Source organism: Romboutsia sp. D33t1_170424_H2 (genome assembly GCF_015669105.1).
GTDB classification, from domain to species: Bacteria; Bacillota; Clostridia; order Peptostreptococcales; family Peptostreptococcaceae; genus Romboutsia_C; species Romboutsia_C hominis.
In genome coordinates, this window is sequence record NZ_JADOZQ010000004.1 from 173,014 (window position 1) to 230,684 (window position 57,671).

The 57,671-nt window shown below is 25.9% G+C and carries 57 protein-coding genes, 2 tRNA genes, 1 pseudogene and 3 riboswitches (2 of these 63 only partly in view); of the genes and pseudogenes, 9 read left to right on the forward strand and 51 right to left on the reverse strand.

Annotated elements, in window-relative coordinates; translation table 11 throughout:
- Window positions 1-252, reverse strand: the 5' end (the start) of a protein-coding gene (locus I4U66_RS06910) for a hypothetical protein (RefSeq protein ID WP_195928645.1). Its footprint begins 447 nt before the window's first position; the window shows 252 of its 699 coding nt (coding positions 1-252); its start codon is at window positions 250-252; the stop codon falls past the left edge of the window.
- Window positions 253-612: 360 nt separating this feature from the next.
- Between I4U66_RS06910 and I4U66_RS06915 the strand changes: the two genes are divergently transcribed.
- Entirely contained in the window at window positions 613-1,197 is a 585-nt protein-coding gene (locus tag I4U66_RS06915) for a DUF3793 family protein (protein ID WP_240275750.1), read from the forward strand.
- Between the two features lie 214 nt (window positions 1,198-1,411).
- On the opposite strand, the gene I4U66_RS06920 is transcribed toward I4U66_RS06915, so the two are convergent.
- The 10 genes from I4U66_RS06920 to I4U66_RS06965 form a co-directional block, all read right to left on the reverse strand.
- On the reverse strand, window positions 1,412-3,520 hold the full coding sequence (locus I4U66_RS06920; RefSeq protein ID WP_092925266.1) for an adenosylcobalamin-dependent ribonucleoside-diphosphate reductase: 2,109 nt from the start codon (window positions 3,518-3,520) through the stop codon (window positions 1,412-1,414).
- Between the two features lie 104 nt (window positions 3,521-3,624).
- Window positions 3,625-5,607, reverse strand: coding sequence for a penicillin-binding transpeptidase domain-containing protein (locus I4U66_RS06925; protein WP_092925264.1), 1,983 nt, complete (start codon window positions 5,605-5,607; stop codon window positions 3,625-3,627).
- An 11-nt stretch (window positions 5,608-5,618) separates the two neighbouring features.
- Window positions 5,619-6,476, reverse strand: a complete 858-nt coding sequence (locus I4U66_RS06930; RefSeq protein ID WP_092925262.1) for a DUF6241 domain-containing protein — start codon at window positions 6,474-6,476, stop codon at window positions 5,619-5,621.
- Window positions 6,469-6,996 (reverse strand): sigma-70 family RNA polymerase sigma factor, encoded by a 528-nt coding sequence (locus tag I4U66_RS06935; protein ID WP_195928646.1) that lies wholly within the window; start codon window positions 6,994-6,996, stop codon window positions 6,469-6,471. Before I4U66_RS06935 ends, I4U66_RS06930 begins: the two co-directional genes overlap by 8 nt.
- 298 nt (window positions 6,997-7,294) lie before the next feature.
- Window positions 7,295-8,065, reverse strand: coding sequence for a formate dehydrogenase accessory sulfurtransferase FdhD (fdhD, locus tag I4U66_RS06940; RefSeq protein ID WP_092925258.1), 771 nt, complete (start codon window positions 8,063-8,065; stop codon window positions 7,295-7,297).
- Window positions 8,052-8,687, reverse strand: a complete 636-nt coding sequence (locus I4U66_RS06945; protein WP_092925256.1) for a molybdenum cofactor guanylyltransferase — start codon at window positions 8,685-8,687, stop codon at window positions 8,052-8,054. Before I4U66_RS06945 ends, fdhD begins: the two co-directional genes overlap by 14 nt.
- Window positions 8,688-8,762: 75 nt before the next feature.
- Window positions 8,763-11,450 (reverse strand): formate dehydrogenase subunit alpha, encoded by a 2,688-nt coding sequence (gene fdhF, locus I4U66_RS06950; protein WP_092925254.1) that lies wholly within the window; start codon window positions 11,448-11,450, stop codon window positions 8,763-8,765.
- Window positions 11,451-11,576: 126 nt separating this feature from the next.
- Window positions 11,577-12,854 (reverse strand): VanW family protein, encoded by a 1,278-nt coding sequence (locus tag I4U66_RS06955; protein ID WP_092925252.1) that lies wholly within the window; start codon window positions 12,852-12,854, stop codon window positions 11,577-11,579.
- Window positions 12,855-12,947: 93 nt separating this feature from the next.
- Entirely contained in the window at window positions 12,948-13,580 is a 633-nt protein-coding gene (locus I4U66_RS06960; protein WP_092925250.1) for an endonuclease/exonuclease/phosphatase family protein, read from the reverse strand.
- 81 nt (window positions 13,581-13,661) lie between these two features.
- The gene (locus I4U66_RS06965) at window positions 13,662-13,820 is read right to left on the reverse strand and encodes a hypothetical protein (RefSeq protein WP_092925248.1); all 159 of its coding nucleotides are present in this window, start codon (window positions 13,818-13,820) and stop codon (window positions 13,662-13,664) included.
- Window positions 13,821-14,246: 426 nt separating this feature from the next.
- Here I4U66_RS06965 and I4U66_RS06970 point away from each other — a divergent pair, with 426 nt between their 5' ends.
- A complete protein-coding gene (locus I4U66_RS06970) occupies window positions 14,247-14,777 on the forward strand; it encodes a hypothetical protein (RefSeq protein ID WP_195928647.1) in 531 nt (176 codons plus the stop codon).
- A gap of 68 nt (window positions 14,778-14,845) precedes the next feature.
- Here the strand turns inward: I4U66_RS06970 and I4U66_RS06975 are convergent, their stop codons facing one another.
- From I4U66_RS06975 to I4U66_RS06985, 3 genes are read right to left on the reverse strand one after another with little or no spacing between them, the layout of a single operon-like run.
- Entirely contained in the window at window positions 14,846-16,744 is a 1,899-nt protein-coding gene (locus tag I4U66_RS06975; RefSeq protein WP_195928648.1) for a molybdopterin biosynthesis protein, read from the reverse strand.
- Between the two features lie 33 nt (window positions 16,745-16,777).
- Window positions 16,778-17,998, reverse strand: coding sequence for a molybdopterin molybdotransferase MoeA (locus tag I4U66_RS06980; protein ID WP_195238240.1), 1,221 nt, complete (start codon window positions 17,996-17,998; stop codon window positions 16,778-16,780).
- A 21-nt stretch (window positions 17,999-18,019) separates the two neighbouring features.
- Window positions 18,020-19,036 (reverse strand): aldehyde ferredoxin oxidoreductase N-terminal domain-containing protein, encoded by a 1,017-nt coding sequence (locus tag I4U66_RS06985; RefSeq protein WP_195581596.1) that lies wholly within the window; start codon window positions 19,034-19,036, stop codon window positions 18,020-18,022.
- 168 nt (window positions 19,037-19,204) lie between these two features.
- On the opposite strand from I4U66_RS06985, the gene I4U66_RS06990 reads away from it, so the two are divergent.
- Window positions 19,205-19,654, forward strand: a complete 450-nt coding sequence (locus I4U66_RS06990) for a MarR family winged helix-turn-helix transcriptional regulator (protein WP_092925238.1) — start codon at window positions 19,205-19,207, stop codon at window positions 19,652-19,654.
- 30 nt (window positions 19,655-19,684) lie between these two features.
- On the opposite strand, the gene I4U66_RS06995 is transcribed toward I4U66_RS06990, so the two are convergent.
- The 20 genes and pseudogenes from I4U66_RS06995 to I4U66_RS07090 all read right to left on the reverse strand — a co-directional run bounded on the left by I4U66_RS06995 (window position 19,685) and on the right by I4U66_RS07090 (window position 36,321).
- Window positions 19,685-20,323 carry a nitroreductase family protein gene (locus I4U66_RS06995; RefSeq protein ID WP_092925236.1) on the reverse strand — a complete coding sequence of 213 codons (639 nt, stop codon included), beginning with the start codon at window positions 20,321-20,323 and terminating at the stop codon, window positions 19,685-19,687.
- Window positions 20,324-20,580: 257 nt separating this feature from the next.
- Complete coding sequence (locus I4U66_RS07000; RefSeq protein WP_092925234.1) at window positions 20,581-21,267, reverse strand: HesA/MoeB/ThiF family protein; 687 nt, start codon at window positions 21,265-21,267, stop codon at window positions 20,581-20,583.
- Window positions 21,267-21,491: a MoaD/ThiS family protein gene (locus I4U66_RS07005; RefSeq protein WP_195581597.1), complete on the reverse strand. Its 225-nt coding sequence runs from the start codon at window positions 21,489-21,491 to the stop codon at window positions 21,267-21,269. The genes I4U66_RS07000 and I4U66_RS07005 overlap by 1 nt, the downstream gene beginning before the upstream one ends.
- A 25-nt stretch (window positions 21,492-21,516) precedes the next feature.
- Window positions 21,517-23,346, reverse strand: coding sequence for an aldehyde ferredoxin oxidoreductase family protein (locus tag I4U66_RS07010; RefSeq protein ID WP_166505624.1), 1,830 nt, complete (start codon window positions 23,344-23,346; stop codon window positions 21,517-21,519).
- A 95-nt stretch (window positions 23,347-23,441) separates the two neighbouring features.
- Window positions 23,442-23,557, reverse strand: a riboswitch (molybdenum cofactor riboswitch).
- 40 nt (window positions 23,558-23,597) lie between these two features.
- Window positions 23,598-23,987, reverse strand: coding sequence for a rhodanese-like domain-containing protein (locus I4U66_RS07015; RefSeq protein WP_092925228.1), 390 nt, complete (start codon window positions 23,985-23,987; stop codon window positions 23,598-23,600).
- Window positions 23,988-24,143: 156 nt separating this feature from the next.
- Window positions 24,144-24,560: pseudogene (locus I4U66_RS07020) on the reverse strand (FeoB small GTPase domain-containing protein).
- A 58-nt stretch (window positions 24,561-24,618) separates the two neighbouring features.
- Window positions 24,619-24,957 carry a DUF2325 domain-containing protein gene (locus tag I4U66_RS07025; protein WP_092925226.1) on the reverse strand — a complete coding sequence of 113 codons (339 nt, stop codon included), beginning with the start codon at window positions 24,955-24,957 and terminating at the stop codon, window positions 24,619-24,621.
- Between the two features lie 257 nt (window positions 24,958-25,214).
- The gene (locus I4U66_RS07030; RefSeq protein ID WP_240275741.1) at window positions 25,215-25,436 is read right to left on the reverse strand and encodes a hypothetical protein; all 222 of its coding nucleotides are present in this window, start codon (window positions 25,434-25,436) and stop codon (window positions 25,215-25,217) included.
- 116 nt (window positions 25,437-25,552) lie between these two features.
- The gene (gene trxA / locus I4U66_RS07035; protein WP_195238244.1) at window positions 25,553-25,879 is read right to left on the reverse strand and encodes a thioredoxin; all 327 of its coding nucleotides are present in this window, start codon (window positions 25,877-25,879) and stop codon (window positions 25,553-25,555) included.
- A 55-nt stretch (window positions 25,880-25,934) separates the two neighbouring features.
- A complete protein-coding gene (locus I4U66_RS07040; protein WP_092925220.1) occupies window positions 25,935-26,138 on the reverse strand; it encodes a hypothetical protein in 204 nt (67 codons plus the stop codon).
- Between the two features lie 264 nt (window positions 26,139-26,402).
- Window positions 26,403-26,478, reverse strand: a tRNA-Phe gene (locus I4U66_RS07045).
- 3 nt (window positions 26,479-26,481) lie between these two features.
- Window positions 26,482-26,570: transfer RNA gene (locus I4U66_RS07050), tRNA-Ser, on the reverse strand.
- Window positions 26,571-26,729: 159 nt separating this feature from the next.
- Entirely contained in the window at window positions 26,730-27,344 is a 615-nt protein-coding gene (locus I4U66_RS07055; protein ID WP_092925218.1) for a methyltransferase, read from the reverse strand.
- A 49-nt stretch (window positions 27,345-27,393) separates the two neighbouring features.
- Window positions 27,394-28,434: a glycoside hydrolase family 113 gene (locus I4U66_RS07060; RefSeq protein WP_092925216.1), complete on the reverse strand. Its 1,041-nt coding sequence runs from the start codon at window positions 28,432-28,434 to the stop codon at window positions 27,394-27,396.
- Window positions 28,435-28,505: 71 nt separating this feature from the next.
- Window positions 28,506-30,563, reverse strand: coding sequence for a cellulose biosynthesis cyclic di-GMP-binding regulatory protein BcsB (locus I4U66_RS07065; RefSeq protein ID WP_092925214.1), 2,058 nt, complete (start codon window positions 30,561-30,563; stop codon window positions 28,506-28,508).
- An 11-nt stretch (window positions 30,564-30,574) separates the two neighbouring features.
- Window positions 30,575-31,825: a glycosyltransferase gene (locus I4U66_RS07070; protein ID WP_195928649.1), complete on the reverse strand. Its 1,251-nt coding sequence runs from the start codon at window positions 31,823-31,825 to the stop codon at window positions 30,575-30,577.
- A 2-nt stretch (window positions 31,826-31,827) separates the two neighbouring features.
- Window positions 31,828-33,444, reverse strand: coding sequence for a DUF2334 domain-containing protein (locus I4U66_RS07075; RefSeq protein ID WP_195928650.1), 1,617 nt, complete (start codon window positions 33,442-33,444; stop codon window positions 31,828-31,830).
- Entirely contained in the window at window positions 33,434-34,282 is an 849-nt protein-coding gene (locus tag I4U66_RS07080; protein WP_092925208.1) for a diguanylate cyclase domain-containing protein, read from the reverse strand. Before I4U66_RS07080 ends, I4U66_RS07075 begins: the two co-directional genes overlap by 11 nt.
- A 39-nt stretch (window positions 34,283-34,321) precedes the next feature.
- On the reverse strand, window positions 34,322-35,422 hold the full coding sequence (gene wecB, locus I4U66_RS07085) for a non-hydrolyzing UDP-N-acetylglucosamine 2-epimerase (protein ID WP_195928651.1): 1,101 nt from the start codon (window positions 35,420-35,422) through the stop codon (window positions 34,322-34,324).
- Between the two features lie 278 nt (window positions 35,423-35,700).
- A complete protein-coding gene (locus I4U66_RS07090; RefSeq protein ID WP_195928652.1) occupies window positions 35,701-36,321 on the reverse strand; it encodes a DUF4397 domain-containing protein in 621 nt (206 codons plus the stop codon).
- A gap of 170 nt (window positions 36,322-36,491) precedes the next feature.
- On the opposite strand from I4U66_RS07090, the gene I4U66_RS07095 reads away from it, so the two are divergent.
- Complete coding sequence (locus I4U66_RS07095) at window positions 36,492-37,334, forward strand: carbon-nitrogen hydrolase family protein (RefSeq protein WP_195581602.1); 843 nt, start codon at window positions 36,492-36,494, stop codon at window positions 37,332-37,334.
- Window positions 37,335-37,374: 40 nt separating this feature from the next.
- Here the strand turns inward: I4U66_RS07095 and I4U66_RS07100 are convergent, their stop codons facing one another.
- From I4U66_RS07100 to I4U66_RS07130, 7 genes are all read right to left on the reverse strand, one after another.
- Window positions 37,375-37,881, reverse strand: a complete 507-nt coding sequence (locus I4U66_RS07100; RefSeq protein WP_166505630.1) for a hypothetical protein — start codon at window positions 37,879-37,881, stop codon at window positions 37,375-37,377.
- Between the two features lie 218 nt (window positions 37,882-38,099).
- Window positions 38,100-38,336: a YgjV family protein gene (locus I4U66_RS07105; protein WP_166505631.1), complete on the reverse strand. Its 237-nt coding sequence runs from the start codon at window positions 38,334-38,336 to the stop codon at window positions 38,100-38,102.
- A gap of 58 nt (window positions 38,337-38,394) precedes the next feature.
- Window positions 38,395-38,853: a L,D-transpeptidase family protein gene (locus I4U66_RS07110; protein WP_092925198.1), complete on the reverse strand. Its 459-nt coding sequence runs from the start codon at window positions 38,851-38,853 to the stop codon at window positions 38,395-38,397.
- Window positions 38,854-39,085: 232 nt separating this feature from the next.
- Window positions 39,086-39,229: a hypothetical protein gene (locus I4U66_RS07115; RefSeq protein WP_166505632.1), complete on the reverse strand. Its 144-nt coding sequence runs from the start codon at window positions 39,227-39,229 to the stop codon at window positions 39,086-39,088.
- A 57-nt stretch (window positions 39,230-39,286) separates the two neighbouring features.
- Window positions 39,287-40,606 (reverse strand): Na+/H+ antiporter NhaC family protein, encoded by a 1,320-nt coding sequence (locus tag I4U66_RS07120; protein WP_092925196.1) that lies wholly within the window; start codon window positions 40,604-40,606, stop codon window positions 39,287-39,289.
- Between the two features lie 120 nt (window positions 40,607-40,726).
- Window positions 40,727-40,825, reverse strand: a riboswitch (SAM riboswitch).
- A 181-nt stretch (window positions 40,826-41,006) separates the two neighbouring features.
- Window positions 41,007-41,342, reverse strand: a complete 336-nt coding sequence (locus tag I4U66_RS07125; protein ID WP_092925194.1) for a hypothetical protein — start codon at window positions 41,340-41,342, stop codon at window positions 41,007-41,009.
- Window positions 41,343-41,362: 20 nt separating this feature from the next.
- The gene (locus tag I4U66_RS07130; RefSeq protein ID WP_240275736.1) at window positions 41,363-41,731 is read right to left on the reverse strand and encodes a YtxH domain-containing protein; all 369 of its coding nucleotides are present in this window, start codon (window positions 41,729-41,731) and stop codon (window positions 41,363-41,365) included.
- Between the two features lie 221 nt (window positions 41,732-41,952).
- On the opposite strand from I4U66_RS07130, the gene I4U66_RS07135 reads away from it, so the two are divergent.
- On the forward strand, window positions 41,953-42,501 hold the full coding sequence (locus I4U66_RS07135; RefSeq protein ID WP_195928653.1) for a hypothetical protein: 549 nt from the start codon (window positions 41,953-41,955) through the stop codon (window positions 42,499-42,501).
- A gap of 170 nt (window positions 42,502-42,671) precedes the next feature.
- Here I4U66_RS07135 and I4U66_RS07140 read toward each other — a convergent pair whose 3' ends face one another.
- From I4U66_RS07140 to nrdE, 5 genes are all read right to left on the reverse strand, one after another.
- Window positions 42,672-43,208, reverse strand: coding sequence for a deoxycytidylate deaminase (locus tag I4U66_RS07140; protein ID WP_092925188.1), 537 nt, complete (start codon window positions 43,206-43,208; stop codon window positions 42,672-42,674).
- Between the two features lie 371 nt (window positions 43,209-43,579).
- The gene (locus I4U66_RS07145; protein WP_092925186.1) at window positions 43,580-43,951 is read right to left on the reverse strand and encodes a hypothetical protein; all 372 of its coding nucleotides are present in this window, start codon (window positions 43,949-43,951) and stop codon (window positions 43,580-43,582) included.
- Window positions 43,952-44,208: 257 nt separating this feature from the next.
- Entirely contained in the window at window positions 44,209-44,337 is a 129-nt protein-coding gene (locus I4U66_RS14940) for a small, acid-soluble spore protein, alpha/beta type (RefSeq protein ID WP_330615410.1), read from the reverse strand.
- A 148-nt stretch (window positions 44,338-44,485) separates the two neighbouring features.
- Window positions 44,486-45,457 carry a class 1b ribonucleoside-diphosphate reductase subunit beta gene (gene nrdF / locus I4U66_RS07155; protein WP_166505635.1) on the reverse strand — a complete coding sequence of 324 codons (972 nt, stop codon included), beginning with the start codon at window positions 45,455-45,457 and terminating at the stop codon, window positions 44,486-44,488.
- A gap of 11 nt (window positions 45,458-45,468) precedes the next feature.
- Window positions 45,469-47,568, reverse strand: coding sequence for a class 1b ribonucleoside-diphosphate reductase subunit alpha (gene nrdE / locus I4U66_RS07160; RefSeq protein WP_195581604.1), 2,100 nt, complete (start codon window positions 47,566-47,568; stop codon window positions 45,469-45,471).
- 377 nt (window positions 47,569-47,945) lie between these two features.
- Window positions 47,946-48,048, forward strand: a riboswitch (TPP riboswitch).
- 110 nt (window positions 48,049-48,158) lie between these two features.
- Between nrdE and thiC the strand changes: the two genes are divergently transcribed.
- Together thiC and I4U66_RS07170 are read left to right on the forward strand one after the other, a co-directional pair.
- Window positions 48,159-49,472: a phosphomethylpyrimidine synthase ThiC gene (gene thiC / locus I4U66_RS07165; RefSeq protein ID WP_092925177.1), complete on the forward strand. Its 1,314-nt coding sequence runs from the start codon at window positions 48,159-48,161 to the stop codon at window positions 49,470-49,472.
- A 138-nt stretch (window positions 49,473-49,610) separates the two neighbouring features.
- Window positions 49,611-50,567 carry a calcium/sodium antiporter gene (locus tag I4U66_RS07170; RefSeq protein WP_092925175.1) on the forward strand — a complete coding sequence of 319 codons (957 nt, stop codon included), beginning with the start codon at window positions 49,611-49,613 and terminating at the stop codon, window positions 50,565-50,567.
- A gap of 36 nt (window positions 50,568-50,603) precedes the next feature.
- Here I4U66_RS07170 and I4U66_RS07175 read toward each other — a convergent pair whose 3' ends face one another.
- Complete coding sequence (locus tag I4U66_RS07175; protein ID WP_166505637.1) at window positions 50,604-51,773, reverse strand: MFS transporter; 1,170 nt, start codon at window positions 51,771-51,773, stop codon at window positions 50,604-50,606.
- A gap of 216 nt (window positions 51,774-51,989) precedes the next feature.
- Between I4U66_RS07175 and I4U66_RS07180 the strand changes: the two genes are divergently transcribed.
- Complete coding sequence (locus I4U66_RS07180; RefSeq protein ID WP_092925171.1) at window positions 51,990-52,190, forward strand: cold-shock protein; 201 nt, start codon at window positions 51,990-51,992, stop codon at window positions 52,188-52,190.
- Between the two features lie 175 nt (window positions 52,191-52,365).
- Here the strand turns inward: I4U66_RS07180 and I4U66_RS07185 are convergent, their stop codons facing one another.
- The 4 genes from I4U66_RS07185 to I4U66_RS07200 form a co-directional block, all read right to left on the reverse strand.
- Entirely contained in the window at window positions 52,366-53,724 is a 1,359-nt protein-coding gene (locus I4U66_RS07185) for an MATE family efflux transporter (RefSeq protein ID WP_207743620.1), read from the reverse strand.
- A 180-nt stretch (window positions 53,725-53,904) separates the two neighbouring features.
- On the reverse strand, window positions 53,905-55,977 hold the full coding sequence (locus tag I4U66_RS07190) for a DEAD/DEAH box helicase (protein WP_195928655.1): 2,073 nt from the start codon (window positions 55,975-55,977) through the stop codon (window positions 53,905-53,907).
- Between the two features lie 111 nt (window positions 55,978-56,088).
- On the reverse strand, window positions 56,089-56,874 hold the full coding sequence (locus I4U66_RS07195; RefSeq protein WP_166505640.1) for a PIG-L family deacetylase: 786 nt from the start codon (window positions 56,872-56,874) through the stop codon (window positions 56,089-56,091).
- A gap of 282 nt (window positions 56,875-57,156) precedes the next feature.
- A complete protein-coding gene (locus tag I4U66_RS07200) occupies window positions 57,157-57,417 on the reverse strand; it encodes a hypothetical protein (RefSeq protein WP_092925163.1) in 261 nt (86 codons plus the stop codon).
- 193 nt (window positions 57,418-57,610) lie between these two features.
- Here I4U66_RS07200 and I4U66_RS14740 point away from each other — a divergent pair, with 193 nt between their 5' ends.
- Window positions 57,611-57,671 carry the 5' end (the start) of a hypothetical protein gene (locus I4U66_RS14740; protein WP_243278793.1) on the forward strand. The gene runs 128 nt beyond the window's last position, so 61 of the gene's 189 nt are visible here — the first part of the coding sequence; its start codon is at window positions 57,611-57,613; its stop codon lies beyond the right edge, outside the window.

The window sequence follows — 57,671 nt, forward strand, 5'->3', positions numbered from 1 at the left end:
ATAGTACTTAGATACACTTTGTGGAGATAAGTAAACTTTATAATTATTTAAATCATTCATATAATCTCCATAAAATCTTGAGTACTGAGTTACATAATCATTATCTCTTACAGAAGTATTATCTCCTGTTGGAGTCTCTACTTTTGTACCTTTTGTATTTTCGTTTGCATTTTTTCCATTGTTATTACATGCTACTACTCCAAGTGATAACATTAATGAAAGTCCTATTGTCATAAGTTTTTTTAGTTTCATATTTTACCTCCAATTTTTCTTTATGTAATTATTTACTCTACTATTATTTACTAAATCTTAAATATTATTATAAAAAATTTAACATTTTAAACTTCTTATTTTACCATAGTTGCCATAAAAATTAATCTATATTTCTGTATTATTTTTATAATTTTTGAACAAACTTTTAGTAAGAATATTGTAATAAAATTTGCATTTAATTTAAGTTATATAACGATAATAAAATGTTTATACCTAATACTAAACGTGATATTTTCAATACTAAAAATTATTAATTAATAAAATTTATCATTGAAATTGATTATCATTTATTCTATAATATAATTAATTGATAATAATTTTCATTAGGAGTTGATAGTTTTGAACTGTTATTCATGTAAAACTAATATAAATTCATCATATATAAAATGGTTATTAGAAATACTAGGTCCTGTACTTATGGGTTCTAAGCCTTGTGAAATACTTAGTATACCTAGTTTTGATAAAAATAAAGATAATAAAATAAACGATATAAAAAATCACTTTAAATTATGTAAAAAAATTAATTATATAATAATAGATAAAAAAGAAAAGGGACTTAAACTATTATTTATAAATAAAGACTCCTTATCTACTCAATTAAATAATAAAAAAATCCATAACTTTTTAAAATATTTAGGTTATCCATCTAATTTAGATACAGATTTATACCTTAATCACTTGATAAACAAATTAGAGGGAGATGATTTCCCAGATGAAATAGGTATATTTTTAGGATATCCACTTAAAGATGTAGTAGGATTTATGGGTTATGGTAGTTATAAGTTTCATAACACTAAATATTGGAGAGTATATGGTGATCCTAAACCTTCAGAAGACTTGTACTCTAAATTTCTAAGCCATAGAGAAAAGTTAAGAGATATGTTAAAGTCTCAAAGTGTAAAATATATACTTTCATCTCTTTAAAATAGTTAACCAGAAATACATAAATATACAACAAAAAAAGAGCTATCTTTATATAAAGATAGCTCTTTTTTTATATTTCATCTGCTATATCCCAACATTTGCCCACGCATAAACCCATCTACTATTTCTTTAATAAATTTTAACATGGAATCTCCCCCTATATCTCCTCGTTATTTATTTTATAATTATATATATTTGCTAAAATTTCTTTTTATTAGTTACACTTACTATACCCACATTGCAAACATACCCCGCATCCACCTGATGGTATTATAGATTCACTTTTACACTCTGGACATATAAATTTTTCATTTTCTATTGTATCTGCATATAAATTTTCTTTTTTATCATCTTTTGGCTTTTCATTAACCAATATCCCACTTCTCTTACAACCATCTCTGTATATAGTTATCCCTTTTAAATTATTTTTCCAAGCACTCATATAAATATTGTACACATCATCTACAGTAGCTTCATGAAATAGATTTATTGTAGATGATATAGATGCATCTATATGTTTTTGCCATGCGTTTTGCATTTTTATTCTATCCTCTGGATTTAACTTCATAGCGGTTACAAATATGTTTGGTAAATCTTTTTCATTTACTATATTATATTCATCCATATACTCTTTTACTATAGGAGTATATACCTTGTAATATACATCCTCATCATGCAAGCTTTCTGTTTTTCTTATGTATGATAAGTTAAATATTGGCTCTATACCACCACTTATACCAAGCATAGTTGATATAGAGCCTGTAGGTGGTATTGTCAATAATTGAGAGTTTCTAAGCCCATATTTCCTAATTAAATTCTTAACATCATCATCAACATTTTCTTTGAAGAAATTAGAACTAAAAACTGCTTCTTCATCATATTTTTCATAACTTCCATAATCCCTTGAAAGAATTGCTGATTGCTTTAAGGCCTCATTTAACATAATCTTTGATAACCTTTCACATAAGTTTATAGAATTTTCACTTCCATATACTAAATTTAACTTTATAAGCATATCCGCTATTCCCATAACACCTAAACCTATTTGTCTATAATTTTTTACACTCTCTTTTTGTATATCTAGAGGATGAAGATTAAGACCTTCTTCTAACACTTCATTTAATCCTACAACACAATCACGTACAGTTGACTTAAATTTATTAAAATCAAAAACTGCTTTTTTTGTAAATGGCTCAACTACAAACTCAGCTAAATTTATAGAACCTAGTAAACAGCTTCCTCCAGCTGGTAATGGCTCTTCTGCACAGGGATTTACACCTTCATATCTAAAATTTTTATCTTCACTTAGTAAGTGATTTTTATTAATATTATCCCAAAATAAGATACCTGGCTCTGCATAATCCCAATTATTTTGTATGAGTTTCATAAATAAACTATATGCATCTACTTCTTTATTTATAACTTCATCAGTTTCCTTTACTAAAAATTTACAAATAAACTTTTCTTTATTTTCTACAGCTCTCATAAACTCATCATTTATTCTAACCGATATATTTGCTTTAGTAATTTTTTCTAAATTTGTTTTTATATCTATAAACTCTTCTATATCAGGATGATTAACATCCATTGATATCATAAGTGCTCCTCTTCTTCCCCTTTGGCCTATAAGACCTGTTGTCATAGAGTAAAGATCCATAAATGATACAGCCCCTGTAGTAGTCTTTGCTGCATTATATACCCTTGATCCTCTTGGTCTTAAATTTGATATATCAATTCCTACGCCTCCTCCATAACTAAATGTTCTAGCTAAATATTTTGCAGTATCGAATATAGACTCTATATTGTCTTTTGGTCTAGATAGTACATAGCAATTAGAGTAGGTTACTTTTATACCATGCTTATTAAGACCTCTATTTGCAAGTATTCTTCCTGCAAATAAAAACTTCTTTTCTCTTATAAGCTTTTCTATTTTTTTATTTCCTCCAGATACTCTTACTAGCCACTCATCAAAGCTTTCATTATTATATTGATATTTGTTTGACCATATAGACTTTTGAAGCTCTTCCATTTTCCACTTAGAATATCTTATATTTGCTCTTTTTTCTCTATATAATATGTACTTTTTAGCTACATCTTTTCTATTTGATTCCATAAGATATAACTCTACCATATCTTGTATTTCTTCTACGTTTATAGGTTTATTTGTATTAATTAAACTTTTTTCTATCTTGTTAGCTATATCTATAGCTAACTCTTTATCTTCATCAAACTTGCTATTTATAGTTGATTTATAAATAGCATTATATATCTTACTTTTATCAAAGCTCTCTTTTGTTCCATCTCTTTTTATTATATTTATCATTAGCTAATCCCTCATATTAATATTTTATATTTTGATTATTAATATCTTTCCTTAATCTAGTTTAAATTATTAATATAAAAAACTAATTAATTTTATATATACTTTTAGTTTAAGTAATAATTTAGTATATTCTTAACCTTAGGTACTACATATTCACTAGTAGATTTATTTATATTCTCTACTATCATAGATATAGCTATTTTGGGGTCATCTTCATTTACTGCAACAAACCATCCATTATTAATACCGCTATTATCATCTTTACTATTTTTAATTTCAGCAGTTCCAGTTTTCCCCATTATATTTTTACCTTCTATTTTAGCAAGATATCCAGTTGAATCTTCATCGTTTATAGCACCTTTAAAGCATTTTTTTAATTCTTCTATATATTTCTTATCTATAGCATTTTTATATACTTTACTTTCTTTGTTTTCACTTATAACAAGTCTTGGTATCATTATATTTCCATCATTAACTAAAGCACTATAAGAAAGTACAACATCTAGTGGTGTCATTAAAATTTCCCCTTGACCATATCCTGTATCTCCTAAAAGAATTTCATTGTCTAATTTCCCATTATTAGATATTTGAGAGTTTTGCATAGGATATTCAAAAGTAATTTTTTCTCCTATTCCAAATTTTTTAAGACCTTTTATATAATCTTCTTCTCCTAATTTTATAGCCTTATCTGCAAAGTATATATTATCAGAATATTTTACTGCATCGTATAGATTAACAGGTCTTTTTGTATCTTTTACTCTTGTTACGCTATAATTCCCCCAACTACTATCCTTTTGCCAACTCTCCCCCTTTATATCCATGTATTCGTTAGGATTTATAACTCCACTTTCTAATCCAATACTAGATGTAATTAGTTTTATAGTTGACCCTGGAGAGTATGAATCATTAGCTCGATTTTCAAACTGTATATTATTTTGAGTTTCCCACTTATTAGCTATTTCTTTAGTCTTGTATGTAACCAGTGTATTAGAATTATAAGATGGAGAACTTACCATAGCTAATACTTCTCCATTTAGAGGATTAATTGCTATAGAAGCTCCTTTATCTCCTTTTAATTCATTGTATATACTATCTTGAAGTTTAGAGTCTATAGATAACTTTATATCTTCTCCATTTCTTTGATTTACTTTGCCTATTTCTATTTTCTCATTTCCTCTTTTTAGATAAGCCTCTACTCCATCAATTGCTCTTAGTCTATCTTCATATATTTGTTCTAATCCTGCTTTTCCAATCTTACTAGTCTGTGAATATCCTTTACTTTTTTCTAATTCTTCTTTTGTTATATTTCCTATATATCCAATTAAATTTCCCAAAGCTTCACTATTTTTATATACTCTAGACACTTCTTCTTTTATACTAATGCCTTCTATTAATTTCAAATTATTTATTCTATCATTTTCGTACGGTGATACATTTAATAAATGTACTAACTGGCTACTTGGCTTATCTTTTATTGTATCTTCTATATATTCTTTGCTTATATCTAGTATTGTTGCTACCTTGTCTATATTTTCTATTTTGTTTTTATTAAATACTTCTGGATGTATATAAACTGAATTTACATTAGAGTCAATTGCTAGTTCTTCGTCGTTTCTATCTAATATTTTTCCCCTAGTGGCCTTTTTGGTTTCTACTCTTACTAAATCTCCTTTTTTCATATTAGGTAGTATTAAACTTTCATCCCATAGTATTTTATATCTATCATCTTCCTTAACTAAATTTATATTTAAATTATCATAATCTAATTTGCCTACGATAGTGTTTATACTCATAGATGCTAATATTTTTAAATCTTTATCAATCTCTTTTATTTTTATATTTATATCTCTTGCGTTTATTGAGCCATAAATTTTTTCATATCTATTTGTAAATTCTTCATAGGATATCTCCTTCTTGGATTTAATAGATATATTTTCATATAATTTATCAAACTTTCTATCGTTTAAATCCTTAGTAAAACTATCTATAATTTGTTTTACTTCACTTTCATTACTACATCCTACAAACAATAATGTAATCATAATAATTACCCCTAATAATATAAGTATTTTTTTTAATCCCCCCATAAAAATCCCCCCTATTTAAAATATTTAGATTTTATTTTATTTACCTCATCATGCTTTATAGCTATTGCTTTTCCAACCTCTCCTCCTAGTATATTCCATACATAGTTATGAACTTCTACTGCATTATCAAAATCACCTTTTTTCCAATTTAATAATTGTCTATTTAGATATTCCTTAACACCATTATCTTTTATATATCCTAAAGAAGTTATGGCTATATCTACACTTTCAGGTGTTATCTCTACCATCCCATACTTTCTATCATCTATAGCTTTTATAATACTATTTGCCATTTCATGTATAAACTGTATGCTTTGATATTCACTATTTGGCATATATAAATTATTTACTTGTACGTTATCTTCCTCTTTTATATCTTCTTTTTTTTCTTTATCTGAAATTTTAAGTTCTTTATTTAAGTCTTCATCTGTTTTATTTACCTTGTACTCTGTAGTTTCTACTACTTCAAACTTTATACTACCATTTTCATCTAACTTAGCTTTTGGTATATATTTATCTACTCCTATAAAAGATGCTATTTCATCTACTTGTAAAGTGTCATTTATAGTTTGGAAGAAATTTTTAACTGGTGGTAACTTGTGTGCAAGCACAGGGTTATATATACCAACAGATAATATAATCCCTAGGCTTGCTGCTATATACATAAATTTCCTTTTGCTTTTTTCTATCTTAATATCTTTTTCTGCATTATTTATGGCATTTTTTATTAAAATATTTAAGTCACTTGGAACTTCAATTGACTCTATTTTTTCTTTATCTATGTAAAAATCATTAATTTCTTTATCTATGTCTTTTATATCTATATCTATATCAATTAAATTATCTTCAACTTTATTTTTTTTACTCATTCCCATAGCCCTCCTTTAATATACTTTTCATATCTTTTATTACTTTTCTTAGATGAGTTTTTATAGTATTAATAGGACGGTCTAGTATATTTGATATTTCTTCTACCTTTAAATCTTCTATATATCTAAGTATAATTGCATCTTTATATTTATCTTCTAATTCATCTATAGCATTGTATAAATCTATTTTTGTTTCAATCTTATCATCTATTAAAACTTCTTTTGTATATGAATTTTCATTATGTCCTAAATCTATCATCCCATTTTTTCTTAAATAATCATTTGTTGTGTTTATAAGTATTTTACTTATCCAAGTTTTAAAATACTTAGGCTCTTTTAATTTTTGTATATTCTTGTATGCTTTATATACTGTTTCTTGAAATATTTCCTTTGCATCTTCCTCATATTTACACCTTATATATATTTCCTTGTATAGTCTTTTTGAATATATATTTATCAATTTCTCAAAAGCTTCTTTATCACCTTTTATTGCCTTTTCGGCTAGTATTACTTCATCCACTTTTTTACTCCCTTCTTACTTTCATTTCTGATTACATTTATTAGACTCTGGGTTTTAGTAAAAAGTTTTAACTTTTTTATAAAAATATAAAAAATACTAGAAAATATTATTCTAGTATTTTCAGCAAATATTAATTTATAAATTTACCTTTTATATTTCTATACCATATACTATAGTTATAATTTATATATATATTTTTTTGAGTCAATAAATTTAAAAGATTATTAATACCTTTATTATATCAATATACTTATTTTTTTCAAAAAACGGTATTAATAAAGCATATATAATAATGTTACTAATCATTATATATATTCATTTTTTCTCCCCTTGCAAAGCCTATTACTTTAATACCTAATTCTTTTGATAATTTCATAGCCATATCAGTTATAGCTGATCTTGATACTATATATTTTAAATTTAAATTAAAGCATTTTAATATTATTTCAGATGTTATTCTTCCACTTGTAAGTATTAATTTATTATTTATATCTATATTATCTACTAAACACTTCCCTATTACCTTGTCTAATGCATTATGTCTTCCTATGTCTTCTTTAAAAAATAATATCTCTTTAAAATTACTAAGAGCTACACTATGTACCCCACCAGTATTTTTAAATACTTCTGATTTTTCATTAAATTTATTTATAAGCTTATTTATATTTTTATAATCTAACTTATCTATATTTAAAGTATCATCAAGTTTTATTTTTAACTTTTTTAAAGACTTATAATATATACTCCCTTTACCACAACCACTAGTTATAGCTCTTTTTTCATTTAACTTATTATTTATATTGTTTTTATTAACTATTTTTATATCTACATATCCTTCTTTTTCAAATACATTAATGCTATTAATATCATTATATGAAGTTATTATCTCATCTGAATACAAAAATCCTACTGCTAAATGTAGTAATGAACTTGGAGTACATATTAGTGTTATATATTCGTATTCGTTTATATATATAGTAAATAAATACTCTACCACTATATCATCATCAACTTCTATTAATTCCCCATTTATGTATCTTTTTATTTTATATTTTTTAACCACATCCATAGCTATATATTTCCTTTTTATAAGAATCTAGTTCTTCTCTTGTATTTAAGTTTATAAACATATTTTCATTAAATTTATTATTTTTAAATTCATCTTCTTTAACATAATACACATTTTTATTATTTCTTTCAAAAAAGCTTATTATAGATTTTCTATTTGAGTTTAATATATAATCTTTCATTTCATATCCTAATTTTTTTTTATAAGCACCATGAAAAAGCTGTATTTTATCATTTAATATAGATATATAAATATGAGATTCCTTTTTATCTTTTATGTCTTTATTGACCATTGCTTTAATGTATTTTATATAATTATCATCTAAAACAGGCATATCACAAGCTATTATGTAAGCATATAAACTACTGCTATTTTTAAGCCCTACACTTATTCCAGCCAATGGTCCCATACCCTTTATTTCATCCTCTACAACTTTGTACCCTAAATCTTTATAATACTCTTTTTTATTAGTCACTATTATTATTTCTTTAAAGTGTTTTTTAAGCTTTTTAGCAATATCTAATATTAATCTCTTTTCATTGATTACTAAAAATTGCTTATCAAACCCCATTCTACTACTTTTTCCGCCAGCTAGTATTATAGCTGTATTTAGATTATCCATATTAATCACCTTTATATTAAAGTAGTGTTTTAAAAATAAGGATATAAATTAATTTATATCCTTATTTACTATATTTTAAGCATGTGCTAATTCTTTATTTCTTATTTTTTCTACTTTTATAGCACATACCTTTAAATCTGGTACTTTACTCACCTTATCTAATGTAGTATTAGTAAGATAATTTGCAGCTCCATCAGCAAAGTGGAAAGGCATAAAAAATACATCTTCATCAACTATATCAGTTATTCTTACATAAGTTTCTATTTCTCCACGCTTTGAAGATACCTTTATTTTTTCATTTTCTTTAAATCCTAGCTTATTGGCTGTTATTGGATTTACTTCTATATATGAATGTGGTGCCTTTTCATTAAGACCCTCTACCTTACCTGTCATTGTTCTGGTATGATAATGATATAATATCCTTCCATTAACTAATGTATATGGATACTCTTCACTTAAACCTTCAAAACTTAATGTATAATCACAAGGAACAAATGTTGCTTTACCTTTTGCAAATTTATCTGTATGTAATATTTTAGTGCCCTCATGATTAATGTTGGTACATGGCCACTGTAATCCTTTCATTTCTATTCTTTCATAAGTTATTCCAGCGTATGATGGTGTTAATTCACTAATCTCTTTCATTATTTCTTTTGGAGATTCATAGGTTTTATCATATCCTAATTTATTCATGATCTCCATCAATATAACCCAATCAGGTTTTGAATTATATACAGGCTTTATAGCTTCCCTTATTCTTTGAACTCTTCTATCCGTATTTGTAAATGTTCCATCTTTCTCTGCAAAAGATGCAGCAGGTAAAACTACATCTGCAAGTTCTGCTGTTTCGGTTAAGAATATATCTTGTACAACCAAGAAATCTAGTTTTTCTAGAGCCTTTTTTATATGATTTGTATCTGGGTCTGATATCATAGGATTTTCACCCATTATATATAAAAACCTTATATCGCCATGTCCTATAGCATTAGTTATCTCTGGAACTGTTAAACCTACCTTATTAGGCAATTTTACTCCCCATGCATTTTCAAATTTTTTAACAATATCTTCATTTAATACACTTTGATATCCTGTAAATACATTCGGTAAAGCTCCCATATCACATGCACCTTGCACATTGTTTTGGCCTCTAAGTGGATTTACTCCAGTATATTCTTTTCCTAAATTACCGCATAAAAGTGCTAAATTTGATATACTCATTACATTTTGGGTTCCTGTTGAATGTTGAGTTATACCCATAGAGTAAAATGTTGCACTGTCATTAGTTGCATATATTCTAGCAGCTTTTATAATATCATCTTTATCTACTCCACATATTCTAGCACCTTCCTCAGGTGTATAATCTTTAACTAATTCTTTTAAAGCTTCATAGTTTTCAGTTCTTTCTTTTATATATTCATCATCTTGTAAATTTTCAGATATTATAACATTCATCATAGTGTTTAATAAGGCTACATTTGTTCCAGGATTTATCTGTAAAAATACATCAGCTCTTTTAGCTAGCTCTATTTTTCTTGGGTCTGCTACGATTAATTTCGCTCCTTTACTTACTGCTTGTTTTATTTTCGCTCCTATAACAGGATGATTTTCTGTTGTATTAGAGCCTATTACAAATATAGATTCTAAATTGCTTACCTCTTCAATGCTATTTGTCATAGCACCACTACCTAATGTAGTTGCAAGACCTGCAACTGTTGAGGAATGTCAGAGTCGAGCACAATGGTCTACATTATTAGTTCCCATTACTCCTCTTATCATTTTTTGGAATAAATAGTTTTCTTCATTACTACATCTTGCTGAAGATAGCCCTGCAAAAGCATCACTACCATAAACTTTCTTCGTTTTATTAAAATTTTCTAATATGTAGTCATATGCTTTCTCCCAAGTAACTTCTTCAAATTTTTCACCAACTTTTATTAGTGGATTTTTAAGTCTATCTTCATGGTTTATAAATTTATATCCAAATTTACCTTTAACACACAGTAGACCATCATTTACTTCACCAAATATTGGTTGAGATCCTACTACCTTATCACCTTTAACTTGTAACTCTAATTGACATCCTACTCCACAATAAGAACAAGTAGTCTTTACTTTTTTAGTGTTGTAAAAATCTGCATTTTTAGGAACTAGTGCTCCTACTGGACAAATTGATACACAATTACCACAAGATACACAACTTGATTCATTTAAATTTTCTCTAAAGAATGGAGTAATTTCAGTTTTATAACCTCTATCAACTGAACTTATAGCACTCACTTCTTGCAATTCTTCACATACTCTTACGCATTTTTTACAAAGAATACATTTATTTGGGTCATAATAAAAAAATGGATTACTGTCATCAATAGGCAATTTCTTAGGCTTGTTATCATATTTAGGTTTGAAATTATTTAGATATATACTTGAATAGTCTTGTAATTTACATGAACCTGATCTTGCACATGTTGTGCACTCTAATGGATGGTCTGATATCATAAGTTCTAATATTTCTTTTCTTGCGCTTTGTACTTTCTTGCTATTTGTTAATATTTCCATTCCTTCTTTTACTATTTTTCCACAAGCTACTTCTAAATTTTTGCTTCCTTTAATCTCTACTACACACATTCTACATAGTCCGCTTGGATTTAATCTTTCATCATTACAAAAGTTAGGCAATTCTATTCCTATACTTTTACAAGCATTAAAAATTGTGTTTCCTTTTTTAACACTAACTTTAGTATCATTTATAATTATATTTACCAAAGTATTACCCCCTATTAAAATTTAACTGTTTTAATATTTTCAACCATATATACTTCTATTCCTTCTATAATATGATATTTTATATTAACTTATGAAAAAAAAGCCTATGAAAATACATAGACTTTTTTATCTATTAGGTTTTTTATATACACTTTTATGAATGTACTCTGTATCTATTACATTTCCATTTGAATCTTTATATTTTCTATAAGTTTTTGATGCATCTAAACCATTTTGTTTAAATGCCTCTACATATATTTCTATATTTTTTTTATCACTATCATTTCCATATATCCTACAAGTTAAAGTACCATTTCCTACTACGGTTTTCACATATACAGGATGGTTATATTGATTTTTAAATCTAAAATCAGTTCCACCGTCATTTACCATAGCATCTCTACCTATTGGAACATAAGTTGATAATAAGGAATGATTAGTTATTGAAATTAGCTTAAGCCCAGATTCTAAAACTGCATTATATAAAGTAGTAGAAACTTGACATACGCCTCCACCTAATCCATCTTCTAGCTTTCCATTTATAATAACAGGTGCATCCTTATATCCATTAGCTTTATTTCTCACCCCTGTATATTCATTGTATGAATATTCTTCACCAGGCATTAAAAGTACATCACTACTTTTATTCCCTGCTACTCTTATATTGTGTGCTCTCCCAGTTAAAGATGTAGAAAACTTAGTTGTAAATTCTCCTAATAAAGTATTTACACTTTTCGCATCTTCAGTTTTAACATGAGGTTTTTTTATATTTACCTTTAAATTTATATCACTATAGTTTTTATTCTTTATATTATTTAATATTACATCTTTAGTGTTTGCTATGTCTAATTCTTTACCAATTGTTGATGGTGATGTACTAATTCCTCCATAATTTGATATATAAACTTTCGCATTAATCATATCAACATTTATATCTTTTGATATATTTTGTATTTTTTCACTAAGCTTAGCCTCATTGTAATTAGAATTTATATTGAACTCTTTTTTATCCTTTCTAAGTGATAAATATCGTTTTATGTTTTCTATGTAACTATCAGTTTTAGTATAGTTATAAGCTTTATCAATTACATTTTTTGTATCATAAGTTAGATCTATATCATTTGGAGATATCTTATATGATTTATCTTCATACAAAAGATTTATGTCACGTGGTGATATATTTTCATCTACAACTTTAATAGCTTCTTCTTTTGTCATATTAGATACATCTACATTTTCTATATATATGTTTTTTGCTATTTTATCATTATAAATACAATTTTTATTAAAATAATTAATCATAATTCCAAGTATAAATATTAACCCTATACTAGATATAATAGCTGTCTTTCTTTTATTCTCTTTAAGCCTATAAGACCTAGATGACTTTTTTTCTTTACTCATTACTCCACCTCATTTTAAATTGTAATTAAATTATATTTGATTAAATTTTTTCAAACAAGATTAGAATAAAATGTGTAACTTTATTGTTACATTTTATCTGAATTTACAGATTATTGGATAATGATCTGAATAGTCTATCTTATCTATATAATAATCATCTATAGTTATTAGTTTGTCTGAGAATATATAATCTATTCTAGCATCATTTTTTATAAATGTTCCTTTTTGGAAATTTCCTGTATAAATAGCTACATCATTATACTTATTTATACTTAAATTTTTCTCATTTAAATCTCCGCATATTATAATCTTATTCGGTAGTTTATTTGAGTAATTTAATATCTCATTTATCTGAATATACCTTTCGTTTTTATCTAATCCTAAGTGGGTATTTATAATATTAAACTTTCCATTTTTAGAAAATACGTTTGTATATAAAAATCCTCTTTGTTCTTTTTTACTAGTTAGCAACACGTGTTCGTGTACGTCTATTTCATATTTTGAAAAAGTGCATATACCATACATCATATTTTGATTTATAATATTTGCACAAAATACTCCATCCATATTTAAGTTTTGTTTTAACTTCGCAAACTGTGGATACAAAACTTCTTGTAGGCAAATAACATCAAATTCTTTGCTCTTTAAGTATTTAGTTATCTTATTTAAAGTGTTTTTATTATTTAAATCACTAGCCTTATGTATATTATATGTTACCATTTTCATACCAAAGCCTCCTTAATTACACTTATTTATAAAATATTAAAACCTAGCTTAGACATGTTATCAGCTAAGCTAGGTTATTTTTTAATGCTTAATTTCCTTTTGAATTTTTGTAAACCTTCCCTTACTACCTATAAATATAAATCCTGTTCTATTATACAATTCATTTAACTCACTTAAACTTACTTCCCCATTTTTTAAATTAGATAATGTTATCTCCTTTATATTTCTAGTAGTTATCATCCTTAGTAACACTCCTTTTTAAAATCTTTATATCTCATTATATTTTTAAACTTTTTTAAATATTACTATTTTTTAAATTATTTATATATTTTAATTTTAAAACAATCGTTCCTTTACTTTTCTTACATTTTAGATTATATACCAAACAACCGTTCTTAGCAATAGCAAATATACATTTTTTGATATTAATATTATTTTTTATTTTTCTATGTATATTTTGTTCTGTTTTTTATAATTTATTTAAATACTATATTTTGTCTAATCTTTATGTATTTTTTAAAAATATTTGAATTTTAAGGATTATCATTGTTGCAATTTGAGGAAAACTATTCATGTTTGTAATATTATCTTGCCTTTATTTTATTGTTTATTTCTTCTCCAAGTACTACTATTATATTGAGGGGATATAAAAAAAGGGGGATGAATGTGAAAACTACAGTTAATAAGACCATTCCATTTAAGCAAAGAGATAATGATAAAAACAATAATATAAAGCCTGATAATAAGTCTAATGTCTATGGTAAAGTCATTCCTTATCCTAGGTTTAAAAAGAAAAAAGAAAAAAGTGTTAATTTTATCAAGAATAATAAAATATTTTTCATTATACTTTCTATAGTATTATTCTTTAGTTTGATATTTTTTATAGATACAACTCTTTTAAAAGGTAAGATCGGTCCAACTGGAAGACCTTTATCAATTAATAAACAAACTAATATTGCTGTTTCTGATAAAGAATTCAAAACTTATTCTGAAATTCTAGAAAAAGATATAGTTAGTGTATTATCTATAAACAGCAAGTATAATATATCCCCTAATTCTATGCATAAAAATGGAGATAGAGTGTATGTTCAAGGTGATATACACATAAACGGCAAAAATATCCAACCTTTTGATGCAATACTCGATAATAGCAATACTAGCTCGATTGTTATAAATGGAGATGAATATGTAAAGTAAAATATAAATATATAATCTTTAAAGTAAAAAAATAGGTAAAAAGCAATTAATTGCTTTTTACCTATTTTTTATAAACTTATTATTTCACCTGTATTATTAGTATTATATCCGCCTAAACTTTTAACATTTTTTAAAAATTTATTGTCTTTTATTACTTCGAGTAGATTTTTTATAAACTCAAGTTCTAGGTATTCAGTTTTAATAAGTAAATCATATTCTTCTTCACATATAGGTATAAAATCTAAATCAAATACTTTAGCTGCTGAATATACACCTAATCCACAATCACAATCATCATTTTGTATTGCTTTGGCTAGTGACATATGAGTTAATTCTTCCCTTTCATATCCTTTTATATCACTCTTTTTTATGTTTTCTTTTTTTAGTAAATAATCAAATAACACTCTAGTTCCAGAACCTTTTTGTCTATTTATATATCGTATATTAACCAAATCTTTAATTCCTTTTATATTAAGTGGATTCCCTTTCTTAACTATTAAACCTTGTGTTCTATTTACAAGTTTTATTATAGATACATCTTCATCTATATATTTCTTTACATGAGATTTATTATAAGTTTCACTGTCTACATCAAATAAATGTATTGGAGCTATATGGCACTCATCCTTTTTTATAGACAATATTCCTTGAAAACTACCAACATGAGTTGAACTAAGCTTAAATTTTCCTTCAGTTTTTTTAGTCAACTCATTATTTATTAGATCCATAACTATATCATGACTTCCTATAGATACTATTGTTTTTTCTATTTTGCTTATATCATTTAATAGTTGTACATCTACATAGCTACCTTCTTCTATTCCTTCTATATTTTGAGGTATTGTTATAACTCCATCAGCATGTACTAAGCTAGTTACAGTTCCCGCTCCTCTTTTTATAGGCGTAGCGACATATTCATTATTTATATTTCCTACTTTAACTCTTACAAATTCTTTATACTTTAATGAACTCATTATTCTCTTTGTAAGTCTTGCCCTTATAACATTCCTTTTTTCTATCTCTTTATGTGTAAGTTTTGATATTACTTCTTTTACTATGTTTTCCATTACAACCCATCCAGATACAGGATATCCCGGTATTCCTATTATAGGTTTATTTTGACCATATCCAAGTATTGCAGGTTTTCCAGGTTTTATAGCTATTCCATGTATCACTACTTTTCCTAATTCTTCTATTATGTCATATGTATAGTCTTCTCTACCTTGTGATGAGCCTGCGTTTATAAGTACCATATCGCACTCACTTAGTGCTAATAGCGCACTTTGCTTTATTTTATAATAATTATCTTCTACTATTGGATAAACAACAGGTGTTGCTCCATACTCTAGTATAAGCCCTTCAAATAATTTAGAGTTAAATTCTATAATATCTCCGATTTCAGGTGTTTTATATCTATCTATTAATTCTGTTCCTGTTGGTATAATTCCTACCTTAAAATCTTTAAATACTTTTACTTTATCTACCTTTGCACTTATCATAGATGCTATATCTTGGGGTCTTATTTTATGAAAACTTGGAACTATCATCTCTGTTTCAACTATATCTTCCCCTAAGCATCTTATATGCTGCCAAGGAGTTGCAGGTTTATAAATTTTTATTTGTCCATCCTTTTTTTCTAATAAATCCTCTACCATTATAACTGCATCAAATTCCTTAGGTATAGGATCTCCTGTATCTACTTCTATATAGTCTTTATCCTCTTTTAGAGTTATTATATTTTGTTCATTAGCCATAAATGTAAGTTTTGATTTTACTGCTACTCCATCCATTGCAGAACAGTTATAAAATGGAGATGATAACTTTGCAAAAACAGCATCACTTGTAACTTTGTTTAAACATTTATCTACATCTATAAATTTAGTATCTATTTTTTTTAGACTTAATATTTCATTAATATATTTTTTTAATCCTTCTTCTAATGAAATATTAGATAGATATCCCTTCATATCCTTCCCCCTATATTTACTATGATTAAATCTTTAAAAAGTATATACTTTAACTATATCTCCATTTTTTATACCTTCTAATTCTCTATCGATTTTTACATATCCATCACACTTTGCAAACTGCTTTATAGTACTTGATTTTGAAAATATAGGTACACATACTAGCCTATTGTCTTTTTTCTCTATATTTACACCTAAATATTCTTCTCGTCCTTTAGCCTTATGATAGTTGTATGTAAATTCACAAAGTGTATATTCTTCCTTATCTATATTATATAAACTTTTTATATATTTCTTAAATATTGCCTCTATTACAAAGGCACAAGATAAAGGATGACCTGGAAGTCCCATTACCAATTTATTACATATACTTGCTATTATAGTTGGCTTTCCTGGTTTTATAGCTATACCTTCTACTAAGACTTCACTATTTTCAAAGCTTTCTATTGCTTTTAATGTTTCGTCTTTTTTACCTACAGAGCTTCCTCCCGATATTAAAATTATGTCACATTCATTGAGAGCTTTTTGGATTAAATTTATTATGTCATTAAGATTATCTTTTGCTGATGGGTATATGATAGGATTTAAATTTATGTTTTTTAATTGACCATATAGTATGTATGCATTTATATCTTTTATCTTAGCTTCTTTTATATCTTCACTTATATCTAATATTTCATCTCCCGTTGATATTATACCAACAGTAAGTTTTTCATAAACATCTACTTCTTTTATATTAGCTCCTGCTAATACTCCAATATCTCTTTCATTTATAAGATGTCCTTTTTCATATAATACTTCATTTTCTTTTATGTCTTCTCCGACCTCTACTATATTTTCATTAAATGATATAGAATTTTGTATGAGTATATCTTTTTCATTTAACACTTCACAATATTCTATCATTACAACTCCCTGTGAATTTTTTGGTACCATAGCACCTGTTGGAGTATACACACAAGTTTCTTCTTCTAATAAAGTATTACAAATTTTTCCCATATAACTTTCGTCTATTTTTTTTAAGCATACAGGATTTGATTCACTAGCTAAAAATACATCATTAAATAATACTGAATATCCATCTACTAATGATTTTCTAAAGTGAGGTACATTTATATTTGATTTAATATCATCTGATATATATCTATTTAAGCCATCTATTAAACTTACTTTCTCAGAAATTATATCTTTTTTAAATTTATTTTTCATTATTTCTAATACTTTATCTACTGTTGTTACATCAAATAATTTCATAACTATCCCCTTTTAATAACATTAAATAGCAATACTAACTCCAAGTATTGATTTTGCTAGTATTTTTTTATCTTTATCATTTAAAATATCTTTTTCCATTAAAAGTTTGCAAAAACCTAGCTTTTCACAGTCTTGTAATGTTTTATTTTTCTTAATAAATTTACCTTCATTTATAAATAATGGCTTATAATATGAATAGTTATTTATAATATCCTCAATAAAATTTTCTAAATCTACTATCTCTGTATCAAAAGTCTTTTTATATGTGTCTATTCCTCTAGCTAATGTTACACTGTCTAATCCATAAAAGTTTGATATTTTATTTATATCACTTGCTTCTTTTTCACTAAATCCGTACCTTTTTATTTTACTCAAAGATGTATTTTTACAATTTAGGCAACATCCGTAGCAAGTATTGTTCTCATCATACCAATTAGCATTTGACTTATTAGTTATTTTTTTAGCTATAGAATCATTATATTTTTTTAAGGTTGATATATCATATGGTATTAAATTTTCTTGTTTCTTTAGCACTATAGCTTTTATATTTTTATCTGCCATTAATTTTCCTAATCCCTTTTTTCCGCAGGATTTATCATTTCTAAATATTATTTTAGAGAAATCTATTTTTTTAACTGATGCCAATCCTATTGATGCTATTTCTAATTCATTAGTATTTAATTCTTCTTTTATAGACTCAACAACTTTATCATAATCTTTATCTAATAAATGACTTGCTTCTTTTATTTTTACACTTTCCTTATCTATATATAAATATATAGGTGTATCACTTTCTCCTTCAAACACTAAAAAATCATACCCATTACACTTCATAAAATGTGCAAAATGACCTCCTGTTTGAGATAAAGAATTTTTATTATATACCTTGAGTTTGTTAAGTCCAACTACACCATAACCTGCTAAAGATGGAGCTTCAAATACTAAATTATTATTATTTAAATTTATTTTGTGTTCGTCATACTGATGCACTGACTTCACCTTTTTGTTTTTTAAATTTATGTATAGAATTTTTCTCATCAGTTACCCCCTCCCCCTAATGTTAATTATATCACTCTAAAATTAAATATTCTGTCATTTTTTAGACCATTTATTGTTAAATTCTATGTTTTATAAAAAAATTTGGGTAAATATGATATTATATATAAATAAAGATTAGTATAATTTCCTCTAGATTGGAGAATTAAAATGAAAGATAAATACATCATTTATTTTATTAGTAGAACAAAAGCTAATATGATAAAATTCATAGAAAATAAATTAAAAGAAAATGACTTAACTGACTTAATACCAACTCATGGCAATATACTAACTGCGCTTTATGAAAGTGATAAAAAGCTCACTATGAAAGAAATTTCAAAAAAAATTGGTAAAGATAAGTCAACAGTTACTTCTTTAGTAAATAAACTTATAGATTTAGGATATGTAAAAAAAGAAAAATGTACTAAGGATAAGCGCGTTACTTATATAAGTTTGACTCAAAAAGCAAAAAATATTGAAGATAAATTTAACTTTATATCATCTCAAGTTAAAGAAACTGCTTATAAAGACTTTACAAAAGAAGAAAAAGAAGAATTTCTTAGATTACTTAGAAAACTTAGTTCTAATTTTAAAATTGAAAATGATAAGTATATATAAAAAGTGCCTCTATAAGAGACACTTTTTTAATTAGTCTATAAATGTAACTACTTCTTCAAGTGGTTTACGAGGTGGCTTAGGAGGTGTATTTTCTTCAGCTACACCTAAAGATATCATAGACATTAATTCAAATCCTGGTTTATCAAATCCTATTAACTTTTCTATTTCAGTTTTTGCATGAGTAGGTCCTGTCATATAGCAAGTTCCATATCCCATTTCTGTTGCTGCTAATAGGAAGTTTTCAACTGCTGCACCTATTCCTTGAGCTGCTGATTGAGGAGATACTAAAACATCTAACACTTCTTGAGGTGCGTTATTTTCTTTTAATATTTTATATTCTATCATTTTATATTCTGATCCATATACCATTATTACTACTGGAGCATTTTTAAAGCATGTATAATATTTAATTACACTCATATGTATTTTTCTATCTTTTTCAGTTTTTGCTAATTCACCTATTTTTTCATGGCTTTTAGTTACTATATCAGCCATTTCATTTATTACTTCACGGTTAGTAAGTACTACAAAGTGCCAGTTTTGTTGATGCTTTGGAGATGGGGCTTCTGTTGCTGCTTCTAGCATTTTTAATATGTCTTCTTTTGGTACTTCTTCATCTTTAAATTTTCTTACACTCTTACGATTGTATATAAGGTCTAAATTTGCCATTTTACTTCTCCTTTTGATGTTTTATATAATTATACTATATACATATGTTATAGTATTATCACTAATTTAAATATAATTGCTTATTATTTATAAATAGTTTGTCATCAAACTAATTGTATACTAAAAAATAGTTTTATGTCAAACTTTTTTATATTTTATATAAAAATATCCTATAAAATGAAATTTTTTAATTCAATTTACAGGATATTTTCTTTTTCATTATTTAATTTTAATATTTATATTTACAAATATTTAATCTAATATGTTTTATCTATCTCTATAATATTATATTCTCCATATAATAAGTCTATAAAAAGTACTTTGTTTCTTAATATTTCACCTTTATTAAGTAACACCTTTATAGCTTCACTAACTTGTATAGATGCCACTAGACCTGGGGTAAAAGAAGGATTGCTTAATTTATTATCTGTTTCTTTTTTATATTTATATATATAATCTAGATTATTATCTCCTGGATATATAGTACTAACTTGACCATACCACCCACTTATAGCACCATGAATTAGTGGTATATTTAAGGCTTCACAATATCTTTGAAGTATAAATCTAGTGCTTATATTATCTAATGCATCTATAACTACATGACAATTATTTATAATCTTTTCACAGTTATTACTATCTAAATGCTCACTAACTATATCTATGTTTACATTATTATTAATTAATTTTATTCTTTCTTTAGCCTCTATAGCCTTATTTTTCCCAATATTATTTTCATTACACAAGATTTGCCTATTTAAATTGCTTATATCAAATGAATCTTCATCTACTAATTTTAAATAACCTATACCTATCCTTGATAGCATTTCTATTACATATCCACCTAAGCCACCGCATCCTACTATACAAATTTTAAAATTTTTTAATTTATCATTTTCAACCTTAGTTAAAGTTCCTATATTTCTTTCATATCTTTTATTCATCAACCACCACCAACTGGCGGGAATATAGATAAAATATCCCCGTCCTTAAGTTTTCTATCAAATCCTCCATCCATACCATTTAGTAAAAGTGTGGATACTTCTTCTTTGTCTATATTTAAAATTTTTAGTATATCAATTATATTCATATCCTCTGCAATTTCTAATACTTGTTTTTTCTCTCTTCCTTCTCTAAATGTTGCAAATAACCTTATCTCTATTTTCATGCTATCCCCTTAATAAATTTATATATTAATTTTTTGCAAATATATTTCCTATATACTCTTCAAGACCTAGTGCTTTTAATGTTTCATCTAATGGTATCCCATTTTCATCCCAACCCCTAACTTCATAATATTCAGGAAGTAGTTCATCTAACCTATGAACATGACCTTTAGTTGGTCCATTTGGAATTTGATCATATATTAGCCTATCTGGTAAAGTATCTTGACTACTATCTATTCCTGCTTTTAAATTAAATATTTTTTCTAAAGTCCATATTCTATCGCCTGCTTGAAGTAATGTTTCAGGTGTATATATTTCTCCACATACTGCATTATACATATCTACATAATCATTAAGTCCTAATCCAAAGGTAGTAAATACACAAAGTCCTAGCGAGTCTATAACAGCAGTCAAATCATGAAATACCTTTGCATAAGCTGGTTTACCTTCTACTTCTAGTTTATCTAATTTTTCAGGTACTCCTAGTATCTCTGGATTTATCATATACCCTTTTATATGACATCCCCCTCTATTATTAACTGCATAAGTTATACCATGACCTTGTATTCCTCTTGGGTCATACGCTGGTAATTCTTGTTTTTTAACAGTCATAGAATACTGAGTTGCATCATACTTTTCACACAATCTATATGCACCATCTGCTAATAAATCTCCAAATCCTTCTCTTTTAGCCATTTTTTCAGTCCACTTAACTACAGCTTCAACATCACCCCAGTTAAGGGATAGTTTGTCATCTTTGATTTCTTCGTCTTTTATATATCCTCTTTGATAAAGCTCCATAGCCGTTGCGATAGTTGCTCCTGCTGATATAGTATCTAATCCATATTCATTACAAAGCATATTTGCTTCATTTATAGCATGTAAATCATATACATCACAATCTGACCCATAAGACCAAAGTGTTTCATACTCTGGTCCTCCTACCTCTTTACCATTTTTAAGTTTAACTACTCTACCACAAGCTATAGGACATCTATAGCAAGCGTGTTTTTTAACTAATGTATTTTCAGTCATTGTCTCTCCACTAATTAAATCCGCCTTATCAGTGTATGATTCTTGAAAGTTTTTAACTGGATGAACTCCATTCTCATTTATTATATTAACTAAAATTGCAGTACCATAAGTTGGAAGCCCCCCTCCAGCAACCGGATCATTTCTAAGTATATTTACCTTTTCAGCATTTACCCTCTTAACTATTTCTTCATTAGCTACATTTACCTTTTTGCTGCCTTTTACAACAATAGCTTTTAAATTTTTAAAACCCATTACAGCTCCTACTCCACCTCTACCTGCAGCTCTATCTACATCATTCATAATTGCTGATATAAGAGATAAATTTTCTCCTGCTGGTCCTATGCAAAGTACATTAGCTTTATTATGCTTTTTAGATAATTTTTCAGTTATTTCACTAGATACCATTCCCCAATAATCACTAGCATCTTTTATCTCTACTTTATCATCTTCTATATATAAATATACTTTATCATCAGATTTACCTTCTATTATTAACATATCATACCCTGCATTTTTAAGCTTAGTTCCCCACTTTCCACCTGAGTTTGATATAGCTATTGTTCCTGTAAGTGGAGATTTTGTTACTACCATATATCTTCCACTTGTAGGCATAGGTGATGCTGTTAATGGGCCTGTAGCTATTATAAGCTTATTTTCAGAACTTAATGGTTCTACCATAGGATCTACTTCATCAATAAAAGTTTTTACACCAAGACCTCTAGCCCCTATATATTTTTTAGCTAATTTTAAATCTAAATTTTCTACCTCAATAGTCTTTTCACTTAAATTTACTCTTAATACTTTTCCATTATATCCATACATAAATTTCTCCTCCTATTTTTATTTATAGTAACCAAAAAAGCCTATCTAAAAGTAACCATACTTTTAGATAGGCTAAAAATCCGCATAAAAAGGAAAGGTTACTACACTTTTCTCCTTTCCAACAGGAGGCATAAACATTTCTATTTATACCCTACCGTTTTATTAACCATAGCATAGCCTTAGGTTAACAAAATCGGAGAATTTATATTTAATTAAATAGTAGTATTTAAATTGATAAATGTCAAATACAATCATATGCTAAACCATTTTTTTATTCCTTTTTTAACTGGCTTAAAATATTGTTTTATCCCCCCTTCTAATATCTTAGTGTCTATACCTAAACACCTTGAATAAAAAGCTACTATTGGACTTCTAAGTCTTCCCTGTGAACATCCTAAAACTATTGTTTTTTCTTTGTTATTAGATAACCTAAGTAAATCTCTTTTAATATTTTTTCTATTTTTTATAAGCCCTATTAGTATTATAGGAAAAGCTATCATAATATATTTTTTTAATAGTTTATGATCTTTTTCATCTATAACAGGCACATTATATTTAAACAATGGCATTTTTTCAAATTCTTCTTTTGATCGTACATCTATTGTTACTTCATCTTTTATATCTTCTAATTTAATATACATTCCACCTCAACCACTTTTTAACTTTTCTGTATTATACCACAATAATAGATTATTGTCCTTACTATATACTATTATCTAGTATAGACTATAGTGCTTCTTTTATTACGGCAAAAGGTCGTATAAAATACTTTATACGACCTTTATATTATCTATTTTTCATAAATCTATCTCTATTCCTATATTTTTAGCCATGTCAATCATGTTAACTATTAATATTATAGGCTTTTTATATTTCATAAGTTGAGTTGTTAAATAAAGATTTCTAGATAAATTTGATGCATGTACTATATTTACTATTACACCTGCATTATCATTTTCTAAGTATTCTTTTGAAATTTTCTCTTCATTAGAAAAAGTATCCATTGCATAAATTCCAGGCAAGTCAACAATTTTTATATTATCATTTATATTCCCCTATTTTTTTTCTATAGTTACACCTGGCCAGTTGCCTACACGTTGTTTAAGACCTGTTAATCCATTAAATAAAGTAGTCTTACCAACATTAGGATTTCCTAATAATGCCACACTAATCATAATTTTCCCCATTTTGTTGATTTTAATATTTATTATCATTTAATTAATATTATTCATTACTTAAAGTTATTAACTGATAATATATAATTAAAATTATCTAACTTTTATTTTGTTTTAGTAGCTTATTACACTTACATTCATTACAGTTTCCTAAACACTCATCCACCATCTCTAAACATTCTAAAAATGCACATTTGCTACTGTTTTTATGTCTAATTATCGGTATATTTTTCTTTTTTGCATGCTTTTGTACTACATCTATCATTTTATGAGATACTACTGATGTGAATATTACAAGAGCATCTGGACTTCCTATTGATTTATTTAACTTACTTGACATATTCAAGTAAACTTTAGTTTTATGACCTTTTTCTTTTGCTAAATTTATGTAATCTTTTTTTAACTTTTCATTACCTCCAACTATTACTAAGTTCACAATATTTCACCTCTCATACTTCTATACTTAAATAATAGTACTTTGGTTATTGATAGTCAATACTTATTGATATTTATTTTCATTTATCATTTGTATATTTATTTTTACATAAACTATATAATAACTATTTAATTAAATATAATAAGAAAAGCTATAAAATATATATTTAAGTCTATATTTTATAGCTTTTCTTATTCATACTTATTTTTAAAACTTTAATTTAGTAATTTATAAATTTTATTATTATAAAATACTACCTATTTTTTTATACTATCCTTTAATGCTTTACCTACATTCTTTCCAGTATTTAATGTTTCTTTTCCTACATTATATCCTGTTTTAATAGCTTCTTTTCCTACATTTAAAGTTCCGCCAACAGCTTCTTTAGCAACATTTCCTACGCCATTTATAACTTCTTTACCTATATCTCCAACTGGCTTTGTTACTTTCTTTACAGTCTTGTCTAATTTATTTGCCAATCTTCTCAACTCCATAAAATATATTAAGGGAATTCCCTTAATATATTTTATGACTTATATTGGCACATTGTTACAACCCTATATTATTCACTTCTTCTACTTTATATATTTAAATATTAAAAATTAGAATTTATCTTTTCTATTATTTGTTGTTTTGGCATAAAACCTACCATCTTATCAACTGGCTTTCCATCTTTAAATATCATAACTGTAGGTACAGTACTTACACCATATTTTCTAGCTAATTCTAAACATTGGTCTATATCTACTTTACTAAAGCTAGCTTTATTTCCTACATCCTTTGCAGCTTCCTCAAAAACTGGTGCCAACATCTTACATGGGCCACACCAAGTAGCAAAAAAATCTACTACAGCTATCCCTGATCCATTTTCTATTTTAGAGTTAAACTCTTCGTCATTTATTATTTTTACGAATTCTTCCATACTAATTTATACTTAACTTTATTAAGTATATCTCCTTTCTATTTTTATTTTAATTTTATTTATATTTTGTATTATATGGTTGCATTTCATCATATGTCAAAGCTTTAGGCTTTTGTTTATAATGTATTTTCTTACTAACTGATTCATTTTCATTTTCTATAGCATTTCTTATATCTGTATATGTTTGTGCATGATTAACTAAATCAGTTAACTGTGGATTTTCATCTAATATTCTTTTACTGTTATTTACTTTTCTCATATAAACATCCCTTTCTTTTCTTTTTATTAGATTTCCACCTATGTTTTTTTTAATGCATACTTTAAACCAATTGTGGCTTAGTAATAAATGTATTAAAAAACGCATAAATCCAAATTAATGGATTTATGCGTTTTAATTTCCAATAAAAATTTCATATATAATATCTAAAGTACATAGTCATTATTTTTAATTTAAGTATCTATCAGTAGATTTATAATTAATTTAAAATTTATAAAAAAAGCATCTATATTCTAGAGGCCTTACTGGTGCCCAGAGGCGGAATCGAACCACCGACACGGGGATTTTCAGTCCCCTGCTCTACCGACTGAGCTATCTGGGCATATGGCGGAGAGGGTGGGATTCGAACCCACGGTGCCGTTAAGCATCACTGGTTTTCAAGACCAGCTCCTTAAACCACTCGGACACCTCTCCAATGATTTTTATCTCTTATATTTATTAATATATCATAAATTTTTACATTTTTCAATAATTTTTATATTTTTTCCTTTTATTTCAAAAACTATATAAAATAGAAATGAGCATTTCAAATACTTATTTCTATTTTATATAGTATCTTTTAATCTCATTATATTATGCATAATATGGTATATTATAAACTAAGAATCTTTCATTAACATCTTTCTTATATAACTTTTCTAACTGTATTTCTTCTTTTAGCATAAATGGTGTCTCATTTTCTATATAATATATATAATCATCACTAGGATAATACAATATTAACTCAATATACCTTTCACTTTTATATACTGAATCTAATATATTTTCTACTATCTTCCTAAATATCTGTACTGAAAATGGATTAAAAAAATAAAATCTATTATCTTTACTTTTTATTTCATAATCTTGTGCATAGCAACATTTAAATTCTATTTTTTCTTTACCTTTCTTATGTTCACTTACATACGCTTCTTTATTTTTAATACATTCTTTATAATACTTTTCCTCCATTTCTATTCCAACTACATTAGAATTAAATCTATAATTTATATAAAAGTTTAGCCTACCTTTCCCACATCCAAAATCAACTATAAAATCATCTTCATTTAAGCTGTATATTTTAAATAATTCGTCTAAACATTCATATGATGTAGCTTGATATGGATGATAATGCCTTACTTTTTCACTCCATAATTCTTCTCCTAAAGTATCTATATTTAATAATTTTTCATATTCTTTTTCTGTCATTTATTTCATTTCCTATCTAAATATATTTTTTATTGAAACTCTATTCAGATTAGTAATACCATTTAGATATAATTTCTATACTTTCCTTTGATGGATAAAAATTTTTATCTTTTCCCTTTTTTCCTACTGCAAATATAGAAAATCCTTTTATGTAGTCTTTATCTTCAAATACAATTTTATAAGCGTTAAAACATCTAGCTTGTTCTTTTCCATTTTCTACATTGGACACTTCACTATTCCATGGATGTGTTGCTGCATTATCTTTTTTAGGAAATCCTAATTCAGCAAAGTAGATAGGCTTATTATATTTTTCATAGAATCTATATATTTCTTCGACCACATTTTGATTTCTATTATATATAGTAGTAGAGTTTAAAGCATTTACTAATTCTTTTACTGTATTTTCTTTTTTATCACTAAGTTCAAAATAAGCTGCTATAGATATAAAATCTACTTTAGAAAATATTTTATTATTTAATTTTTTGTAATAATCCTCATTACTCTTTCTATCCCAACTAGCTGTATACCACCATGTAGTCTTATATGTTACTTCTCCCTTAAATCGCCCTTTAACAAAATTAACTATATCACACCAGTTATCTTCATACATCTCTAACTTTGAGAAATTTGATGCTATAATCATTATATCTACATCGTACTTATTTGCTATATCCTTAATTAAAATATTTAATATATTTTTCCAATCTTCAAAGAATTTTTCCTTATTTACGGGGTTATAATCAGTTTCATATTTACTTCCATTAGCTATCCACGGATATGCTTCTAATATAATATTTATACCTTTTGATTTCAGTATTTTTATTAATCTTATGGCTTTTTCTTTACTATAAGAATTTATTTTCATATTATTTGAGTCTAAATCTGGTATTTCTATAACTATAGGTACATTAACAGTATTCACTTTCAAATCATCTATATCCTTTAAAGCTTGTTCTATTTCATAATCAGTTGATAAGTTAACAGATTTTATCTTTTCTGTTATAGTATTATTTTTGTTAGTACTTTTAATAGCAAAAATAACGCTTAGTATTACTAATGAAGTAATTATTATTAATATTTTTTTTCTCATAGCTCTCCTATCTTTTTTAAATATAAAATACTAAGCATTAGTTATAAAGCTTAGTATTTTATATTTATATATTATTTTTTATATTTTAAAGCTAATAAAACTGTTGCTGATATAACCATTAAAAGTAATACTGATGCAACTATTATAAACTGTTTACTTTTATTATCTAGTTTATTTACTTCTTTAGTCTCTTTATTTTCATCTACATCATCTAACTTATAATTTAAATCTTTTATATTTCCTTCTCTATCAATTACTATAGTATCGCCTTTTAATGACTTTGTGAGATCTAAATCATTTAAATATCTAGTACTTAATGCTAAATCCTTCATTTCTGTTGATGCAATAACCATCATACCCTTATCTTTATTATATGGCGATTTTGTAAGTTGTATAGATGATAGTTGTTTTGAATAATCTCCTATGAATTTTATCTTTTCGTTGCTTTCAAATCCTAAATAATCTTTATTAAATTTTAAATTTAGATATTTATTAACATCTTTTATAGTTAAATTATTAGTTGGAGTTCCTATTATTATTAAATTACTTTTTTTATCATCTGATTTTAAATCACTTGATTTTATAAATCTTATATCTCCATTGTTATATTTAATACTATGACCTATATAGGATATTATACTACCTATTTGCGTTAATGCTGTTGAGTCTAATTTATCGGGTACTACAACTACTGTATCATTAACTTTATCATCCTTAACAAATGGATACGGATAATTTTTCATAGTTAAATTATTGGTATCATTGTAATCAAATTCTATATATGATTCATTTGATATATATGCAAATGGGTTATCAGTATCTCTAGTTACACAAGCTAAATCTAATAGTTCTAAATTAAATACAATTTTGATTTGATAATAATTTTGATTTAAAGTTTCTTTTGGAAGGTTAAGCTCTACGGTATCATTATTGGCATTTTCCTTTGTTAGTTTCTTGCTTCCTATAGGTATATTATTTACATATATAGTTACTAAAGATCTTTCAAAATCTAAATTCTCACCATATCTAATATTTAAATTTATTTTACTACCTTCTTTAACTTCTTTACTTTTAGGTATACTTATATCTATTATTGATTCTTGTGTAAATGGTCCTTTCAATGTAATATTATCATAACCTAAATCTTTAAAATTCAATCTATTTTTATTTTTATAATTATATATGTCATCTACATCCGTACCTTCATTTATAATTATGCTATCTTTGTTTAATTCATTTATTAAATCTTTACTATTTATAAGTTTGCTAGCTTTTTTAAGTAGTTCTTCATTATTGGATATTATGATAAGCATTTTTTTATTTTTATCAAATATTGAATTTGTATTTTTTATAATACAATTTTTATCCAAATCTTCTTTTTCTTTTGCAGTTAATAAATTAAGTATTTCACTTGAAGTATTACTTTTATTGCCTATATATATAACATTTTTATCCTTGTTTTTAAATTGAGAGTATAGATTTATATCAAAATTAACATTATCATTTATTATTTTTTCTCCAAAACCACTACTAAGTATCATAGCCGAAGTTAATTCTTCACTTGAATAATTATCTGGTATTAATATACTAGTTTCTAATTCATTTCTTCCATTTTCATTTATATAAGTATCTTTGTACTCGCTTATCAAATTAGATGTTGGCTTATAATTATAGGATACACTTATATTTGATTCCTTATGTACTACTAACCAGTTAGCTGTATTTGAGTCATCTCTACAAACCTTATCAGAAATAGTTTTATAAGCTTTTATCTCTACTTTATTATAACCTGTCTTTATTAAATCTTTTGGTATATCTATATTTATTTCTTTTTTATATTCCTTATTTCCATCTAATCGTTCTGAATGGATTGGCACATCATTTACAATTATTGTTATTGTAGAATAATTCACATCTAATAGTTCACTTTTTGTAAATACTAAGTTAATCTTAGTTTTTTCAACTAAAGCATTTTTAGGAACTTCAAAATATTTATTAGTACTACTTATAACCCCATTCATAGTTATGTCATTTTTAAATTTGTAATTTTTTACATTTTGCTGTGCAAAAACTATATCACAGCTTGTAAAACTAATAATTAATGATATCATTATTGCTATTAATCTCATTTTATTTTCTCCTAAAATCGTTCGGTTTTATACCACTTAACTTCTCTTTTGTGTATAGCGTCAGAAAAATACCCAACCATTCCTTTTATAGCAACAAATAGCCACATTTGAGAATATGTAAAATACATAAGCCCAACTAAAAATATATTGCTTAAATTACTCTCTCCCTTTTCCATACTAAGTGTTATAGATACCTGTATTACAAATAGTATATATGATAGTATCCATATAGTAAAAAAATCAAATGGGATATTTATAGTTACTATTTTAAATATTCCTAAAATAAATATTATATCTGATAATACAACAGATGTTAAAAATAGAAAATATACTGAAAAGAAGTATAGTATATCAAACAGCACTCTATTTTGTTTGCCCTTAAATAAATTAGTAATATACTTAACTAATACATATATATTTCCCTTTACCCATCTTGTTCGTTGCTTTATCCATACATTTACAGTTTCTGGTTCTTGCTCCCAGGTTACTGATTGAGGGACATATGTTATTCTTTGTCCCATTTTATAAATCCTAAAACTTATTTCTGTATCCTCTGCTATTGCCTTTGTGTCCCATCCTCCTAATTTTTCTATAGTACTTCTTCTAAGTACAAAATTAGTGCCTGGTATAGTACAAAGACCTAATAATTGTTTTCTACCTGCTTGAGCTATCCATTGAAAACTTAGAGTTTCTATATTTATAAACTTAGTTAATATGTTTTTATGCTTGTTTCTAGTTCTAAATTTTCCTATAACAGCCCCTAGTTTTTCATCTTTAACGATGGTTTGTATCAAATATCTTAGTGCAGTTTTTTCTGGTGTATTGTCAGCATCATATATTGCAATATATTCTCCCTTAGATATTTGATATCCTATATTTAGTGCATTTGATTTTCCTTTACCACCTGTTATATTATCCGTATTTATGATGGTAAAATTATAATTTCTATATCTATTTTTTATATTTTCTAATATTTCCTTGGAATTATCACTAGAATTATCATTTATAACGATAAGTTCCATTTTATCTATAGGATAATCTAGTAGTAATAAAGATTCTACAGTTTTGCCAATTACCTTTCCTTCATTATGTGCTGGTACTAGTATTGATACAAAAGGGTACTCTTTTAATTTTTCATCTTTAAATTTAAGACTCTTTAAATAATATATATATCCACTTATAGCTAGTATTATATTTGTTAAGAGTATAGCCCATATAGATGATAAGGAAATTAAAAATATATAATCTACTAAACCTATCATAATTATCTCCTTGTAAACTTTCGTCTATTTATAATCTTAAATACTATAAAGATTAATATAAATATTAGCAATACTACAACAACAAACTTTACAACTATATCATTTAACTTATTTATAGACTTATTAAACACTAAATCATTGTGTTTTCTTATAGATTTAGACTTATCATAACTTGTTATTATATTCTTGTTATTTGATTCTATTTTTATATCATCTATATTTATATAGATGTTTTCTTTTTTTAAATCTAAAAAGCTTACATTTTTAGATTTAAGATATTCTATACACTCTTTTAAATAGTTTGTGTCTACATCTGTATGGAAGAAAAATCCTCCAGTATGACCTCTTACCATAGATAGTTTATAATAATTATATTTTATTTTATCTACCGCTAATTTGTCATCTTTAGCTATATATCCTAAATTTTCCGGTATTAGTGTATTAAAATTTTTACTATCTTTTATTATATATGGAAATGTACTCATATTAAAAATTTCACTATTATTTTGGTATCTCCCCATATATGTAGATATGTATTTTTTGATTTCTTTATACCCATCTTGAATCATAGCATATTTTTGTACTTCAAATCCCAATGGGTATATATCATTTTCTATACATAATCTTAGTCCACTTAATAACCTATTTTTAATATATATATTTATATCTTCACTTTTACTATTTAATATCTCTTTATTAAAAAATTCATACTCATCTTCATCTGATTTTTCTTTTCTATTATGATAGTATCCATTTAATATAACACTACCACCTTTATCTTGCATATATTTTATAGTATTTATAAAATTTTCATCTAGAGTGATTAATTCTTTAATACTCTTATCTCGATAAGTAGGTGTTAAAGATATTATGAATGGTATATTTTCTTCATATAAATAATTAGCTAAATCCTCTAATTTTTTTGTGTCACTAAGAGGATTTACATCTTCTATTTTTACAAATATTTTACTTTCTTCAAAAGAAGTTCGTTCAAAGAAATCATTTAACGTATCTTCAAATATATAAGATTCATACATGTTCCAATCAGATATATAATACAAATTTTTATCTTGCAATATATATGGGTATGTGTTATATCCATCACTCATAGTAGCAATAATATTACTTTTACTACTTGGTTGTATTATGTTGTAATCACTTTCATTTTCTAATACTATATCGTCTCCTTTATAGTTTAATCTTGTTATATTATTATTTTTATATATGTACTTTATTGAATATTTATTATTATACTCTAGTAAATTTGCAATTTTATCCCCTATCCAGTATATACGTTTATTGTAATTATTAATATCTTCTAAAAATATTTTATTCTCTATATTATTGTTTATATTTATAACAAAGACATAGTCATAATTATTTAAACATCCTTTTTTATAATCATTTATATTAATATTGTCCACTTTATTATTAAATACGTATAGTAGCTCATTAAGGTGATTTACTGTATTAACATTAGACTTAAATTTAGTTTTAGTTTCATAAACTATAAGAGATTTTTTATTGCTATTATTTTCACTATAAATTCCACTTGAACTTGCTAAAATTATACTAATTATAATAGTTATTTCTATTATAAATTTTTTTTTAAACATCATATTGTAATTCCTCTTGTACATATGTTTTATATTCAATAGGAGACTTTATATTTTTTTTATACTCTACTGCTGCTATTTTTGTGTCTATATTTATGTAATTTTTATTATTTTTCAAGCTTAGACTAAGTTCATCTATACCTGTTTTTATTCTTTCTTTTACTATATTAGCACCAAATTCATCTGTATTTGGCATTATTATAGCTATAGTATCATTTTCTATCGTGTATCTTTCATCTTCTATTCTTGTAGACTTTACAACTATATTGCTTATATCTTTCATTAGTTTGTTAGTTTTAACTTCCCCAAGTATGTTCTTTATTTCTTTATAGTATGGTAAGTTTATAAGCATTAAAGATAATTGAGTTTCATGCCTTTTAGCCTTACTCATCTCTCTTTCTAGATTCATATAAAATGCTTTTATATTAAATAATCCTGTATCCTCATGTATAGTAACCAAATTTTTATATTCATTTTCTAGCTTAAGATTTGATTGTTGAAGATTATTTATACTATTTGTAAACTTTCCTGTTGTATAAGATATTATTGGCATAAATATCATCCATATATAAGACATATATGTTATTTCTACATTTTTCGTTAGATTTATATAAAATATATATGCTGCATATATAAATATAGAAACTGATGTTGCTATAAGCCCTATAATTATTCCCCCTGTGTAAGTCATAATTATAGTAAAAAATGTTATACAAAACATTATAAAACTTAAATTTTGTGTTTGAAATTTAATATCAAATACAAATAACATGGTGATTATAAATAACTCTAATATTAGTCCTAAAAAATATCCATCTATCTTCTTGGAAATTCTATTCATATTTTCACTACTTTCTTTTATTCATTCTTCTGATTTAATTTAATTTTGATATATTTTTTCAATAATATCGACAATGTATTTGCTTGCAAGCCCATCTCCATAAGGATTTGAAGCCTCTGACATCTCATTATATAATTTTTTGTTAGTTAGTAATTCCTTTGTGTATTTATATATGTTCTCTTCATTTGTACCTACTAATTTTAAAGTTTTAGCCTTAATCCCTTCTGGTCTTTCGGTAGTTTCTCTCAATACAAGAACTGGCTTTCCAAGAAATGGAGCTTCTTCTTGTATGCCTCCACTATCTGTTAGTATTAGATATGACTTATTTAATAAATTATGAAATTCAACTACACTTAAAGGTTCTATTACATGTACCTTTTTATTACCTTTGAATTCTTCTTTAACTAAATCTCTTATTTGAGGATTAAAATGTATTGGATACACTATTTCTACATCATCAAATTCCATAGATATTTTATTTACTGCTTTAAATATATTCTTCATATTGCTACCTAGATTTTCTCTTCTGTGGCATGTTAAAAGTATCATTCTGTTTTTTCCTATTTTGTCAGTTATTTCACTTTTGTATTCCTTATCTATAGTGGTTTTTAATGCATCTATTGCAGTATTTCCAGTTATATATATTTTTTCAGGATTTTTTCCTTCTTTTATCAAATTATCCTTTGATTTTTCTGTTGGTGCAAAGTGTATATCAGCTATAACAGATGTTAACTGTCTATTTAACTCTTCTGGAAAAGGAGAATATTTATTATAGGTTCTTAAACCTGCCTCTACATGACCTACTTTAACTTGATTATAAAAAGCAACTAAGGATGATATAAACGTTGTAGTTGTATCTCCATGTACAAGTATTATATCTGGCTTTACTTCTTTTATAACTTTATCTAACCCATTCATTATATTCGTGCTTATTTGAGACAAAGATTGATTTGACTTCATAATATTTAAATCATAATTAACCTTTATGTTAAATACGTCTAGTACTTGATCTAACATTTCTCTATGTTGTGCTGTTACACAAACTATAGACTCTATATTATCTCTAGACTCCAACTCTTTAACTAAAGGTGCCATTTTTATGGCTTCAGGCCTAGTCCCAAATACTGTCATTATTTTCATTTACTTCACCCCTGTATATTATTCCATAATAATTTTTATCTATATTATTATCTCTCAATATATTACATTAACTACAATATGATGTCAAAATTTATTGTTATTTATTATTTTTTTGTAGATTATATTTTTATTTTGATATTATTTATTATATTTTTTATTACTAAATTTATTCTATCAATTATAAATTAAGCATACCATTAAATATAAGAAAAGCATACCATTAAACTGTTAATATGTTCAAAGGTATGCTTCTCTTATATTTTAGTATTTAATATAAATTAAGCTTCTTTACATAAATAAGTATTCCCATCAACTGATTGTATAACACCTAAACTACCTAATTGACCAATTGCATATATAGTATATATTCTATCTGGATTTAATTTAACCCTTAACGGAAAAACTACATCTTTACTTTCACTTACTACTAATTTTACATTATACGTTCCTGGGTTTACATCTACATAACTAGTTCCCTCTCTAAATCCGATATCTTCAAAGAATGTCTCTCCATTTACTAGTATATCTACTGCTGGTGCATTTGGTGAAAAATGTATAACTCTAAATGTAGAATATTCGCTTGATGGTTGTTTTTCTGAATAGTCTTTTATAACTAATAAAGATAAATCCCCTATATTCCCTGTCACTGCTACGGTATACATTTGCCCTTCATCTACTTCAAGCATTTGATTTATAACTGGATTTTCAGTAGTTCCAGATAAGTATATACCTACTGTATGTTCTCCTTCTTCTAACTCTACATACTCTGTAAATTCCATAAAATCTAATCCGCTAAATACAAGTGCCCCATCAATATAAATGTCTACTTTACCGATTTGTGGAGCGGCCTGAAATACTCTAACTAAAGATTTTCCTTCTTTTATTTGTAAACAATCCATTTTAAATCCCCCTTGATGACAATGTTCATTCTTTATATAATATGTGTCCATTATTTTATTTGTTACTTTATAAGTTGATTTCATATATTTTCATTTTTTTAATGCAATGTTTGTATAGATAAACTACTATTAAAATATAAATATCTTATACTAGATTTAATTAAATTGAGGTGATTTTTATAAAAACTTTAGTTATACAAATAGATGTTAATTCTAATAAATTAAAGAATATATCCACTATAGAGAGATATATAAATTTAGCCATTAATAAATCTAAAATAGATTTAGTTATACTTCCAGAAATGTTTTGCTGCCCTTATGATAATAAGAATTTTCCTGTTTATTGTGAGGTAGAAGGAGGAAATCTTTATAATATTTTATCTGATATAGCTAAAAAATATAATATATATTTGGTAGCTGGATCCATTCCTGAAAAAGATAATAGTAAAATATATAATACTTCTTATGTTTTTGATCGATGTGGAAATAAGATAGCAAAACATAGAAAAATACATCTATTTGATATTTCTATAGATGCTGGCCAAAAATTTTTAGAATCTGATACATTATCATCTGGAAATGATGTTACAGTATTTGATACTGAATTTGGAAAAATTGGTCTTTGTATTTGCTATGATTTTAGATTTTTTGAGATATGCAAAATAATGGTTGATAAAGGCGCTAAGGCTATAATAGTTCCTGCATCATTCAACATGACTACAGGACCTATTCATTGGGAGCTACTATTTAAATCTAGAGCTGTTGATAATCAAGTTTATACAATAGGATGTTCTTCTTCCCGAAACAATAATTCTTCTTATATATCTTATGGAAACTCTATTTTAGTTTCTCCATTTGGGGAAGTATTAAATAGATTAGATGAAAAAGAGGGCTACTTTATAGCAGATATCGACTTTTCATATGTTGAAAAAATAAGAAATCAACTACCTTTATTAAAGCATCGTAGAAATGATTTGTATAATGTATCATATACAGATAATTCTAAAGTATAAATTTATTTTAATATATTATCTTAGTTTAATTTATTTGTAATTATTGAACTAAGTTTTTAGCTTTGTCAAAATCTAATACATAGTTAATAATAGATATCAACTTACTCCCTACTTCTATATCTTCATCACTTGCTAACCTTATATATATTCTTAACTCTTCCCAAAGCTTTTCTTTACCTAGATCTTCATTGCTTATATTATGAAGATCTCTTATTACTTCTATAATATTTATTTTTTTACTTTTATTTAGTGTATCATGATTTTTAATATAATCTATTGAAGAATCTACTAATTTAGTTAATTCCTTTTTATATTCTCTTATACTTAATTCTTTTTTGTATCCTACTAATTCTTTCATTAATTTTTCTAAATCAGATTTTGAGTAATTCCATACTCTACCATCATATTTTTTTATATTTTCTATACATGAATTATATTTATCTATTAGTTCTTCTAATCCTATAACTATTTCTAAATAGTTATTTTCTTCAATTAAGTTTTTACATCTATTTATATCCTTATCAATCTCTCTTATTGTTTTATTCACATTTAGTCCTCTTTTCTATTTTAATTATAATTTTTATTATTATATATAATATATCAATTTACTTAGTTAATAAACATATTTTATCTCACTATTGTTATTTGAAATATTATACCTTTTTAATATTTTAGTTTATCTAATCTATTAATATAGAAAATATTTACTTTTAACAAAAAATAGCATAGATAAAATATCTACGCTATTAAATAATATTTTGTAATTTAATTTTTTTCTTTATATTTATAAATATTATATAAATTATATATATTTATAATAATTATAAGCGCATTAGATATGGCAACAGGATATGCTTTTACATATAATCCGTAAACTACAAATAAAAAACATCCTATAGAATTTATAATTCTAAGCTTTACTATAGATGTCATCGTTAATGATATAACTATAAATAAGGATGCTGAATATCCAATCCATTCAATAGGGTCAAAGCTAATCATAAAATTATCTCCTTTTTATTTCTTATAACTATTATTTGATATTTATATTTTTATATAACTATTTTATTATTATAGTAGTATTAATAGGTATATTATCATACATCCATCTAGCATTTTCTGTAGCTAATCTTATACATCCCATACTTATAGCTACTCCAAGTCTATCATCTATTACATAAAGTCCCTTAGGATCATATAGTATTGAGTGGTAATAGTAATCATCTACTATATTCATTGCATATTTTGCTGAACTTTTTTCTCCCCCTATAGCAGGATACTTTATACCTGACTTAAATATACCCTTTATTGTAGGAGTTGAGCTTTTTCCTACAGTGCTACTCCAAACGTGCAGTACCTTAAATCTATAATCTACTTTTTTTAATATATAGGTAAGTTTATCTTTAGTAGATGTAATTATAATATAGCCTGTATCACTTTTTATATGATTCTCATTTACAAACTCTTCCATATTTTTATCAAATTTGCTGTAATCTATCTGTCTATAGTATCTATTCATAAATAATATTTCACCTTCTCATAATAATATTTATTATAATTATGCTAATTATAAACTTTATGTGATATTTCAGTTAATTTAACTATTATTGTACGAATGTAAAAATATTAAGTTTATTTTTTACACTCGCTAAACTGATTGGTATTACTTAACTGTAATAATTATCTACTAATTTTTGAAATATCATAATTTCCTTAAGCGTAAAAAAAGTGAAGTTTTAAAACTTCACTTTTTAAGTATTATTATGTTTCATATACTTATATGATTTAACTATACATCGAGCTTGATTTATAGTATATATTGATATTTCATAGGATGATGTTATTATAAAAGTCGATACTACTCCTACTAAGAAATCATAGTCACCTAATGCCATAATCTCCTCCAGTATTGCTTTTATTATATTATATGAAACTAAAATTTTATAGTTACATTAAGCTACTTCTTTTTTCCTTTTATTAACTTTATTTAAGTTTGGAATACCAAATGTTATAGCTATTATTCCACAAGCTAACATTAACCAAGGATAATGTAGATATTTAATTAATTCAACAGGAGATATTCCTACCATCCCTGCAGCTGTTAATACTTGTGCACCATATGGAACTATGCCTTGCCAACAAGATGAGAATATATCTAATATACTTGCAGTTTTTCTATTATCTATATCAAATTTTGTAGCTATATCTTTTGCAAGTGGCCCTGCTGTTACTATTGCTATAGTGTTGTTTGCTGTACATAAATCTACTATACTTACTAATGCTGCTATACCAAACTCTGCACCTTTTTTAGTTTTTATTTTACTACTTATAAAATTAAGTATAAAGTCTATTCCACCATTTAATTTTATAAGTTCTACAAGTCCTCCGATTATTATAACAAGTAGACATAATTCATACATTCCTGATATACCACCTGATATAGCTTCTATAAATCCAAATAACCCAAATGAATTTGTAAATAATCCTATTGCACCTGCAAATACTACTCCAAAACTAAGTAAAACAAATACATTTACTCCACATAAAGCTCCTAATAACACTCCTAAATATGGTAAAACTTTTATAAAATCATATCTATAGCTTGTGCTACCACCTAAACTATACCCTGATGTTATAGTAGCTAATAATATAGCAGTTATAATAGCTGCTGGTAAAACTATTAAGAAATTTACTCTAAATTTATCTTTTAATTCACATCCTTGAGTTTTGGTTGCTGCTATTGTAGTGTCTGATATCATAGATAAATTATCTCCAAACATAGCTCCACCTACAACAGCTCCTATTACTAATGGTGCTGGTATTCCTGTTTTAGCTGCAATTCCTATGCCTATTGGCCCAAGTGCTGCTATTGTTCCCATTGATGTTCCCATAGATATAGATATAAAACATCCTATTACAAATAACCCTGATACTAAAAGATTAGGAGGAAGAATTGATAAACTTAAATTAACAGTTGAGTCAACACCTCCCATTGCCTTAGCTACACTTGAAAAAGAGCCTGCAAGTATAAATATCATAATCATAGATATTATATCTATATTACCTGCACCTTTACAAAATACTTCTATCTTTTCTCCTAAACTAACTTTTCTATTAAGAGAAAATCCTACTATAGTTGCGATTATAAATGCTACTATTGCTGGCATTTTATAAAAATCCCCAGTTATTACCCCGCTACCTAAAAATACTATTAAAAATACACCCAGTGGTAATAATCCTAATATACTACCTTTTTTTGCTTCTTCTTTCATAATATACCTCCCTTTATATTAAAACTTCTAAAGAGTATAATTTTAATTTATTTAAATATACCTGATATTTTTTAATAAAAAAAACCTGAGATAACTCAGGCTTTGACAGCAAAAATTATACTCTCATCTTTCAGCTTATGCTGCAGGATTTAGCACCCGTATAATAATACTGGTTGCTGGGCTTCGTCGGGCCAGTCCCTCCGCCACTCTTGATAAGAATTATTTAATTATTTATATAATAGTTAATTTTCACAATTTTGTCAATATTATTTTTTAATTATTCTAATAAATCTACTTATAAATTATATATATTAATTTTTTATACATCTTAATTTATTATGATATATTAGCAAATAAAAAAAGTCATAATTAAATTATGATTTAATTATGACTTTTATGACTATTTATTAATAAATACAGATTTTAATATATTTAATATTTCAGTAAATATCTCAACATTAGATTTTACATTTTCTTTAGCCACTACTATATCTGCTGTTACATCTGTTGCAACTTCCGCAACGTCTTTTACATTTTCACTAATATCGCTGATATTATCAACTAAATTAGGTAATTTACCTACTACTGTATGTATGTCATCAGAATTTGTTGATACCACTGTATTGATATTTTTAATAAATTCATTAATATTTTTTAAAGTTATTATTAAAAATATTAATGCACCTATACCTAATAATGCTAGTATTATATATATTACATTTAAATCTATGTACATAATGTTATTCTCCATAGCAATTATTCTTTATCCTTAGCTTCTTGTGGAGCTTGTAATAATTCTACAACATTAGTATCTACTACGTCTTCATTTTCTTTCTTTTTACTATCTAAATACTCTTTTATTCTTCTCTTAGATTCATTTACATTTGTAGTTAATTTTTCTTTTGTTTTGGCAGCCTTTTCACTTACATTTGTGTTTATATCTTTAGCTGTATTTTTTATATCTTCTCTAGTTTCTTTTCCTGACTTAGGAGCTAATAAAACCCCACCTAGTATTCCTGTTATAGCACCTGTTGCAACACCTAGTGTAGCTATTTTTATCTTTTTATTTCTTTCTTTTGCTTTTTTAGCTTTTTTCTTTTGTTCTATTTTTTTTGCTAAACTCATGCTCATCACTCCTATTGTTAATTTGTATTATACTATTTTTTACTATTTTTCTAATATTTCTAATACATATATACCCAAATTAGTAAGTTTTAAAACAAAATAATTTATTTTTCTATTTATTTTTTTATATTTCAGCTAAATTAAATTATATAAATTAAACTTACATTTTATTTATACGTATGCACATAATAATATAATAATTATGGAAGGTAGGAATTGCTATGAAACATAAAGATATTAAAAAATTTAGTATATTACTTTACATTATTTATATTTTATCTATAATATTTTTTCTATTTAACAAAGAATTTGGAAAAAGCGTAATTAGCTTAATTTCGCTTATAATTACTTTTGTGCTTACTAAAGCTTATTTAAAAAACTTAGCTATACTTGACTACCCATTGTACATAATTGGAAACATTTTTATATTATCTTCTTTTTTACTAGGTTCATGTTATGGACTTTACGATATAATCCCATTTTATGATGATTTTCTTCATTTTTGGTCTGGATTTATATCTGTTAAAATTGGATTTAATATACTAAAAAATATTAGTAGTAAAAATAATAAACTTTTAATATGTATGATTCTTTTCTTCTTTGCAATGGGCATATCAGCAATTTGTGAAATATGTGAATATTTACTAGATGTCTTATTTAAGATGAATACGCAATCTGGCGGTTTAAAAGATACCATGATAGATTTAATAGATGCTTCATGTGGTGCTTTTTTTATGATTGTATATTACTATAGAAAGTATTTAAGGTAAAATATTATATTAAACTCAACACTATTAAATATAAACAAAGCTACTTAACATATGTTAAGTAGCTTTGTTTATATTTAATATATCTTTTTACAGTAATCATTGTTGAATATAAATAAACAATGAATTATTATATATTTTTCTATAAAAGCTAAATTGTTTAGCCTAGCCTTTTAATAGCTCCTTGGCTTACTTAAGAATTCTTGAACACGTTTCTTCTCTTTCTCACGTTTAGCTTCTTGTTCTTCTTGCTCTTGTTTTAATGCATCTTCATATTTAATGTATTCTATTCCAGCTTCTTCAAATAGCTGCTGCCCTAAGCCTGTAGGATACTCTCCTTTAAATATTACTTTTTTTATTCCTGCTTGAATAATAGATATTGAGCAAAATACACAAGGTTGAGTAGTAGCATACAATGTAGCTCCTTCACAGCTTATTCCATGTTTAGCACATTGTATTATAGCATTTGCTTCAGCATGCCCAGCTCGACATAGTTCTAAGCCTTGTCCTGAAGGTATACCTCTTTTTTTTCTCTCGCAATAGCCAATATCTGAACAATGAATAGTTCCAGCAGGACTTCCATTATAACCTGTAGCTATAATTTGCTTTCCTTTTATAATTACAGCTCCTACTTGTCTTGAAACACACGTACTTCTAACTTTACTATCTTCGGCTATATCCATCGCCCACTCTGTAAATAATTTTCTCATATGATATGCTCCTTCTGTTCATTTATTATTTATAAATATCTTTATATGTCAAAATCCCTATAACCTTAGTTAAATCTAATCATTATACCCGCATCTATAATCTTATTTTTTATTTTCTTAAAATCATCTTAACTCACACGTCATTATTTTTTCAAGAGTTATTATAAATTTGTAATATTTAACTACTTATTTAACATAAATGTATATAATATATTTTTTTAGTAATAATATTACTATCCCTTTAATCATGCTCCTTAGTCATTAATTTTATATAGCTTTATTTTTCAGTTTATTATTAAAAAAAGACAGAAATAAATTCTGTCTTTTTTAATAATAGCCCTTAAGCATCTACTTAAAGGCATAATATATATTTATATAACATAAAGTTTTGAAATTATCTTATCATATTTACCTCTAGCCAAGCAAATACCACCTGCATACTTTATATATTCTTCTTCACTAAGTTTTCCTTCTTCAACTTCACTAAATCTATCAATAATATTAGAATTATCTAAAAAATCTTCTACACTTTCTAATATACAAATTAAATTTATCTTAAACCCATCTGAATTTAACTTTCTTTCTTGTTTTTCTTCTTTTAAATACACTACTTCATGTTCTTTGTCTAACGTAACCTTTACGAAATCTGAAAGCCTCTTTTCTGTTGGTAATAATACTGAATATTTTTCCATATCTAAAAATATTTCATACAATTCTTTTAGTCTTGCTAACTCTGAACTCATCCTTAATCTCCTTTATATAGCCTACCTATTAATCGTGGTTATACTTTGTACTTTCATTATAATTTCATCTACTTAATTCGTCAACTTTTTACACTAAAATGGTTTTAATTACTAAAAAAAGCATTGAGTTGTTTACTGACTTTCAACTCAATGCCTGTTAATTATTTATTTTTTTTATTATATTCTCTTAGTAGCTGTTCTTCACCCATTTCTACTAATCTTCTACTCATCACACCACCTAAGTTTCCACCTATATGTCAATTTTTATATGATGTATCATTAGATCCATCTATATGACTATTTGATATTCCTAGTTCATTTGCTATTTCTAGTTTCATTTGATTTAGAGCTTGTTTAGCATTACTTATTGCTGGTTTTTTAGACATTTTAATACCTCCTTAAACTTTCTTATATATTTTTATCAAATTTAAATGATATTATTATTTATTTTTGATTTATAAGATTATTAAAATGCTTTTACCTAATATAAAACATTAAACTAAAAAATCACTTGGTTTTATCCAAGTGATTTTTTTATATTAAGAAATCTTCATCTTTTAATTCTTCATATACACCTTTTTGATATCCATTACCTTTAGTCGAGAAAAAGTCGTGATTTTTGGTTTCTGTACTTAGTCCATTTAGTACTATTGGGTTTATTTCACTTACTTTATAGTATTCATTAAACCCTAAATTCTCTAATGCCCTATTAGCATTGTATTTTAAGAAATTTATAACTTCACTTTCAAGACCGCTATCTTTGTATATAGTGTTTGTATAGTTTATTTCATTTTCCATTAAATCTTCAAGTATTTTGTACATTCTATCTTTTAATTCTTCTTTTTTAGCTTCTTCAAACTTTTCATATATTTCTTGAGAAAGAAGTCCTATATACTTTCCATGTAGTGATTCATCTCTAAGTATAAGAGATATTATTTCTCCACTTGCAACCATTTTACCTTGGCCTGCTAGATATAGTGGATAGAAAAAACCTGAGTAGAATAAAAAGCTTTCTAAGAATACACTTGTTACCATAGATAAATATAAACTTTCTTCATCTTTTGTATTTTTATATTGGGCTAGTACTAAGTCCGCCTTTTTCTGAAGTGTTTCTTCACTTTCTATCCATTTAAATAATTCTTCAATTTCATCATTAGAAAGCAGTGTCATAAATATAGATGAGTAACTTTTAGCATGTATTTCTTCCATAGTTCCCATAAATGATAATACTGCTTTTCTTTGAAGGTTATCTGTAAGGCTCATCATAGATGGTACCCCATCATTTCCTTGCTTAGTGTCTAGTAATGTAAGTCCACCTAATACTTTTTTATATAATTCTTTTTCTTTTTCATTTAATTCATTAAATACTTTTAAATCTTTTGAAACTGATATTTCCTCTGGTAACCAAAATTGTTTTACATTTTGTTCCCAAAAGGCTTGAGTAAATCCATCATCTTCTTTATTCCAGTTTACTGCTTTGTGTATTTTTTCTAATTTAAATGTCATAGTACTCCCCCTTATACTGAACACATAAGACACTCATTGTTGTCTCTAGTCATTTTAGTTCTTGTGTAGTAAAGACTTTTTAGTCCTTTTTTGTAAGCATATATATATAATCTAGCTATATCTCTAGTTGTTTTATCATCTGTTACAAATAATGTTGTTGATATACCTTGGTCAACATGATTTTGGACTGTTGAAACTATATCTATAACTTTTCTCATATCCATTCTATATGCAGATTGGTAATAAAGCATGTTTTCATTAGTTAAAAAGGGCATAGGATATATAGTTGTAGAATCACCATATGTTCTAACTTCAACCGGCTCTGTAATTGGCATTATACTTGATGTTGCATTTTGAACATAACTAATACTTTGAGTTGGTGCTATTGCTGTTAAGTATGCATTATATAATCCATGTACTTTTACTTCATCTAATAAAGCTTCCCATTCTTTAGTTGTAGGTATATGTATACCTTCAAACAATTTTTTTACTTTATCTGTCTTAGGTAAGTATGAATTTTTATAATATTTTTTTAATACATTACTATCTTTTCCTTTTGCATATTCTGATTTTTCAAACCCAACAAATGTTTTATTTCTCTCTTTAGCTATATTCATAGATGACTTTATAGCAAAATGTCTAACCATTGCAAAAAATACATTACAAAAGTCTATTGCTTCTTCTGATGTATAAAGTATATTTTCTCTCACTAAGTATCCATGTAAATTCATAGCACCAAGACCTACTGCATGTGACGAATCATTTCCATTTTTGATTGTTGGCACTTCATTTATACTAGTGTTATCAGAAACAAAAGTTAATGCTCTTATTGCAGTATCAATTGAATTTTCTATATCTTTATTATCCATTACATTAGCAATGTTTAAAGAACCTAAATTGCAACTTATATCTTGTCCCCATATATTTTCTCCAGCATATCCTTTTATATTTGATGGTGTTTGATATTGAAATATTTCACAACATAAATTAGACATTTTGATTTTACCAACGTCTTTTAGTATATGTTCTCTATTTGCAGTATCTAAAAATACAACATATGGGTATCCACTTTCTTGTTGCATCTGTGCTATCTTTGTTAGCATTTTTCTAGGATTTATTTCTTTTTTTCGTATATCTTCATCATTTTTTAAAATATCATACCATTTTTCCATATCCATCTCATCAAGATTTATATTATATTTTTTATAAACAGAATGAGGATAAAATGCATAAGCCACCTCATTTTTCTCTGCCAATTCCATAAATTTATCTGGTATTAATGCCCCTAAAGATAATGATGCTAATCTTATTTTTTCATCTGCATTTATCTTTTTGGTATCCATAAGTAATTCAAAATCTGGATGAAATACACTTAAATATACAGCCCCGGCACCTTGTCTTGCACCCATTTGGTTAAAGTAGGTAAATGACTGTTCTAGCATTTTAGCAACTCCTACCACACCGCCTGCTGCTCCTTCTATGTCTTTAATAGGGTCTCCTGAAGCTCTTAACCTTGATAGATTAAGTGCTACCCCACCACCTATTTTAGACAAATGATTTGCTGATGAAATTGCATATGATATACCTTCTGTACTATCTTCTATAGATATCAAAAAGCACGATACCATTTCTCCTGCTCTAGCTCTACCTGCATTTAAAAATGTAGGTGTTGCTGGTTGAAATTCTTGTTTTACTAGTTTCTCTGCTAATTTTCTTACTAAATTTTTATCACCATTTCCAAGTGCTAAAGATACTATAAGAACTTTATCATTATAGCTTTCTAATATTTCTTTATTGTCATTAGTCTTAAGTGCATAGTTTTGATAAAACTTATTTGCACTCATATATGAATTAAATTTAAATCCATAATTTTTTATGATTCTTTCTATTTCTTTTATAAAGTCTATATCATATCTTTCTATTACTTCTTTAGAATAGTAATTATTATCTATTAAATATGATAGCCTTTCTTCAAGACTATTAAATACCTTTGTTCTAGGTTTTATATATTCATTTATATAACTGTATAATGCTTCTTTATCTTTTTCTAATTGATATTTTCCTTCTTTATTTTTTATTATGACTTGATTATTTAGTTCTATCCAGTTCATTTTTCCCACCTTTTATTTAATGTTTTACTAATCATTATCTACCACTTATAGATATAATATTTAAACCAAATACTATATATTGTATATACACCAATAAAAGTATTCTTAATCTATTATTATATTTTATTTTTTTTATTCTTTTTAATATATAGTTTTTTCAACACATAAGGCATTGATAATTTTTTATAATTGCTTTTTTTATTTACAAATAATATTCATTATGATATTCTTAAGTTAAGTGGGAACTTATATTTTATATAAGTATTACGCTAGCCCAAATAAAGGCACTTATCTTTTGATAGGTGCCTTTCCGTTTTTATAAGTACAAAAAATTTCTTTACAATACATAAATAAAGAACTACAATGTTTTTGAAAAGATATCTAACTAGGGGTGCCTTTTAGGCTGAGAAATGATAAATTCATTAACCCTTCGAACCTGATGTAGTTTATACTACCGTAGGAAAGTTACTTTTGTGTTTATTAATAGCTATAAAACAAATATAGTCTATTTATTAATACATATTTTGAGAAGCTTTGCCTTATGGTAAGGCTTTTTTTATTTATTAAAATATAATAAGGGGGATTTTAATATGATGTATACTACTCAAATGGATGCTGCTAAAAAGGGGATAATTACTAAAGAAATGGAAATAGTAGCAAAAAAAGAAAATATGGATGTTAATATTTTGAGAGAGCTAATATCTAAAGGTAAAGTAGCAATACCTGCTAATAAAAATCATAAATCTTTAAATCCTGAAGGTGTAGGCGAAAATCTAAGAACCAAAATAAATGTAAATTTAGGTATATCAAAAGATTGTTGTGATATTGATGAAGAGATGAAAAAGGTTAATTTGGCATTAGATATGAAAGCCGAAGCTATAATGGATTTAAGTTCTTTTGGTAAAACCAAAGAATTTAGAAAAAAACTTATATCATCTTCTAATGCTATGATAGGAACTGTTCCTATATACGATGCTGTTGGTTTTTACGATAAAGAATTAAAAGATATAACTGCTAAAGAATTTTTAGATGTAGTAAGAAATCATGCAAATGATGGTGTAGACTTCGTTACTGTACATGCTGGTATAAACAAAGAAACTGCATCTGTTTTTAAAAGAAACAAAAGACTTACTAATATAGTATCTAGAGGCGGTTCTTTAATGTATGCTTGGATGGAGCTTAACCAACGTGAGAACCCTTTTTATGAATACTTTGATGAATTACTTGATATATGCGAAGAATATGACTTAACATTAAGCCTTGGAGATGCTCTAAGACCTGGGTCTATAAATGACTCTTCAGATGCTTGTCAAATAAAAGAATTAATGATATTAGGTGAACTTACTCTAAGAGCGTGGAAACGAAATGTTCAAGTAATAATAGAAGGTCCTGGACATATGTCATTAGATGAAATTGAGTCTAATATGTTACTTGAAAAGAAACTTTGTCATGGTGCACCATTTTATGTGCTAGGTCCTATAGTTACAGATATAGCCCCTGGATATGATCATATAACAAGTGCTATTGGAGGTGCCTTAGCTGCTAGTTATGGAGCTGACTTTTTATGTTATGTAACCCCAGCAGAACATTTAAGACTACCTAACTTAGATGATGTTAAAGAAGGTATTATAGCTACTAAAATAGCTGCTCATGCTGCAGATATCGCAAAGAAAATTCCTAAATCTAGAGATATAGATAATCAAATGAGTAAAGCTAGACAAGAACTTGATTGGGAAAAAATGTTTGAACTTGCTATTGACCCACAAAAAGCTAGAAGATATAGAAAAGAGTCAACTCCTAAACATGATGATAGCTGTACAATGTGCGGTAAGATGTGTTCTATGAGAAATATGAATAAAATAATGAGTGGTAAAGACTTAAATTTATTAAGAGCAGATAATTAGTTACATACTTAATTTAATATTATAAATATCTATTATATTCTTTGCATAACTAAGTTTCATCATATTTTAATGATTTACAAAAGAATACATAAAGTGGTATACTGTCCTTTATAAATATATATTTTTGGAGGAATATTAATGGCATTTATAATATTAATATTAGGTTTTATTTTCCTTATAAAGGGTGCTGACATATTTGTCGATGGTGCTGCTTCAATTGCTAGAAAATTTAATGTTCCAGCTATGGTTATAGGTCTTACTATAGTAGCTATGGGTACATCTGCACCTGAAGCCGCAGTAAGTATTACATCTTCATTAGCAGGACAAAATGATATGAGTGTTGCTAACATCGTAGGCTCTAACTTTTTTAACATACTTGTAGTGTTAGGTGTATCTGCAATAATTGCAAAGTTACCAGTTCAAAAAGATACTATAAAAAAAGATACTCCATTTTTAATAGGTATAAGCTTTATGTTGTTACTATTTTCACTTGATTTACATATAAATAGATTTGAAGGTATTTTTTTCTTATTAGTATTTGCCTACTTCTTAATAAATACTGTAAAAAGTGCTAAAAACTCTAATAATGAAGAAGACTTATCTGGTGGTGAAAGTGCTATAGCTATAGAAGCTGAAGTAAGTGAAGATGTTCCCATGTTTAAAACAATTATATTAAGTTTAATTGGTATAGCAGGAATTATTGTTGGTGGAGATATGGTTGTTGATTCTGCCACGACTATTGCAACATCATTTGGTATGAGTGCAAACTTAGTTGGACTTACAATAGTTGCAGTTGGTACTTCACTTCCTGAATTTGTTACTTCTATTATGGCTATAAAAAAGGGTGAAACTGAAATAGCTATAGGTAATGTAATAGGCTCAAACGTATTTAATATACTTTTAGTTTTAGGTTTAGCTACAACTATAAGTCCGATATCTATAAGTACATTTGCTCTTATAGATATAATATTTATGACATTTATAACAGTTTTACTTTATATCTTTATGAAAAAAGATAATTGTCTTGTAAAAAAACAAGGTTTTATATTAATAGCTTTATATATAGTATATATGATATATACTATAGTTAGGTAATCTAAAAAAGGAAGAACATAATTATGTTCTTCCTTTTTATTCGCTTATTATATTTGTATTATTTATATTCTTATATTCTAATTTATTTATTGCAAATATAATTCCAAAACTTATGATAGAAATTATTATTGAGCATATAAATATGGCTTTCATTCCATATAAGTCTATTATATTTCCATATATAAGTTTTATAACTGATGACCCAATTCCTATACAAAAAGTGTATATAGTCATGGCTGTAGTGTATAATTTTTTTTCTACTACGTTTCCTATAAAGTCAAAAACAGTTATAGTCATTATAGCTATTGCTACACCATGAGAAGCTGATGCTAATATAAATAATGCTATATTATTTGTAAATGTATATATTATCCATCTAATAAAAAGTGCAATTGCACTTACAGTAATCATTTTTGTATTTCCATATTTTTTTAAAAGATCTTTGGTCTTAACCATAAAATAAAGTTCTGGAGCTACCATAAACACAGTCAACATTCCTACAAGTTCCTTGCCTGCTCCTAAGTTTAATAAATGTATACCTTGGTAGGCGCTTACCCCATCACTTAAGGCAACAATACTTATACTTGCTAAAAGTATTAACACATATTGTTTATTAGTAAATAATTTTTTTATATCTACTTTTAAATTTAACTTTTCTTTAGACTCCATTTCTTTAGGTGTATTTAAATATGGAGTTATAAATAAACATAGTAGCATACTAAACATAAACATGTAGAAAAATGCCAAATCATTTCCTGTTAAATTCATTATATGACCACAAATAAAAGCAGATAGTGCATATCCTATAGAACCTAATACCCTTACTTTTCCATAATTTTTATTTTGTTCTTTACAATATGAAGTTGTTATAGTATCTGCAAGTGGCAATAATGAATTTCTAAACATTTCAAAAAATATCGCTACTATAAATATCGGTATAAAAGACGTTGTTTTTGAATATAAATATCCCAGTAAAAATGCTACTAATACATTTATCCATAATATAAGCTTTTGTTTTTTTATAATATCACTTATAATCCCCCATATAGGTACAAGTGCTATACCAATTATAGATGGTATTGATACTATAATCCCTATTTGCGATGGACTAAAGTTTAATGTTTTTTCTAAGTATACAGGTAAATAAGTCATAAATGACCCCAATCCTATAAACATACATAAGTATTTTATATAAAATTTAGACATAATATTCCTCCTCTTATAAGAATATACCATAATATTGTTAGTTTTTGTACAATCATTTTTTTTATATTTTTTAGAAAATTTAGGTATATTTATTAGTATTTAAGGTAATTATTTAAATAAATAAAAAAAGTGTGTACATTTGCTTAAATAAGTGTTACACTTAAATTACAGTAAATCAAGAAACAATCTTGATGTAGGTTTATAGGAGAATTGAAAATGATTCAAGGAATAGTAAAATGGTTCAATAGTGAAAAAGGATTTGGATTTATATCTGTAGAAGGTGGAGATGATGTATTCGCTCATTTCTCAGCTATACAAGTTGATGGATTCAAAACTTTAGAAGAAGGTCAAAAAGTAAGCTTTAATATAGTTGAAGGTGCTAGAGGTCCTCAAGCTGAAAACATAACTATATTATAATCATATAGATACGTTTTAAAGACTCAAATTTATTTGAGTCTTTTTTATTTATTAATTTTAATAATTATAAATTTTCTGAATATAGCAACAATTAAAAATGTCTATGTTATTTTTTACATAGACATTTTTAGAAATACAAAAGTATTTATAGATACAATGTTTTATAATATATAATTTACATATCTTTTTTATCTCGAGTTACATCATTTATCCAATTGCCACTTTTAACTCTTATAAATCCAACTATACCTTTTAATATTTCATCACTTTTTAATAGAAAAAATACAATAGATATTGGTAAATTAAATATAAATGCACCTATAAATCCAAGTGGTATAGATAATCCCCACATAAATATCATTTCATATTTAAATACATACTTATTATCTCCTCCTCCTCTTAAAACACCCATCATAAGATTTGAAGATAAAGACCTAAACAATGCTACTATAGCTGTTGCTGTCATTATTTCTTTTGATATTAATTTCGTTTCTTGTGATATATTATAAAATCCTAATATCACATCTTTACATAAATAAATCATTAAAGCTGATATAACTCCAACTATTATGCTTAGTATGATTATAGTGTTTGCATATTCTTTTACTTTTTCATAGTTTCCTTTACCTATAGCATTACCTATTATAACTGATGAAGCACTAGATAATCCTTGTATAAATAAAGTTGCAAATTGATTTACTACATTATTTATGCTATTTGCTGCAACTACACTAGTCCCCATCCTACCAACTATTATAGATATCATAGACGATCCTACTGACCAACATAGTTCATTAAAAAATATGGGATATGTTACTTTTACATAATCATTAAATATTATTTTATCTATTTTCAAAATATAATTTAACCTATATTTTATTTTACTTTCTTTAAAAATTATATATGCAAATATTATAAAAAATTCTATTATCCTAGATATAACAGTTGCAATAGCTGCTCCTTTAATTCCTAATGGACTTATCCCAAACCTTCCAAATATTAATATATAATTTAAAAATATATTTATAAATAAAGATATACTATGTATGATCATAGGTATTTTAACAGTTTTAATGGACCTAAGTACACCGACAGTAGAAACTGTTAATGAATAGAATACATAACTTATACTAACTATCCTTATATACTTCTCCCCCATTGATATAACTGATATATCATCTGTAAATAGCTTCATAAATGCACCTGGCATAACCATAGCCACTAATACAAATAATATTGATAGTGCTATACTTAGCCAGTATGTAATAGTAATTACCTTGTGTATTGATTTTATATCTTTTTTCCCATAGTATTGAGAGCACATAACGTTAGAGCCTCCAGAAATCCCAAACATTAATATCATCAATATAAAAAAAAGATGATTAGCTATAGCTGCTGATGATAACTCTACTTCGCCTAGTCTACCTAACATAACAGTGTCTGCCATATTAACAGATACTGTTATTAAATTTTGTATAGCTATTGGTATTGATATATCTATTATACTTTTATAAAACGATTTATCTTTTGTCATATACACTTATATTCATTCCTTTCACAAGTACATATATATCTTTTGTATTATTTAAAAGTTAATACATGTACTTATTTACTATTTATGTATATAAAAAAGACTAAGATTTAATCCTAGCCTTTTTATGATTAATCACATCTATATGTAGTTTTTCGTATTTTTGATTTTATATTCTAATTTTTAACCAAACATTATATCTATTATATCATCTACTGACATTTTACTAAGAAAATTTCCACTATCTGTATTACTATCTATAAGCTCTTTTACTAATTCTTTTTTCATTTCTTGTAATCTTATAATTTTTTCTTCTACTGTATCTTTAGATATTAGTTTTATAACATTAACAACATTTTTTTGCCCTATTCTATGAGCTCTATCACTTGCTTGATTCTCTACTGCAGGATTAAACCATGGGTCAAAGTGTATAACTATAGATGCACTAGTTAAATTTAAACCTGTACCTCCTGCTTTTAACGATATTAAAAACACATTATCATTATTTTTATTGAAATCTTTAACTAAATTAACTCTATCTTTTGGGTTAGTTTTTCCATCTAAATAGCTATAGCTTATATTTTCATAGTCTAATCTATCTTTTATTTTCTCTAATACTTTTGTAAACTGTGAAAATACTAATATTTTTTTGTCTTTATTTTCTTTTAACAATTTTACAAGCACCTCTAATTTAGAGTTTTTTATCTCATAGTTTTTAACCATTAATTCAGGGGCTATCGCTAACTGTCTAAGCTTAGTTAAATAAGATAATACAGACATATTATCATTTATTTGAATTTTATTTTTAGCTAAACTAAGTAAACCTAAGTATGCCTTTTTATGTTCTTTGTTAAGCTCTACATAATACTTTTGCTCAATTTTTTCTGGTAATTCATTTATAACTTCTTTTTTTGTTCTTCTTAATAAAAATGGTTTTATAAGCTTTTTTAAATCGTCTATATTACCTTTGTCTAAAAATATTTTTTTAAACTTTGATTTATCATATAAATATCCTGGCATTACAAAGTCAAATATAGACCATAACTCTATTAAGTTATTTTCTATTGGAGTTCCAGTTAGCGCAAACTTAACTTTTGCATTAATTTTTTTTACAGACTTAGCTATTATAGAATCTGGATTTTTTATATTCTGGGCTTCATCTATTATACAGTAATCAAATTTTATATTTTTATATTTTTCTGTATCGTTTTTGTAGGTTGTATAAGTTGTAAGTATTACATCATAATTATCTATATGGTTTATAACATCCTCTCTTTTAGACTTATAAGCTAGACCTATTTTTAGATTAGGAGAAAATCTTTTAAATTCTTCAAGCCAATTATAAATAAGTGATGTTGGTGTTAATACAATAGCTTTTTTATTTTCATTAGATTGTAAAAAAGCTATTGTTTGTATTGTTTTACCTAACCCCATCTCATCTGCTAAAATTCCTCCAAACTCATATCTAGACAAAGTTTTTAAAAATTCATATCCTTTAATCTGATACTCTCTAAGTTTTGCATTTATATTAGGCTGATCAATTTTTAAATTTTCTACTTTTTTAAAGTTCTCGACTATATTGTCTATATGATGACTTCCTTTTATAATAGAACTATCATTATCTTCTATATATTTTTTTAGATATAGTGATTTATTATTGTCTATTTTCATAGAAGTAAGATTTTCATACATCCCCAAAGTATCTATTAGTTCTAATGATTCTTTTAAATTCTTCTCACTTAAATCCAAGTAATTTCCACTTTTAAATCTATATAATTTATTGTTTTCTTTATATGCATTATATATATTTTTATATTCACCTTCACTTATTCCATCTATTTCTAGTCTTGCATTCATATAACCATCTTTTGATGATAATATATTAAATGTTATATTTGGATTTAACTTTGTGCCTTCTTTACTTTCATATTCTTTATCATTATTTAAATCTTCTATACCCTTTAGTACTATCGCTACTATGTGAGAGCATAAATTATTAGATTTTATACTTTGTGACTCTGAAAAACAATCACAACTTACATTTGATATTTCTCTAGTTTTAGTATTTATACTTATCATTGATGTATAATCTCTTCTTCTTTGTTCATCTAACACAGTTCCATAAAATATACATTTACTGCCATTTTGTTTAGCATAATTATTTAAAATTACTCCATTTTTGTATATGTAATGTCCAGAATTGTATTTACTTCTATCTGTATATGTTTTTAATATTTCTTCTATATTTATATTCATTTTATCCACCTTGTTTAATTTTTTGTAAATCTAATTTATCACTATAAAAAATTAAAAGCTACCCTTTTTGTAAAAAATAAGTGTAGGACGTGTCCTACACTTATTTTTTACTTAATATATACTTAAAATTGATGTTAAACTAGGATCATTTAATAAATAATCAAAGTAACTATGGGCTGAAGTATATCCAATTCCATACTTTTCATTTTTATTATCTACATTTTTATATTCTTCTAAAGCACTCTTTACTGTATTATAGTCCTTCATATTATTAACTTTGTATATATCTCTTTTATCGTTAGGTATATTTGATACATAGTTAGGCTTCATAAAATATCTTGCATCATCTACTTTATGTTCATCACTAAGCTTTTTTAATACTTGACCATTTTTTCTGTGCATTATATGATCATCATATTTATAGTGATGTGCTATATGTGTAACGCTTCCTAACTTTTTTTCAAAGTTTAGTATAGTCTTTTCCATTAGATCATAATGAGTTCCTGGTTTTTTAGCTTCATCTGCTAGTATTATTACATTATCTTTTTTTACTCCTAGTTTATTTAGACATGCTTTAAACTCATTGTTTCTTAGTCTTTCTTTTTCTTTTCTATCTATACCCTTAAATTTTGGGTTATTTTTAAACACATTAACTCCCGACCCATCTGATACTAAAGTTACATATACATTGTCCGTTCCACATTCTTTAATAGCATCTACTATAGCAGTTCCTCCCCATAAAACCTCATCATCTTGATGTTGTGGGTAAAATACCACATGATCTTTAAATCTTTTAATATTGCCATTATTATACTGAGAGTATGCTGTATGTACACCAAATATTACTAACACAACTATTATTATCCCCATTATTTTTTTATCTTTTTTGTCTTTCATTTTCACACCACCTACTATTTTTATTTATATGTCGAAAATAGTCGTCTTTAAGCTTATTTTATATTAGCATACTTTACATCTAAATTATATGAAATTTAATATATTGAAATTTTTTTGTTACCGTTTTGAAATTTTTTTGTTACTTTTTAAATGTTTTTTATATAAATTAAGCTTTATACCCTTAATAATTTTAATAATTGAAAAGAAATAGGGGATAATTAGCCATATCACTATTTATCCCCTATTTCTTTTACTCTATTTAATAAAAACTTACATTTTTTATTACTCTGCATCAAAATCTATATGAAACTTTCCTTCTGGTGAATTTATATCTAAATAAGATAAATTAAAATTTTCATCCATTACGTCTATTTTATATTCAAATAAAACATCATCTTCTTTCTTAGACATAAATATGTAGCTACCATTATCTTTATCTTCTATTTCATCACATATTTCTTCATATATTTCTTCACCACTTACACTTCTTTGGTATCCAGAATTTTTTATTTTCTCTTCTATTAATCTGTATATTTCTTCCATGTTAAACTTCCTTTCTAGTTAAACTACTATATATTATATACTTACATAGTATTTGTTAATTCATAATTATATCATTTAAATATACAGCATAACAATATTTATAAAGTTATTTTCTCTAATATAAGTTTATTTAACCTTTACATATATTGCGAAATTATATTATATATAATATGCTTATCTAAGAGGTGATAATATGAATATATTAGAAAATGATAAACTTATAATAGAATCTAAAAATAGTGGTGCTGAACTAA

Bases quoted from the DNA above. Each gene is read 5' to 3' on its own strand.
- I4U66_RS06920 (WP_092925266.1), bottom strand. From the start codon at position 3,520: ATGATAAATATAATAAAAAGAGATGGAACAAAAGAGAGCTTTGATAAA.
- I4U66_RS06925 (WP_092925264.1), bottom strand. From the start codon at position 5,607: ATGGGGGGATTAAAAAAAATACTTATATTATTAGGGGTAATTATTATG.
- I4U66_RS06930 (WP_092925262.1), bottom strand. From the start codon at position 6,476: ATGAGTAAAAAAAATAAAGTTGAAGATAATTTAATTGATATAGATATA.
- fdhD (WP_092925258.1), bottom strand. From the start codon at position 8,065: ATGGATGTGGTTAAAAAATATAAAATAAAAAGATACATAAATGGGGAA.
- I4U66_RS06945 (WP_092925256.1), bottom strand. From the start codon at position 8,687: ATGGATAATCTAAATACAGCTATAATACTAGCTGGCGGAAAAAGTAGT.
- I4U66_RS06955 (WP_092925252.1), bottom strand. From the start codon at position 12,854: ATGAGTAAAGAAAAAAAGTCATCTAGGTCTTATAGGCTTAAAGAGAAT.
- I4U66_RS06960 (WP_092925250.1), bottom strand. From the start codon at position 13,580: ATGAAAATGGTAACATATAATATACATAAGGCTAGTGATTTAAATAAT.
- I4U66_RS06965 (WP_092925248.1), bottom strand. From the start codon at position 13,820: ATGATAACTACTAGAAATATAAAGGAGATAACATTATCTAATTTAAAA.
- I4U66_RS06975 (WP_195928648.1), bottom strand. From the start codon at position 16,744: ATGAAGGGATATCTATCTAATATTTCATTAGAAGAAGGATTAAAAAAA.
- I4U66_RS06980 (WP_195238240.1), bottom strand. From the start codon at position 17,998: ATGAAATTATTTGATGTAACAACAGTAGATAAAGTATTAGAAATAATG.
- I4U66_RS06985 (WP_195581596.1), bottom strand. From the start codon at position 19,036: ATGAGAAAAATTCTATACATAAATTTAAAAAACAAAAAGGTGAAGTCA.
- I4U66_RS06990 (WP_092925238.1), top strand. From the start codon at position 19,205: ATGAAAGATAAATACATCATTTATTTTATTAGTAGAACAAAAGCTAAT.
- I4U66_RS06995 (WP_092925236.1), bottom strand. From the start codon at position 20,323: ATGGCAAATTTAGACCTTATATACAATCGTAAGAGTGTAAGAAAATTT.
- I4U66_RS07000 (WP_092925234.1), bottom strand. From the start codon at position 21,267: ATGAATAAAAGATATGAAAGAAATATAGGAACTTTAACTAAGGTTGAA.
- I4U66_RS07005 (WP_195581597.1), bottom strand. From the start codon at position 21,491: ATGAAAATAGAGATAAGGTTATTTGCAACATTTAGAGAAGGAAGAGAG.
- I4U66_RS07010 (WP_166505624.1), bottom strand. From the start codon at position 23,346: ATGTATGGATATAATGGAAAAGTATTAAGAGTAAATTTAAGTGAAAAG.
- I4U66_RS07015 (WP_092925228.1), bottom strand. From the start codon at position 23,987: ATGTATATTAAATTAGAAGATATAAAAGATGAAGTAACAATAGATGTA.
- trxA (WP_195238244.1), bottom strand. From the start codon at position 25,879: ATGGAAGAATTCGTAAAAATAATAAATGACGAAGAGTTTAACTCTAAA.
- I4U66_RS07040 (WP_092925220.1), bottom strand. From the start codon at position 26,138: ATGAGAAAAGTAAATAACAGTAAAAGAATATTAGATGAAAATCCACAG.
- I4U66_RS07055 (WP_092925218.1), bottom strand. From the start codon at position 27,344: ATGACAGAAAAAGAATATGAAAAATTATTAAATATAGATACTTTAGGA.
- I4U66_RS07060 (WP_092925216.1), bottom strand. From the start codon at position 28,434: ATGAGAAAAAAAATATTAATAATAATTACTTCATTAGTAATACTAAGC.
- I4U66_RS07065 (WP_092925214.1), bottom strand. From the start codon at position 30,563: ATGAGATTAATAGCAATAATGATATCATTAATTATTAGTTTTACAAGC.
- I4U66_RS07070 (WP_195928649.1), bottom strand. From the start codon at position 31,825: ATGATAGGTTTAGTAGATTATATATTTTTAATTTCCTTATCATCTATA.
- I4U66_RS07075 (WP_195928650.1), bottom strand. From the start codon at position 33,444: ATGATGTTTAAAAAAAAATTTATAATAGAAATAACTATTATAATTAGT.
- I4U66_RS07080 (WP_092925208.1), bottom strand. From the start codon at position 34,282: ATGAATAGAATTTCCAAGAAGATAGATGGATATTTTTTAGGACTAATA.
- wecB (WP_195928651.1), bottom strand. From the start codon at position 35,422: ATGAAAATAATGACAGTATTTGGGACTAGGCCTGAAGCCATAAAAATG.
- I4U66_RS07090 (WP_195928652.1), bottom strand. From the start codon at position 36,321: ATGGATTGTTTACAAATAAAAGAAGGAAAATCTTTAGTTAGAGTATTT.
- I4U66_RS07105 (WP_166505631.1), bottom strand. From the start codon at position 38,336: ATGATTAGCTTTGACCCTATTGAATGGATTGGATATTCAGCATCCTTA.
- I4U66_RS07110 (WP_092925198.1), bottom strand. From the start codon at position 38,853: ATGAATAGATACTATAGACAGATAGATTACAGCAAATTTGATAAAAAT.
- I4U66_RS07115 (WP_166505632.1), bottom strand. From the start codon at position 39,229: ATGGCATTAGGTGACTATGATTTCTTAGTAGGAGTAGTATCGACTTTT.
- I4U66_RS07120 (WP_092925196.1), bottom strand. From the start codon at position 40,606: ATGAAAGAAGAAGCAAAAAAAGGTAGTATATTAGGATTATTACCACTG.
- I4U66_RS07125 (WP_092925194.1), bottom strand. From the start codon at position 41,342: ATGTACATAGATTTAAATGTAATATATATAATACTAGCATTATTAGGT.
- I4U66_RS07130 (WP_240275736.1), bottom strand. From the start codon at position 41,731: ATGAGTTTAGCAAAAAAAATAGAACAAAAGAAAAAAGCTAAAAAAGCA.
- I4U66_RS07135 (WP_195928653.1), top strand. From the start codon at position 41,953: ATGAAACATAAAGATATTAAAAAATTTAGTATATTACTTTACATTATT.
- I4U66_RS07140 (WP_092925188.1), bottom strand. From the start codon at position 43,208: ATGAGAAAATTATTTACAGAGTGGGCGATGGATATAGCCGAAGATAGT.
- I4U66_RS07145 (WP_092925186.1), bottom strand. From the start codon at position 43,951: ATGAGTTCAGAGTTAGCAAGACTAAAAGAATTGTATGAAATATTTTTA.
- I4U66_RS14940 (WP_330615410.1), bottom strand. From the start codon at position 44,337: ATGTCTAAAAAACCAGCAATAAGTAATGCTAAACAAGCTCTAAATCAA.
- nrdF (WP_166505635.1), bottom strand. From the start codon at position 45,457: ATGACATTTAAATTAGAAAAAATACACAAAGCAGTAAACTGGAATAAA.
- nrdE (WP_195581604.1), bottom strand. From the start codon at position 47,568: ATGAACTGGATAGAACTAAATAATCAAGTCATAATAAAAAATAAAGAA.
- thiC (WP_092925177.1), top strand. From the start codon at position 48,159: ATGATGTATACTACTCAAATGGATGCTGCTAAAAAGGGGATAATTACT.
- I4U66_RS07170 (WP_092925175.1), top strand. From the start codon at position 49,611: ATGGCATTTATAATATTAATATTAGGTTTTATTTTCCTTATAAAGGGT.
- I4U66_RS07175 (WP_166505637.1), bottom strand. From the start codon at position 51,773: ATGTCTAAATTTTATATAAAATACTTATGTATGTTTATAGGATTGGGG.
- I4U66_RS07180 (WP_092925171.1), top strand. From the start codon at position 51,990: ATGATTCAAGGAATAGTAAAATGGTTCAATAGTGAAAAAGGATTTGGA.
- I4U66_RS07185 (WP_207743620.1), bottom strand. From the start codon at position 53,724: ATGACAAAAGATAAATCGTTTTATAAAAGTATAATAGATATATCAATA.
- I4U66_RS07190 (WP_195928655.1), bottom strand. From the start codon at position 55,977: ATGAATATAAATATAGAAGAAATATTAAAAACATATACAGATAGAAGT.
- I4U66_RS07195 (WP_166505640.1), bottom strand. From the start codon at position 56,874: ATGAAAGACAAAAAAGATAAAAAAATAATGGGGATAATAATAGTTGTG.
- I4U66_RS07200 (WP_092925163.1), bottom strand. From the start codon at position 57,417: ATGGAAGAAATATACAGATTAATAGAAGAGAAAATAAAAAATTCTGGA.